This window comes from Streptomyces sp. NPDC096176 (assembly GCF_044763255.1).
In the GTDB taxonomy this organism is placed as follows: Bacteria; Actinomycetota; Actinomycetes; order Streptomycetales; family Streptomycetaceae; genus Streptomyces.
The window spans coordinates 4,728-62,084 of record NZ_JBIWFV010000011.1 but is presented as its reverse complement, the minus strand read 5'-3'; the positions used below and the strand labels follow the sequence as shown (position 1 = coordinate 62,084).

Annotated in this window: 48 protein-coding genes and 1 pseudogene (1 of these 49 cut by a window edge); 17 read left to right on the top strand and 32 right to left on the bottom strand. The window is 70.1% G+C overall.

Annotation, left to right across the window (positions count from 1 at the left end):
• From ACIQ7Q_RS26985 to ACIQ7Q_RS26965, 5 genes are all read right to left on the bottom strand, one after another.
• Window positions 1-285: the beginning of an ATP-dependent DNA helicase gene (locus ACIQ7Q_RS26985; protein WP_403867302.1), read on the bottom strand. The gene continues 1,686 nt to the left of window position 1, outside the view; 285 of the gene's 1,971 nt are visible here — the first part of the coding sequence; the start codon lies at window positions 283-285; the stop codon falls past the left edge of the window.
• Between the two features lie 37 nt (window positions 286-322).
• Window positions 323-2,092 carry an IucA/IucC family protein gene (locus tag ACIQ7Q_RS26980; protein WP_403867733.1) on the bottom strand — a complete coding sequence of 590 codons (1,770 nt, stop codon included), beginning with the start codon at window positions 2,090-2,092 and terminating at the stop codon, window positions 323-325.
• Between the two features lie 299 nt (window positions 2,093-2,391).
• Window positions 2,392-3,132 (bottom strand): GNAT family N-acetyltransferase, encoded by a 741-nt coding sequence (locus ACIQ7Q_RS26975; protein WP_403867299.1) that lies wholly within the window; start codon window positions 3,130-3,132, stop codon window positions 2,392-2,394.
• Between the two features lie 40 nt (window positions 3,133-3,172).
• On the bottom strand, window positions 3,173-4,918 hold the full coding sequence (locus ACIQ7Q_RS26970) for an IucA/IucC family protein (protein ID WP_403867296.1): 1,746 nt from the start codon (window positions 4,916-4,918) through the stop codon (window positions 3,173-3,175).
• A 138-nt stretch (window positions 4,919-5,056) separates the two neighbouring features.
• On the bottom strand, window positions 5,057-6,463 hold the full coding sequence (locus tag ACIQ7Q_RS26965; RefSeq protein WP_403867293.1) for a diaminobutyrate--2-oxoglutarate transaminase family protein: 1,407 nt from the start codon (window positions 6,461-6,463) through the stop codon (window positions 5,057-5,059).
• Window positions 6,464-6,789: 326 nt separating this feature from the next.
• Between ACIQ7Q_RS26965 and ACIQ7Q_RS26960 the strand changes: the two genes are divergently transcribed.
• Window positions 6,790-7,965, top strand: a complete 1,176-nt coding sequence (locus ACIQ7Q_RS26960; protein WP_403867289.1) for a trypsin-like serine peptidase — start codon at window positions 6,790-6,792, stop codon at window positions 7,963-7,965.
• Window positions 7,966-8,268: 303 nt separating this feature from the next.
• Window positions 8,269-9,438 carry a trypsin-like serine peptidase gene (locus ACIQ7Q_RS26955; protein WP_403867286.1) on the top strand — a complete coding sequence of 390 codons (1,170 nt, stop codon included), beginning with the start codon at window positions 8,269-8,271 and terminating at the stop codon, window positions 9,436-9,438.
• 87 nt (window positions 9,439-9,525) lie between these two features.
• Here ACIQ7Q_RS26955 and hflX read toward each other — a convergent pair whose 3' ends face one another.
• From hflX to miaA, 6 genes are all read right to left on the bottom strand, one after another.
• Window positions 9,526-11,016 (bottom strand): GTPase HflX, encoded by a 1,491-nt coding sequence (hflX, locus tag ACIQ7Q_RS26950; RefSeq protein WP_403867283.1) that lies wholly within the window; start codon window positions 11,014-11,016, stop codon window positions 9,526-9,528.
• Window positions 11,017-11,186: 170 nt separating this feature from the next.
• Window positions 11,187-12,671 (bottom strand): M1 family metallopeptidase, encoded by a 1,485-nt coding sequence (locus ACIQ7Q_RS26945; RefSeq protein WP_403867280.1) that lies wholly within the window; start codon window positions 12,669-12,671, stop codon window positions 11,187-11,189.
• Between the two features lie 76 nt (window positions 12,672-12,747).
• Complete coding sequence (locus ACIQ7Q_RS26940; RefSeq protein WP_403867277.1) at window positions 12,748-14,826, bottom strand: RelA/SpoT family protein; 2,079 nt, start codon at window positions 14,824-14,826, stop codon at window positions 12,748-12,750.
• A 137-nt stretch (window positions 14,827-14,963) separates the two neighbouring features.
• Entirely contained in the window at window positions 14,964-15,878 is a 915-nt protein-coding gene (dapF, locus tag ACIQ7Q_RS26935; protein ID WP_403867274.1) for a diaminopimelate epimerase, read from the bottom strand.
• 68 nt (window positions 15,879-15,946) lie between these two features.
• Window positions 15,947-16,387, bottom strand: coding sequence for a hypothetical protein (locus ACIQ7Q_RS26930; protein WP_403867730.1), 441 nt, complete (start codon window positions 16,385-16,387; stop codon window positions 15,947-15,949).
• Between the two features lie 106 nt (window positions 16,388-16,493).
• The gene (gene miaA / locus ACIQ7Q_RS26925; RefSeq protein WP_403867270.1) at window positions 16,494-17,432 is read right to left on the bottom strand and encodes a tRNA (adenosine(37)-N6)-dimethylallyltransferase MiaA; all 939 of its coding nucleotides are present in this window, start codon (window positions 17,430-17,432) and stop codon (window positions 16,494-16,496) included.
• Between the two features lie 298 nt (window positions 17,433-17,730).
• Here miaA and ACIQ7Q_RS26920 point away from each other — a divergent pair, with 298 nt between their 5' ends.
• Window positions 17,731-17,916: a gliding motility protein gene (locus tag ACIQ7Q_RS26920; protein WP_403867267.1), complete on the top strand. Its 186-nt coding sequence runs from the start codon at window positions 17,731-17,733 to the stop codon at window positions 17,914-17,916.
• A 24-nt stretch (window positions 17,917-17,940) separates the two neighbouring features.
• Window positions 17,941-18,186, top strand: coding sequence for an antitoxin (locus ACIQ7Q_RS26915; protein WP_403867264.1), 246 nt, complete (start codon window positions 17,941-17,943; stop codon window positions 18,184-18,186).
• A 170-nt stretch (window positions 18,187-18,356) separates the two neighbouring features.
• On the opposite strand, the gene ACIQ7Q_RS26910 is transcribed toward ACIQ7Q_RS26915, so the two are convergent.
• Window positions 18,357-19,064, bottom strand: coding sequence for a class III extradiol dioxygenase subunit B-like domain-containing protein (locus ACIQ7Q_RS26910; RefSeq protein WP_403867261.1), 708 nt, complete (start codon window positions 19,062-19,064; stop codon window positions 18,357-18,359).
• Between the two features lie 127 nt (window positions 19,065-19,191).
• Entirely contained in the window at window positions 19,192-20,679 is a 1,488-nt protein-coding gene (miaB, locus tag ACIQ7Q_RS26905) for a tRNA (N6-isopentenyl adenosine(37)-C2)-methylthiotransferase MiaB (protein ID WP_403867258.1), read from the bottom strand.
• Window positions 20,680-20,777: 98 nt separating this feature from the next.
• Here miaB and ACIQ7Q_RS26900 point away from each other — a divergent pair, with 98 nt between their 5' ends.
• The gene (locus tag ACIQ7Q_RS26900) at window positions 20,778-21,785 is read left to right on the top strand and encodes a TAXI family TRAP transporter solute-binding subunit (protein WP_403867255.1); all 1,008 of its coding nucleotides are present in this window, start codon (window positions 20,778-20,780) and stop codon (window positions 21,783-21,785) included.
• A gap of 141 nt (window positions 21,786-21,926) precedes the next feature.
• Here the strand turns inward: ACIQ7Q_RS26900 and ACIQ7Q_RS26895 are convergent, their stop codons facing one another.
• Window positions 21,927-23,321, bottom strand: coding sequence for a sensor histidine kinase (locus tag ACIQ7Q_RS26895; RefSeq protein WP_403867252.1), 1,395 nt, complete (start codon window positions 23,319-23,321; stop codon window positions 21,927-21,929).
• A gap of 15 nt (window positions 23,322-23,336) precedes the next feature.
• Window positions 23,337-24,044: a response regulator transcription factor gene (locus ACIQ7Q_RS26890; RefSeq protein ID WP_403867249.1), complete on the bottom strand. Its 708-nt coding sequence runs from the start codon at window positions 24,042-24,044 to the stop codon at window positions 23,337-23,339.
• A gap of 297 nt (window positions 24,045-24,341) precedes the next feature.
• On the opposite strand from ACIQ7Q_RS26890, the gene ACIQ7Q_RS26885 reads away from it, so the two are divergent.
• The 8 genes from ACIQ7Q_RS26885 (at window position 24,342) to ACIQ7Q_RS26850 (ending at window position 30,603) form a co-directional block, all read left to right on the top strand.
• The gene (locus ACIQ7Q_RS26885) at window positions 24,342-25,127 is read left to right on the top strand and encodes an amino acid ABC transporter ATP-binding protein (protein WP_403867246.1); all 786 of its coding nucleotides are present in this window, start codon (window positions 24,342-24,344) and stop codon (window positions 25,125-25,127) included.
• Window positions 25,128-25,198: 71 nt separating this feature from the next.
• Window positions 25,199-26,038, top strand: a complete 840-nt coding sequence (locus ACIQ7Q_RS26880; RefSeq protein ID WP_403867243.1) for a glutamate ABC transporter substrate-binding protein — start codon at window positions 25,199-25,201, stop codon at window positions 26,036-26,038.
• A gap of 74 nt (window positions 26,039-26,112) precedes the next feature.
• The gene (locus ACIQ7Q_RS26875) at window positions 26,113-26,781 is read left to right on the top strand and encodes an amino acid ABC transporter permease (RefSeq protein ID WP_403867240.1); all 669 of its coding nucleotides are present in this window, start codon (window positions 26,113-26,115) and stop codon (window positions 26,779-26,781) included.
• On the top strand, window positions 26,778-27,683 hold the full coding sequence (locus ACIQ7Q_RS26870; RefSeq protein ID WP_403867237.1) for an amino acid ABC transporter permease: 906 nt from the start codon (window positions 26,778-26,780) through the stop codon (window positions 27,681-27,683). Before ACIQ7Q_RS26875 ends, ACIQ7Q_RS26870 begins: the two co-directional genes overlap by 4 nt.
• Before the next feature lie 176 nt (window positions 27,684-27,859).
• Window positions 27,860-29,455, top strand: a complete 1,596-nt coding sequence (locus ACIQ7Q_RS26865; RefSeq protein ID WP_403867235.1) for an FAD-dependent monooxygenase — start codon at window positions 27,860-27,862, stop codon at window positions 29,453-29,455.
• Between the two features lie 71 nt (window positions 29,456-29,526).
• Window positions 29,527-29,574: a hypothetical protein gene (locus ACIQ7Q_RS26860; protein WP_309506048.1), complete on the top strand. Its 48-nt coding sequence runs from the start codon at window positions 29,527-29,529 to the stop codon at window positions 29,572-29,574.
• Window positions 29,575-29,641: 67 nt separating this feature from the next.
• Window positions 29,642-30,220 (top strand): cysteine dioxygenase, encoded by a 579-nt coding sequence (locus tag ACIQ7Q_RS26855; protein ID WP_403867233.1) that lies wholly within the window; start codon window positions 29,642-29,644, stop codon window positions 30,218-30,220.
• Window positions 30,217-30,603, top strand: a complete 387-nt coding sequence (locus ACIQ7Q_RS26850; RefSeq protein ID WP_403867231.1) for a rhodanese-like domain-containing protein — start codon at window positions 30,217-30,219, stop codon at window positions 30,601-30,603. Before ACIQ7Q_RS26855 ends, ACIQ7Q_RS26850 begins: the two co-directional genes overlap by 4 nt.
• Window positions 30,604-30,781: 178 nt before the next feature.
• On the opposite strand, the pseudogene recX reads toward ACIQ7Q_RS26850, so the two are convergent.
• The 4 genes and pseudogenes from recX to ACIQ7Q_RS26830 all read right to left on the bottom strand — a co-directional run.
• Window positions 30,782-31,426: pseudogene (gene recX, locus ACIQ7Q_RS26845) on the bottom strand (recombination regulator RecX); the annotation flags it as partial.
• Entirely contained in the window at window positions 31,357-32,481 is a 1,125-nt protein-coding gene (recA, locus tag ACIQ7Q_RS26840; protein ID WP_403867228.1) for a recombinase RecA, read from the bottom strand. The pseudogene recX and the gene recA, both read right to left, overlap by 70 nt.
• Window positions 32,482-32,721: 240 nt before the next feature.
• A complete protein-coding gene (locus tag ACIQ7Q_RS26835; protein ID WP_403867225.1) occupies window positions 32,722-34,086 on the bottom strand; it encodes an AI-2E family transporter in 1,365 nt (454 codons plus the stop codon).
• A 175-nt stretch (window positions 34,087-34,261) separates the two neighbouring features.
• Complete coding sequence (locus ACIQ7Q_RS26830) at window positions 34,262-34,456, bottom strand: DUF3046 domain-containing protein (RefSeq protein ID WP_356636558.1); 195 nt, start codon at window positions 34,454-34,456, stop codon at window positions 34,262-34,264.
• A gap of 79 nt (window positions 34,457-34,535) precedes the next feature.
• Between ACIQ7Q_RS26830 and ACIQ7Q_RS26825 the strand changes: the two genes are divergently transcribed.
• Window positions 34,536-35,477, top strand: a complete 942-nt coding sequence (locus ACIQ7Q_RS26825; RefSeq protein ID WP_403867221.1) for a hypothetical protein — start codon at window positions 34,536-34,538, stop codon at window positions 35,475-35,477.
• 79 nt (window positions 35,478-35,556) lie between these two features.
• On the opposite strand, the gene ACIQ7Q_RS26820 is transcribed toward ACIQ7Q_RS26825, so the two are convergent.
• From ACIQ7Q_RS26820 to ACIQ7Q_RS26810, 3 genes are all read right to left on the bottom strand, one after another.
• Window positions 35,557-35,865 carry an AzlD domain-containing protein gene (locus tag ACIQ7Q_RS26820; protein WP_356636562.1) on the bottom strand — a complete coding sequence of 103 codons (309 nt, stop codon included), beginning with the start codon at window positions 35,863-35,865 and terminating at the stop codon, window positions 35,557-35,559.
• Window positions 35,862-36,599 (bottom strand): AzlC family ABC transporter permease, encoded by a 738-nt coding sequence (locus tag ACIQ7Q_RS26815; RefSeq protein WP_403867217.1) that lies wholly within the window; start codon window positions 36,597-36,599, stop codon window positions 35,862-35,864. Before ACIQ7Q_RS26815 ends, ACIQ7Q_RS26820 begins: the two co-directional genes overlap by 4 nt.
• 193 nt (window positions 36,600-36,792) lie before the next feature.
• The gene (locus ACIQ7Q_RS26810; RefSeq protein WP_403867215.1) at window positions 36,793-37,671 is read right to left on the bottom strand and encodes an AraC family ligand binding domain-containing protein; all 879 of its coding nucleotides are present in this window, start codon (window positions 37,669-37,671) and stop codon (window positions 36,793-36,795) included.
• Between the two features lie 90 nt (window positions 37,672-37,761).
• Here ACIQ7Q_RS26810 and ACIQ7Q_RS26805 point away from each other — a divergent pair, with 90 nt between their 5' ends.
• The 3 genes from ACIQ7Q_RS26805 (at window position 37,762) to ACIQ7Q_RS26795 (ending at window position 44,104) form a co-directional block, all read left to right on the top strand.
• Window positions 37,762-42,387 carry an ATP-dependent helicase gene (locus ACIQ7Q_RS26805; protein WP_403867212.1) on the top strand — a complete coding sequence of 1,542 codons (4,626 nt, stop codon included), beginning with the start codon at window positions 37,762-37,764 and terminating at the stop codon, window positions 42,385-42,387.
• A 52-nt stretch (window positions 42,388-42,439) separates the two neighbouring features.
• Window positions 42,440-43,243 carry an Fpg/Nei family DNA glycosylase gene (locus ACIQ7Q_RS26800; protein WP_403867209.1) on the top strand — a complete coding sequence of 268 codons (804 nt, stop codon included), beginning with the start codon at window positions 42,440-42,442 and terminating at the stop codon, window positions 43,241-43,243.
• A gap of 99 nt (window positions 43,244-43,342) precedes the next feature.
• On the top strand, window positions 43,343-44,104 hold the full coding sequence (locus ACIQ7Q_RS26795; RefSeq protein ID WP_403867206.1) for an SDR family NAD(P)-dependent oxidoreductase: 762 nt from the start codon (window positions 43,343-43,345) through the stop codon (window positions 44,102-44,104).
• On the opposite strand, the gene ACIQ7Q_RS26790 is transcribed toward ACIQ7Q_RS26795, so the two are convergent.
• From ACIQ7Q_RS26790 to ACIQ7Q_RS26745, 10 genes are all read right to left on the bottom strand, one after another.
• Entirely contained in the window at window positions 44,052-44,294 is a 243-nt protein-coding gene (locus ACIQ7Q_RS26790) for a hypothetical protein (RefSeq protein WP_403867203.1), read from the bottom strand. The two genes, ACIQ7Q_RS26795 and ACIQ7Q_RS26790, sit on opposite strands and share 53 nt — an antisense overlap.
• 101 nt (window positions 44,295-44,395) lie before the next feature.
• The gene (locus ACIQ7Q_RS26785) at window positions 44,396-44,866 is read right to left on the bottom strand and encodes a Dps family protein (RefSeq protein ID WP_403867201.1); all 471 of its coding nucleotides are present in this window, start codon (window positions 44,864-44,866) and stop codon (window positions 44,396-44,398) included.
• A gap of 168 nt (window positions 44,867-45,034) precedes the next feature.
• Window positions 45,035-45,418, bottom strand: coding sequence for a helix-turn-helix domain-containing protein (locus ACIQ7Q_RS26780; protein ID WP_403867199.1), 384 nt, complete (start codon window positions 45,416-45,418; stop codon window positions 45,035-45,037).
• A gap of 109 nt (window positions 45,419-45,527) precedes the next feature.
• Window positions 45,528-46,037, bottom strand: a complete 510-nt coding sequence (locus ACIQ7Q_RS26775) for a CinA family protein (RefSeq protein WP_403867197.1) — start codon at window positions 46,035-46,037, stop codon at window positions 45,528-45,530.
• On the bottom strand, window positions 46,034-46,699 hold the full coding sequence (gene pgsA / locus ACIQ7Q_RS26770) for a CDP-diacylglycerol--glycerol-3-phosphate 3-phosphatidyltransferase (protein WP_403867194.1): 666 nt from the start codon (window positions 46,697-46,699) through the stop codon (window positions 46,034-46,036). The genes ACIQ7Q_RS26775 and pgsA overlap by 4 nt, the downstream gene beginning before the upstream one ends.
• Window positions 46,696-48,192, bottom strand: coding sequence for a 30S ribosomal protein S12 methylthiotransferase RimO (gene rimO, locus ACIQ7Q_RS26765; protein WP_403867191.1), 1,497 nt, complete (start codon window positions 48,190-48,192; stop codon window positions 46,696-46,698). The genes pgsA and rimO overlap by 4 nt, the downstream gene beginning before the upstream one ends.
• Before the next feature lie 81 nt (window positions 48,193-48,273).
• Complete coding sequence (locus ACIQ7Q_RS26760; RefSeq protein ID WP_403867188.1) at window positions 48,274-49,095, bottom strand: helix-turn-helix domain-containing protein; 822 nt, start codon at window positions 49,093-49,095, stop codon at window positions 48,274-48,276.
• A gap of 191 nt (window positions 49,096-49,286) precedes the next feature.
• Complete coding sequence (locus tag ACIQ7Q_RS26755) at window positions 49,287-52,067, bottom strand: DNA translocase FtsK (protein WP_403867185.1); 2,781 nt, start codon at window positions 52,065-52,067, stop codon at window positions 49,287-49,289.
• Window positions 52,068-52,183: 116 nt separating this feature from the next.
• A complete protein-coding gene (locus ACIQ7Q_RS26750) occupies window positions 52,184-52,867 on the bottom strand; it encodes a two-component system response regulator (protein ID WP_403867182.1) in 684 nt (227 codons plus the stop codon).
• A gap of 275 nt (window positions 52,868-53,142) precedes the next feature.
• The coding region (locus ACIQ7Q_RS26745; RefSeq protein WP_403867179.1) for a HAMP domain-containing protein at window positions 53,143-57,357 on the bottom strand (4,215 nt) is incomplete at its 5' end.

Sequence of the window (57,357 nt, the reverse complement as noted above, 5' to 3'; positions counted from 1 at the left end):
CAGCGGATGCAGGGCCTCCACCGTCCGGGGAAGATCACGCTCCACGAGCTGACGCTGCAGCGCGAGGGTGGCTGTCGCCACGACGACCCTCTCGCCGTGGGCCAGAGCCGGGACGAGATACCCGAGGGACTTGCCGGTGCCGGTCCCGGCCTGCACCAGCAGATGGGAGTTGTCGTCGATGGCCTCGGCCACAGCCTCGGCCATGGAGACCTGGCCTGGTCGCTCCACTCCGCCGACGGCGGTCACGGCGGAGTGGAGGAGCTCGGGGAGGGATGGCTTCGTCATAGCGCGACCAGCCTACGGGTCGCCACCGACATCGGGATCACGCGTCGCGGCACGGGGCCGGTGCCAAGGGGTTGGGGACCGTCCCGTGGACGGCCGCGTGAGGGCGCTCGGGGCGGTCCCGGTATCCGTCGAGATGAAGCCTGTTGCGGTTGAGGCACAGCCGCTCGATACGCGGAGTGAGGAGGTCGAACGTTTCGTAGCGTTCCTTGAGCTCGGGGAAGCGGGCCTGGTGCCGGAGGATCTCCGCCCGTACGAGCGAGAAGAACTGCTCCTCGGGCACGTCGAGTTGCTCGTCGCACAGCGGCGCCAGATAGCGGAACACGCCCACGAAGAGCCCCGAGTGGATGAACTGGGTGAGAAAGTCCGGCTCCTCGGTGAGGAGGACGCGTCGCACGTCGTCGGGCATCGAGGCGTGCTCGGGCAGCGACTGGGCGCTCACATTCACATCGTCGACGAAGTCCTTGATCGCGAGGCGGACGGGGACGTCGTGGTCGTCGAACACCACGATGGCGTTCTCGCCGTGGGGCGAGAAGACCGTGCCGTAGCGGTAGAGGAAGTGGAGCAGCGGCGGAAGCAGTGCCGCGAAGAGCCTCTGAAGCCAGACGGTGGGACTCAGGCCGGACCGGCTGACCAGTTCGGCGGTGAAGGCGCGCCCCTGCGGGTCGGTGTGGAGAAGGGAGGCAAGGGTGCGAGCCCGCTCACCGGCGTCGAGGCGGGGCTGGAGCGGTTCGCGCCAGATGGCGCCCAGCAGTTCCCTGTACTGGTACGGCACCTCGGGGAGGCGGTCGTACAGCGGATGCTCGACGGTCACGGAGGCGACCTCGCCGAGCAGGATCACCCGGCACTGGTCGCGCAGGAAGGGATCCGCGTCCCGCAGGGAATGCACCCAGGAGGTGACGGCGGGGGCCGCGAGCGTGCGTTCGGTGGGCAGACCCCGCCAGACCAGTGTGTTCAGGATGGACAGCGGCAGTTTCACCGTGTGGCGCTCGGGCCGGTCGACGTTCACGAAGGTCCGGATGGACTGCTGGGGCAGCCGCAGATCACCGTCGGTGGGGAGCGGAACGATCTCGCCACGGGCCACAGCGGGCGCGTACAGGGGAAGCAGCACCTCGTCCCACTGCCACGGATGGACCGGAAGGTACAGGTACGCGGCGGGGTCCAGGCCGCTGTCGCGCAGCACGGCGTCGAAGGCCTCTCGGGTCGGCGCGTCGAGCTCGCGGCCGTAGAGGTCCTCGGCATCGGCGAGTCCGGGGACGCCTCGGTAGGCCGCGAGGCCGGCGGAGACCGCTATCCAGGGGAGGCGTGCGGGACGGCGGGCTTCAGGAGCCCACTGAGCCGTGTCGGTCGCGGAGAAACCGATGCGTCCCTTGTTCAGGACCAGCCACGGGTGGCCCGTTTGGTGGCCTTCGATGTCGGCGTAGCCGAGATCGGCGAGCTGCGGGGTGGTCAGTGCGGTGTCCGCGAGCCGGGTGTCGGCGGTGAGGGTGAGGGACATTTCGCGCAGCAGATGACCGAGGGTCGCCCCGTCGAGGCCGAGCAGTTCCCTCGCGCGGGCGAGGAAAGCGAGCGGGTCGGTGAAGCGGTGGCCTTCGCACTCGACGGAGTCGGGGGCGATGCGCCAGCTTCCGTAGGCGCCCCGGCGAGCTCGGAAGGTGAGGACGCCTGTGTCGTCGATCCGGAGGGTGTAGAGGTCGCCCTGCGCCGCCGCTCCGGCGTGCACTGTGTTCGGCTCCGAGGCGGAGGAATCCGTCGGAGCCGGGACCCGGACCGGCTCGATGATCTCCTCGTAGGCGAATTCGCCGAGCATCTTGGCCAGAAGGCGGGCAGCCGCCCGGTCCCAGTTCCGGTGGTTGAGACCGGGCGGGGTGAAGGGCACGGCGGCCGGCCGGCCAAGGGCGTCGGGGCTGTGGTCGGAGGCGTCGTGGGACGCGTCGGCCGGGCCGGGTCGGCGGTCGGTCCGGTCGGTCTGGTCGGTCTGGTCGGTCTGGTCGGTCTGGTCGGTCGGAGTGGAGCCGGTGGAGCCGTGGCTGGCGGGAGATTTCGGCACGATGACTCCTCGCAGGGAACCGATACGGATCGAGCGGTGTATGGATGACAGCGGGTGGTTCACAGCAGGTTCCGCAGGGCGCGATCGCGGACCATGAGGGCGGCCCGTTTGTCGGGCAGGTCGAGCTCGGCCGAGTAGCGGAAGCCGGCGCGGAGGAACGCGGAAACGGAGGGGGTGTTGCGTAGGTCGGGCTCTGCGATGACGCGCGTGCACCGGGGCCGATTGTCGAGAATGAGATCGGAGACAGCTCGAAGAAGAGCGGAGCCGACGCCGCGGCCGCGGTCTGCGACGCCGCCCACGAGCAGATGGATGCCGATGTCCTGGGGGCGCGCGGGATAGTGGCGGGCCAGCGGGTCGAGATCGGCCCGGTAGAGCTCGAAGTAGCTCATGGGGACGTCGTCCAGGACGCCGAGGCAGGGGATACTGCGGCCGTCGCCGTCGTGCTGGGCGCACAGGTGGGCGGCGGTGACGGAGTCTGGTCCCGACAGGTCCCAGAAGGCGGCCACCGCTGGATCGTTCATCCAGCGCGTGATCACGGCGAGATCACGCTCGAGGGCCACGGGGACGAGTTGGAAGGCTCCGACGGGCGTAACCGCCTGCCCCCAATCGCCGACATTGCCCAGCAGGTCGCCCGTGGTGGCCTCGCCTGTGGGGCGCTGCCCGGAGGGTGCGAGTTCCCCGTCGCGGATCAGCGCCAGGAAACCCCCGGGGAGCCGTAGGTCGAGGGTGTCCTCCGCGCCTCCTCCCGGCCGGGGCGCGGGACCGTGTCCGCTCTCGGTGTACGCATCGGTGGGCGGCACAGCGGCGCTCTCCTCTCGCAGTCGGTCAGATCCTGGTGCCTCAGGAACGAAGGGGGTTGGCGATGGTGACGTAGACGGACTGGGTGTCGACGGGGCCGACGAGTTCGTCGAGACCGTGGAGTCGGGTGAGCAGATTGGCCTTGCAGCGCAGCGTGGGCGTCTCCAGCAACTGGCGGGGCAGCGGGGACCCCATGCCCGCCGCCGATGCCAGGAACTGCCGGAACGCCGCGAGGAGGACGCGCTCGTCGGCGAGCCGCTGCGCCCCGAAGGCGCCGATCAGGCCGAGCACGTTGTTGATTCCGAGGTAGTAGGCGAACCGTTCGTCGGTGACGGCGTCGGGTACGAACGTGTCGCTGTGGGTGCCGATGCCAGGAAGGCGGTCGTCGAGTCGCCCGCGGTGTGACTCGCGGAAGTAGTAGCCCTGGTTGTCCCGGTAGCGGCCACCCGTGGGCCAGCCTTCGGGGTCGAGCAGCACAAGCGTGTTCTGTTGGTGGGCCTCGAGGGCGACACCGGCTGTGGCATCCAGCCAGAGCACGGGGCGCACGACGTGGTCGAGGTAGCGCAGGAACCACTCCGTGGCCACGGCTGGGGCGGGCCTGCCGGTGCGGGCGGCGAGCCGCTCGACCGTTGCCGCGAGGCGCGAGTGCATCCCCACCCGCCTGGGCCATGGCCGCGGTGCCGTCAGCGCCGCAACGCAGACGGCATCGTCCCCCGGGCCGAACGGGTTGTGGCGGAGCATGACGTCGAGGCCGGGCAGCGGTTCCCCGTCGGGGGCGTCGACGGCGAGCCATGCCGGGTCGCGCACGATGTCGAATCCGGGGTGGGCCGCCCTCCACTGCTCGGCGAGGCCGGCGCGGAGCAGCCGGTGGACCTCGACGCCTCGGCGGAGTTCCTTGCGAAGGTTCTCGCGCCGGGAGTTGGTGATGCGCAGCCCGAGGGAGAGTTTGAGCATGGCCGGGGCGCCGGGCCGGTGCACCGTACGGACGGAGGATGTGGGGTACCAGCGATCGCCATGCGGGCCGAGGTCGTGCAACAGGCCGGCGCTCAGGAGAGCGGAGACAGCGGGTCGGTGCCTGATGTCCTGGGCCTGCCAGGGATGCAGGGGCAGGGCAACGGCGTTGCCGGGGACCGGAAGGTGTCCCGCCAGTCGTGAGGTGAGCTGTTCCGCGGGGACGACGCGGCCCTGTTCGGTCCATGCCGATTCAGCGGCCAGGACGGACCTGTCGACAGCCATCCAGTGCAGCGGAAAGGAGCCGTACAACTCGGGTGAATAGTTGCGGGTTTCGGCCTCGGTGAGTCCTTCACGGCTCTTGGGCGTCGGGTGCAGCGGGTGGCCGAGCAGCAGCGACTGTTCTGCGGTGAGGAAGAGGTCGGCCTCGGTCGGGGCCGTGGGGCGGTCACGCCGGTCGGCGACGAACTGGGCCGTACGGCGCACGGAGTCGGCGACCCTCGCGACGAGATCCACTCCGTCGCCGTGGCCGGCTTCGCGACCGAGGAGCGCGGCGACGGTCACGGCGTCTGCGCGGGTGGCCCCGTGCGGGCTGCCGTGCAGGGCGGGCGGCCCGAAGCGGTGCCATCCGGCGGCCGACCAGTAGTGGACGGGGACGAGTAGCGCGGTGCCGCTGGCCTCGAGGGGGATGCGCAGGACTCCCCCCTCCGGCCGGGGCATGTCGTTCTCCCGCACCCAGCAGCGGAGCAGGTTCTCCACGGTTGCCAGGTCCGCGGCGCGGTGTGGGTCCGGATCGTCGAGGTGATCGAGGCGACCGGACTGACGGGGGACCGTCATCGACTCCATCGTGAGAGGGCCGCTCGCTCCACCCTGTCTGCGGTGGTGGCCGTTGGTGCCGCCTGAGGACTCAGGCGCGTCGGGTGCGGGAGTGGGGTTCACGGGAGGCTTCCTTGAGACGTTGTCCGGGGTCAGTGGTCAGTGCGACTGCCGAGTGCCGCTGCGGCGGTCTGCGGAGTTGTGGGATGCCGAGCCGCTGGGGGCGCAGCGCTCTGCGGCGGCCAGCGCGTCGGCGAAGCGGTCGAGGACGGCCACGGCTTGTTCATCGGTGATCGTGAGGGGAGGGAGCAGGCGCACGACACCGGCCTGCCGCCCGCCGAGTTCGACGATCAGGCCCCGGGTCAGGCACTCCTGCTGCACGGCTGCCGCGAGTTCGGGTGCCGGAGGAGGGACCAGCGCATCCGGGTCCGCGCGGTCCGGATCGACGAGCTCCACGCCGATCATGAGGCCCCGGCCGCGGACGTCCCCGATGCACGGGTGCGTCGCGGAGAGGCCCTGAAGACCGGCGAGCATGCGCGAGCCGAGAGTCGCGGCCCGCTCGGCCAGTCGGTTCTCGCGCACGTAGGCAAGGGTGGCCGCACCGGCGGCCATGGCGAGTTGGTTGCCGCGGAAGGTGCCGGCGTGGGCACCGGGCTGCCACGCGTCCAGTTCCGAGCGGTACACGATGACGGCAAGCGGAAGGGAGCCGCCGATGGCCTTGGACAGCACCATGACGTCCGGCACCACGCCGCTGTGCTCGACTCCCCAGAAGGTTCCGGTGCGTCCCACTCCGGTCTGCACCTCGTCGGCGATCAGCGGGACGGATCGGGAAGCGGTGAGGGCGCGCATCCTGCGCATCCACGCGTCGGGCGCCGGAATCACGCCGCCCTCGCCCTGTACGGGTTCGAGGATCATCCCGGCCGGCCGGGGGACGCCGCTCTTGGGATCGTCGAGCAGGCTTTCCGTCCAGCGGGCGGCGAGTTCCGCACCGCGCTCGCCGCCGATCCCGAACGGGCAGCGGTAGTCGTACGGGAAAGGCAGGCGGGTTACCCGGACGTCGGTGGCGCCGCCCGAAGCTTCAAGTGCCCCGGCCGTCATCCCGTGATACGCGCCGGTGAAGGCCAGCAGGCCGCTGCGGCCGGTCGCCGCCCTGACGAGTTTGAGGGCCGCCTCGACGGCATCGGTGCCCGCGGGGCCGCAGAACTGGATCCGCGCATCCTCGGCCAGCGGTCCCGGAAGGGTGGCGAACAGCTCGGTGGTGAAGGCGTCCTTGACAGGGGTGGCCAGGTCGAGGATGTGCAGGGGCGCACCCGAGTCGAGGACTTTCCTGATCGCCTCGAGGACGACGGGGTGGTTGTGTCCGAGCGCCAGAGTGCCCGCGCCCGAGAGACAGTCGAGATAACGCCGGCCGTCGGCACCCTCGATCGTCAGCCCTCTGGCCCGTACGGGAACGATGGGCAGGGAGCGCGCATAGGTGCGGGCCGCCGATTCGCGGAGCGACTGCCTGCGCAGAATCCCCTCGTGAGCTGCGGTGGGCGCCCCCGGAGCAGGTTCCGTCACGGCCACGGCTGTTGGTCCTCCCGCTGTCACAGTTGCGTTGCACATCGGGAGGGCACTTCCGTGCCGCGCACCGGCGTTGAACGCTGTCCTTGTGTTTCCCGCACGTACCAACGACGCGGGGAGCCGGGGATCACGGGCAAACGGAAGATCCTTGCGGCCGGGGAACCGCCGACCTGCTGCATGCCGTCCCCATCGGCACCGGCATAGTGGGGGCCCGCACCCGGCTCCGAGCTCCAGCGGTGCGGGCAGGGACCTTGCTCGTTCCAGAAGTTCCTGCACCATTCCGACAGTTCATCAGTTCAGCAGCACCGAAGTCCCAGGGGGATCAAGAGATGCGACCCATTCGCCCGACGCTGGCAGCGGCCTCGATGGCCGCTGTGCTCGCGCTGGCTGCCACCGCCTGCGGCCCGAGCGAGGACAACGCAGGCGACAAGCCGAGTGCTCCAGCGAGCCAGTCCGCCAACGACAAGATCACCATCCCGGACGATCTCAAGGACCGGCTCAAGGAGCGCGGGATCGACCTGGACAAGTGGAAGAACGGCGAGTGGAAGAACTGGGACAAGGACAAGTGGCTGCGTGAGGCCCAGGACTTCGTCAATCCCATCATCGAAGACCTGTGGGACCCGGACCGGATGCGGGACGCCGAGAAGCCGCCGGAGAAGCCCGTCGACAACGACATCTCGGGGGACGACGGAGTCACCGACCCCACGCCGGCCCCGGTCGACGCGCAGGCCGTGAAGGCCCCGTACCACGCGAACGCCGCCGAGGCCGGCAAGGTCTTCTTCGACGGTCCGCAGGGTTCGATGGTCTGCTCGGCGACCGTGGTGAAGGACCCCGCCAACCCCGGCAAGTCCAACATGGTGTGGACCGCCGGGCACTGCGTGCACGCCGGTAAGAGCGGCGGCTGGTACCGCAACATCGCCTTCGTCCCCTCGTACAACAACGGCGCCAAGGAGACCTCCGAGCTGGAGAAGGCTCCCAAGGAGGAGATCGCTCCGTACGGTGTCTGGTGGGGCGACTGGGCCCAGACCTCCGACCAGTGGATCTCCCAGGGCGCCGCGACCGGCGGTCAGGGCGCGGCGTACGACTTCGCCGTCATCCATGTGACGCCGGAGAAGGGCAGCACGGGTAAATCGCTGGAGGAGACGGTTGGTACGGCCCTGCCGGTCGACTTCGACGCCCCGGCCGTGCCGAAGATTCAGAACATGACGGCCACCGGCTACCCCGCCGCTCCGCCGTACGACGGCCAGAAGCTCTTCCAGTGCGCCGACAAGCCGGGCCGCCTCTCCCTCAAGGCCGAGGAGCCGACCATGTACCGCATCGGCTGCACCATGACCGGCGGTTCGTCCGGCGGCGGTTGGGTCGCCCAGGGTCAGGACGGCAAGCCCGCCCTGGTGTCCAACACGTCCATCGGCCCGGTGACGGCCGGCTGGCTGGCCGGTCCGCGACTCGGCAAGGAAGCCGAGGGGGTCTACACCGCGGTGAGCAAGAAGTTCTCGGGTCAGTAGGACTCGGGCGCCCGGGGTCCGCAGCGAGTGACCGTGCAAGGGGCCTTCGGCGGATCCGTCGAGGGCCCCTGTTCTTCATCCTCGTGGAGACTCCGTGCAGTTGAGGCCCCGAGTCGGCCGATCGTCCGCGCATCGGCCTAGAGTGGTGCCGCACGCGAGGGCGGCCCGGGAGGCCGCCTTTGTCATGACACGTTCATGGCAAATCGCCGGGCCGCGTATCGACGTGCGCACAGCGCGCACGGACAGAGCACGCTCCTGGCACGTTTCGAAAGTACGTGAAGCACTTCAGGGGGAATCGTTTTCATGCGATCCATACGTCCGTTGCTGGCCGCCGCCGGCCTTGTCTCGGCTCTCGCCCTCACGGCGACAGCCTGCGGCCCGAGCGAGAACAGCGCGACCGACAAGCCGGCCGCGTCCAGCCCCGGCACGGGCAACGGTGACTCCGCCCTTCCTGCGGACCTGGCCGACAAGCTCAAGGAGCACGGTGTCGACCCGGAGAAGTGGAAGAACGGCGAGTGGAAGAACTGGGACAAGGACAAGTGGCTGCGTGAGGCGCAGGACTTCGTCAATCCGGTGATCGAGGGGCTGTGGAAGCCCGAGCGGATGACCACGGCCAAGGCCCCGGCGAAGACGATGACGGCGGGCGACATCTCGGGCGACCAGGACGTCACCGACCCGGAGCCGCGCCCGGTCCGGGCGGAGCCGGAGAAGAAGCCGTACCACAAGAACGCGGCCCCGGTCGGCAAGGTCTTCTTCGACGCCCCCGAGGGCTCGATGGTCTGCTCCGCCACCGTCGTCAAGGACCCGAAGAACCCGGGCAAGTCCAACATGGTGTGGACTGCGGGCCACTGTGTGCACGCGGGCAAGGCGGGCGGCTGGTACCGCAACATCGCCTTCGTCCCCGCCTACAACGACCAGGGCAAGTCCCCGGCCGCGCTGGAGAACGCGCAGCCGCACGAGATCGCCCCGTACGGCGTCTACTGGGCCGACTGGGTCGCGACGTCGGGTGAGTGGATCGACGAGGGCGGCCCCACGGGTGGCACCGGGGCACCGTACGACTACGCCGTGATGCACGTGAAGCCGGAGAAGGGCACCAAGTCCCTCGAGGAGACCGTGGGTGTCGCCCTCGACATCGACTTCGACGCTCCCGAGGCGAAGGACATCAGCGCCATGGGCGCCTGGGGCTACCCGGCCGCGCCGCCGTACGACGGAGCGCTCATGCACAAGTGCGTGGACCGTCCCGGATGGCTCTCCATCGCTCCCGGCACGCCGACGATGTGGCGCATCGGCTGCACCATGACCGGCGGTTCCTCCGGCGGCGGCTGGTTCGCGGAGCAGCCCGACGGAAAGCTGGCGCTCGTGTCCAACACCTCGATCGGCCCGGTCACTTCGGGCTGGCTGGCAGGGCCGCGGCTGGACGAGGGCGCCCAGCAGATCTACACCATGATGAGCGACAAGTTCGCCGGGCGGTAAGCACACGCCTTCGCACGAGCACACGGCGAAAGGCCCGCCCCTGGAAGGGGACGGGCCTTTCGCCGTGCGGTGTCGGGGACGTCCGCGTCAGTGCGCCGCGGGCACGTACGGAGACAGGGCCGCGGCCAGCTCCTCGTGGACCCGTGCCTTGATCAGCGTGCCCTCCGTGGTGTGCTCCTCGGAGATCACCTCGCCGTCGGCGTGCACCCTCGAGACCAGTCCGCCCTCGGTGTAGGGCAGGAGCGCCTCGACCTCGATCTGCGGCCTCGGCAGCTCGGTGTCGATCAGCTGCAGGAGCTCGTCGAGGCCCGCGCCGGTCCGTGCGGACACCGCGATCGCATGCCGCTCAATGCGCAGCAGCCGCTGCAGCACGAGCGGATCGGCCGCGTCCGCCTTGTTGATCACCACGATCTCGGGCACGTCGAGGGCGCCCACGTCGCGAATCACCTCGCGCACGGCGGTCAGCTGCTCCTCCGGGGCGGGATGCGATCCGTCGACCACGTGCAGGATCAAGTCGGAGTCCCCGACCTCCTCCATCGTGGAACGGAAGGCCTCGACGAGGTGGTGCGGCAGGTGCCGTACGAAGCCGACGGTGTCGGCCAGGGTGTAGAGCCGACCGCTCGGCGTCTCCGCCCGCCGGACGGTCGGGTCCAAAGTGGCGAACAGCGCGTTCTCCACCAGGACACCGGCGCCGGTGAGACGGTTGAGCAGGGACGACTTGCCGGCGTTGGTGTAACCGGCGATGGCGACCGAAGGCACCTTGTTGCGGCGGCGCTCCTGACGCTTGATGTCACGGCCGGTCTTCATCTCCGCGATCTCACGGCGCATCTTCGCCATCTTCTCGCGGATCCGCCGCCGGTCCGTCTCGATCTTGGTCTCACCGGGACCACGCGTGGCCATGCCGCCACCGCCGCCGCCGCCCATCTGCCGGGACAGCGACTGACCCCAGCCGCGGAGCCTGGGCAGCATGTACTGCATCTGCGCCAGCGCGACCTGTGCCTTGCCCTCTCGGGACTTGGCGTGCTGGGCGAAGATGTCGAGGATCAGGGCGGTCCGGTCGACCACCTTGACCTTGACGACGTCCTCGAGGTGGATCAGCTGACCGGGGCTGAGCTCACCGTCGCAGACGACGGTGTCGGCCCCGGACTCGAGCACGATGTCACGCAGCTCCTGCGCCTTGCCCGAGCCGATGTAGGTGGCCGGGTCCGGCTTGTCGCGGCGCTGGATGACGCCGTCGAGCACCAGGGCGCCCGCTGTCTCCGCGAGGGCCGCCAGCTCCGCGAGGGAGTTCTCTGCGTCCTGCACCGTCCCCGTGGTCCAGACACCGACCAGCACGACGCGCTCCAGGCGCAGCTGCCGGTACTCGACCTCGGTGACGTCTTCGAGCTCGGTGGAAAGGCCCGCCACGCGCCGCAGCGCGGCACGCTCGGAGCGGTCGAACTGCTCGCCGTCCCGCTCGGTGTCGATCTCGTAGCTCCAGGCGACGTCCTCTTCCATCAGGGCATCGGCCCGAAGGCTCTCTGTGCGCGTGTCCGCGAAGCTCTGCTGTTCCTGGGAAGGGGATGAAGAGGAGGTCATTGGATCCCTACGTAGAGATGAAGAGCGGCACGACGGGATGCGCGTGCGAGTGCTCTGGTATGTGGGTCAACGCGTGACGGTCCCGGATGATTCCCGCGAGGGCCCGGTCCCGGCAGTGGCGCCGACCCGCTGATGGTCGCACGTGGGCGCCGGGACCATCACCACGATTTTCAGCGGTTCGAGGTCTTCCCGGCCTTTTCCTTCCGGTCCTCGACGGGCTTGCTGCGCCAGTCGGTGTGGCCGGGCATCGGCGGTGTCTTCTTGCCGTACAGCCACGCCTTGAAGAACGCCGAGAGGTCACGCCCCGCGACGCTCGATGCCAGTCGCGTGAAGTCCTCGGTACTCGCCGTCGCGTCCCGGTACTCCTGCACCCATGCGCGCTCCAGGCTCTCGAAGGCGGCCTTCCCGATCTCCTGGCGCAGGGCGTAGAGGACCAGTGCGCTGCCGTCGTAGACCACCGGCCGGAAGATGCTGAGCTTCTGTCCGGGGACGGGCGCCTTGGGGGCCGCCGGCGGTCCGCCCGCCGCCCGCCAGCCGTCGGAGAGCCCGTAGGCCTCGCGCATATGCGTCTCCAGCGGCTGCTTGCCCTTCTCGTGGGCGTACAGCCCCTGGTACCAGCTGGCGTGGCCCTCGTTCAGCCACAGGTCGGACCAGCTGCGGGGGGTGACGCTGTCGCCGAACCACTGGTGGGCCAGTTCGTGAACCATGATCGAGTCCACGTACCACTCGGGGTAGGCGCCCGTGGTGAACAGGGAGCGCTCGAACAGCGACAGGGTCTGCGTCTCCAGCTGGAATCCGGTGTCGGCGTCGGCGATCAGCGCGCCGTACGTCTCGAACGGGTAGCGGCCGACCTTCTCCTCCATCCATGTGATGTGGTCGGGTGTCTTCTTCAGCCAGCGCTCCAGCTCACCGCGTTCCGCGGTGGGCACGACGTCGCGCAGGGCCAGTCCGTGCGGGCCCTGGCGCTCCACGACGGTCGAGCGGCCCATGGAGACCTGTGCCAGTTCAGTGGCCATGGGGTGACCGGTGCGGTACACCCATGAGGCCTTGTCGCCGGCCTCTGCCTTGGCCAGCCTGCGGCCGTTGGCCACCACGGTGATGCTCTTCGGCGCGGTGACGCGGAAGGTGAAGTACGCCTTGTCGGAGGGGTGGTCGTTGGACGGGAAGACACGGTGGGCGGCGTCCGCCTGATTGGCCATCACCAGACCGTCGCCGGTCCGTACCCAGCCGCCGGCGTCCTTCGGGCCGCGCGGGTCGCTGGTGTGGGTGACGGCGATCTCCATCCGGGAGTTCGCGGGGATGTTCGCCGGCGGATCGATGACGAGGTCCTCGCCGGCTGTGGTGAAGTCGGCGGGGGTGTGGTTCACCATGACCGAGCGGACGGTGCCATGGGTGAAGTCGAGGTTCACCCGGTCGAGGCCACGCGTCGCATAGGCATCGATCTTCGTGACGGCTTCCAGAGGCTTGTCATTGCGCCCTTCATAGGTGAGCGCGATGTCGTATTCGAGAACGTCGTAACCGGGATTGCCCAGCTCGGGGAAGAGCCTGTCGCCGATGCCGAGCGGTTCCGGCGAGGGAAGGGCAGCGGCGACGAGGGTGGCCGACGCAGCGGCCAGCAGGATGGCACGCAGTCGGCGCCTGGAGGTGTGCAGCATGCCCCACGGCTACCAGCGCCCTCCGCGATGATCATGGCGGCACGCGCCGCCGGGCGACTGGCCCACCCGAACGAGGTCAGGCGGTGGCCGCCGGATGCTGGGCGCGGCTCACGTCGTACACCCCGGGGACGTCGCGCATGGCGCGCATCAGGGCGGGAAGACCGGCCGCGTCGGGCAATTGCAGCGTGTACGTGTGACGGACCCGCTGCTGGGTCGGCGGCTCCACGGTTGCCGAGACGATCGCGGCGCCCTCGCCGGCGATGACTTCGGTGAGATCGGCGAGGAGGCGGGGGCGGCCGAACGACTCGGCGATCAGTGTGACCCGGCACCCGGGGGCGTCGCCCCAGCGCACCGGGACCGGTTCGCGCCCCACGCTCGTCATACGCGCCACGGCCGGACAGGTCTCCCGGTGGACGGTCACGGAGCCCCCGCGCACCGCGAAGCCGGTGACCGCATCCGGCGGTACGGGCGTGCAGCAGCCCGCGAGCCGTACCGCCGCCTCCGGCAGATCCACCACGGCGTTCGCCGACACGGGCCGGCCCCCGGTGAGCGGCGCCGGGCGGCGAGGCGCGGTGGAGGGGGCCGCGACGCCCTCCGGATGGGTGTCGAGCCAGCTGGTGATGGCGATGCGTGCGGCAGGGGTACGGGCGTGGTCCAGCCACTCCGGGGACGGCCCGGAGGAGCTGTCCTGGGCGAGCAGCAGATGCACGGTGTCACCGTCGCCGAGAACCGTGCTCATGGTCGCGAGACGGCCGTTGACGCGCGCGCCGATGCAGGAGTGGGCCTCCTCGCCGTACTGGGCATAGGCGGCGTCGACGCAGCTCGCTCCGGCGGGCAGCCCGAGTGCGCGGCCGTCCGCGCGGAAGACGGTGATCTCCTTGTCCTGCGCCAGGTCGGCGCGCAGGGAGGTCCAGAAGGTGTCGGGGTCGGGGGTGGACTGCTGCCAGTCCAGCAACCGGGACAGCCAGCCGGGTCTGGTCGGGTCGGCGCGCTCGCCGTCTGCGGGCTCCGCGCCCTCGACGGGGAGATACGGGTTCCCCAGCGCGACGACCCCGGCCTCGGCGACCTTGTGCATCTGGTGCGTGCGGATGAGGACTTCGGCGACGGCACCGTCCGGGCCGGCGACGGCTGTGTGCAGGGACTGGTACAGGTTGAACTTGGGGGCTGCGATGAAGTCCTTGAACTCGGAGATCACCGGGGTGAAGCACGTATGCAGTTCACCGAGTACGGCGTAGCAGTCGGCGTCCTCTGCGACGAGGATCAGCAGCCGGCCGAAGTCGGTGCTGCGCAGCTCCGACCTCTTGAGGCGGACCCGGTGCACGGAGACGAAGTGCCGCGGTCTGATGAGTACTTCTGCGTTGATGTCCGCCTCGCGCAGCGCGGCACGAAAGTCGTCCGCGATGGCGGCGAGGGCGTTGCAGGCGTCCGAGTTCTCGGCGATGAGCACGCGGGTGCGTTCGTACTCCTCGGGATGGAGGATGGCGAAGACGAGGTCCTCGAGCTCGGTCTTGAGCGCCTGGACGCCGAGCCGTTCCGCGAGCGGGATGAGGACGTCGCGGGTGACCTTGGCGATGCGGGCCTGTTTCTCGGGCCGCATCACGCCGAGGGTGCGCATGTTGTGCAGCCGGTCGGCGAGTTTGATCGACATCACGCGGACGTCGTTGCCGGTGGCCACGAGCATCTTGCGGAAGGTCTCCGGTTCGGCGGCCGCCCCGTAGTCGACCTTCTCCAGTTTGGTGACGCCGTCCACGAGATAGCTGACCTCGGCGCCGAACTCCGCCCTCACCTGCTCGAGCGTCACATCGGTGTCCTCCACGGTGTCGTGGAGCAGCGACGCGGTCAAGGTGGTGGTTTCCGCGCCCAGTTCGGCCAGGATCAGGGTCACCGCGAGCGGATGCGTGATGTAGGGCTCGCCGCTCTTGCGGAACTGCCCGCGATGGGAGGACTCCGCCAGCACATATGCCTTGTGCAGCGTGGCGAGATCGGCGTCGGGGTAATGCGCCCGATGCGCCTCCGCGACATGGCCGATCGCGTCCGGCAGGCGGTCGCGGGCCGCCGGGCCCAGCAGTGCGGCGCGGCCCAGCCGGCGGAGGTCGATCCTGGCTCGGCCGCGCCTGCGGCTCTGGGCACCTGGGTTGGTGGCCTCTGCGCTCATGGGGCACCTCCGGCAGCTTCGACCGGCGGTGGAAGACTGGTGTGCCTCCCGGCCGGTGCTTGATGCTACCGAGCCCACCACGTGGCGCAGTCCGCCTCTCGCTCAGCGTGAAACGGATCACCCATTCGAGGGAAGCGCTATGCGGTCACGGTTTCGAGGAGAGCGGGCTCGATGTACCCCTCGGCGACGATCACAGCGGCTCCGGTCATCTCGATCTCGCCGTCGGGCCGCTCCGTGACGAGAAGACGGCCGCCGGGCAGATCGACCGTGTACGTGACAGGAGTTCCGGTGGCCGCCGGATCCACACCGTCACGCCGCGCGGCAGCCACGGCCACGGCGCAGGCGCCCGTACCGCAGGAGCGGGTCTCGCCGGAGCCGCGCTCGTGCACCCGCATGGCGACGTGGCGCTCGCCGCGGTCGACGACGAACTCCACGTTCACCCCGTGCGGGTAGACAGATGACGGGGCGAACGGCGGCGTGGTCAGCAGATCCCCGGCGTGGTCCAGTTCATCGACGAAGGCGACCGCGTGGGGGTTGCCCATGTTGACGTTCCTGGCGGGCCAGCTGCGCTCGCCGATGGACACGGTGACGCCGTCGGCGGGGAGCACCGCGCGCCCCATGGAGACGGTGATGTCGGCCGCGTCGGAGCCGCTGCCGGAAACGGCCTTGGCGATGTGGGCCCGCTTGACCCCGCCCCGGGTGGCGATGGCCAGGTCACCGGCCTCGGCGAAGCCCGCGCGCTGGAGATAGCGGGCGAACACACGGACGCCGTTGCCGCACATCTCGACGATCGAACCGTCCGCGTTGCGGTAGTCCATGAACCACTCGGCCTCTGCGGCCATGTGGCGGGCGTCCGGGTGCGCCGCGGATCGCACCACGTGCAGCAGACCGTCACCGCCGATACCGGCCCTGCGGTCGCACAGCCGGGCGACGGCCGACGCGGACAGGTCGATGGCGTTGTCCGGGTCGGGGACGATCACGAAGTCGTTCTCGGTCCCGTGGCCCTTGAGGAAGGGGATCGGCGAGGTCTGCGAGGTGCTCACGTCCCCCATCGTACGAGGAGCGTCGGACAGCGCCCGGAACGGGTGCCCGGGCCGGAGCTCCCCATGACCGGCCGTCTTCACCTCAGCCGCGCGACCCGCCATACGGCGAGTGCGACGAGGACCGCGGCAACACCCACGTAGAGCGCGAGCACACGCCAGTCAGGACGCACGCCGGAGCCGCGCGACGGGAGGCCGGGCCAGGTGTGCCCGACGCGACGGGCGGCCATGACACCCCAGCCCGCGGCGCAGCAGCTGATCAGGAGCCCGAGCATGGCGACGACCGCTCCGCCGTCGCCGGTTCCGAAGGCCAGCGGGAAGGCGAACATGAGCGAGCCGATGGCGGCGAGGACGACGATCGGTGCGAGCTGCCAGATCCGGAGCCGCCGCGGCGGACGCAGTTCGACCTCGACTTCGTCCGCGAGCACTTCCTGCTCGTCGGGCCCGTCCGGGCTGAGGCCGGACGTACCGTCCGCCGCATCCCGCCGTTGCTGTTCCGTGTCGCGAGGGCCGGCCTCCATCGCCACGCGCCCTCCCAACTCGGACTCAACTGTCGATCGATGCTCGATGATGGCACGCCCCCGGGGGCGGGAATGACGGGCGGAGCGTCCCGATGCCATCACGTGATCAGGCTGTGACCGCTCGTTCGATCAACGCCAGCGCCCGATGCGGAAGTTCCGCTCTGTCGTCGACAGCGCCGCTCAGCCAGTGAACCCTCGGGTCACGCCGGAACCACGAATCCTGACGGCGCGCGAAGCGCTTGGTGGCGCGTACGGTCTCGTCGCGCGCCTCCTGTTCCGTGCACTCCCCCGCGAGCGCCGTGAGCACCTGCTGGTAGCCAAGGGCACGGGAGGCCGTGCGCCCTTCGCGGAGCCCCTGGGCTTCGAGCGCGCGCACCTCGTCGACGAGGCCGGCCTCCCACATACGGTCGACCCGTACCGCGATGCGTTCGTCGAGTTCGGGCCGGGCGACATCGACGCCGATCTGGACGGTGTCGTAGACGGCGTCGTGGCCGGGCAGATTGGCGGTGAAGGGTTTGCCGGTGATCTCGATGACCTCGAGGGCCCGGACGATCCGGCGGCCGTTACTCGGCAGGATCGCCCTGCCCGCCTCTGGATCGGCCGCGGCCAGTCGGGCGTGCAGGGCCCCGGGGCCACGCAGGGTCAGCTCCTCCTCCAGCCGCGCACGCACCTCGGGGTCGGTCCCGGGGAACTCGAGCGCGTCGATCGCGCCGCGCACATAGAGCCCGGAGCCTCCGACGAGGACGGGCGTGCGGCCCTGCGCGAGCAGCCGGTCGATCTCCGCCCGCGCCAGCTTCTGGTACTCGGCGACACTCGCGGTCTGGGTGACGTCCCAGATGTCGAGGAGCCGGTGCGGCACTCCGCCGCGCTCCTGCGTCGTCAGCTTGGCGGTGCCGATGTCCATCCCCCGGTAGAGCTGCATGGAGTCGGCGTTGACGACTTCGCCGTCGAGTTGGCGGGCGAGGAATACTCCCAGATCGGACTTTCCGGCTGCGGTGGGACCGACGACGGCGATGACCCGCGGTGCGGGAGCTGCACTTCTCACCGCCCCAGTCTCGCAAACACGTCGACATGTCCCCGAACGAGCTAGGTGACGAGAGTGGATCCGGTTCGTTGCCTGTTGCGAGGTTCCGAGCGCCGGTTTCGAGCCGGTGCCCGCGTGCGACGCAAGAGGACGCTCCGGGCGGCGCGGAACTTCGACCACACGAGTAGGCTATGGAGTAAATATGGGTGTTTTCTCATGGTTTCGCAGTAAGTCCGCAGCGGCCGAGGAGGCTCCCGCAGCAGGCGAAGCAGCCACGGCGCCGGCGGCCGAGGCCGAAACTTCGCCGCAGGAGTCCGAGGTGAGTGACGGCAGGGCGGAAACCGCGGTGACGGTGGAGCCCGCGGCGCCTACGGCCGAAGACACCGCTGAGGCTGCCGGGGAGCCCGTCGAGGACGGGGCTGCCGTTGAGGGAGTGGAGATTCCCAAGCAGCAGTCGGCCGAGGACGCGGCGGACAGCGAGGCCGGTGAAGGCGCCCGTCAGTAGGTCCCGCGACAAGGAAGGTGTCCCATGGGCTTCAAGGACAACCTGAAGGCCAAACTCGCCCCGGCCAAGGACAAGGTCGCCCACCTCGCCCAGCAGCACGAGGGCAAGATCGGGCACGGCCTGGAACGAGCTGCCAGGACGGTCGATCACAAGACCAAGGGCAAGTACAGCGACAAGATCGAGACGGGCACCGGAAAGGCCAAGCAGGCCTTGGGCCGTATCGCGCACAAGGACGACACCGGCGGGACGACGCCGCCGCCGGCCGGCTGAGAGCAATCGAACCGGTTCCGGCGGACGGCCGTGGAGTGCACAGCCCCGCGGCCGTCCGCCGCTGTCCGGAGCCGGCCGTGACCGGGCCGAGGCCGCAGGCCTCACCCGGCCCGCGACGCCCTCCGGGCGGAGGGCGGGGCTTCGCGCACCCCCATTACCGCGCCGCGGCGCTACGACCAGGCTGCGACGAAGTAGCCGACACCGTACGGAGCGGCCTCATGGAGGAGCCGGCCCGCGAGGCCCGCGCCCTCGGCCGCGCCGGCGAGGACCTGCCACGAGGCGCGGCCCGACACCTTGAGCTCGTGGGCGTACGACTCGTCCAGGCCCTTGAGAGTCTCGATGTCGGCCGCGCCGAGCGCATCGGCTGCCTGCCGGTCGAAGGCCGGCGCACGCTCGTCCAGGTAGCCGGGAGCCTTGAGCGTGCGGCAGGCGCTGCCGTCCCCCATCACCAGCAGCGCGACCCGTCCTGCCCGGGCCGCGAGTTCGCGTCCGGCGGCGGCACAGCGGTCCCGGCCGAGCAGGTCTCCCACACCGAGCGCCCCGACGGGTGCTGCCGCCCAGCGGGTGCGGTCCAGCAGCCAGGCTCCGACGGCCAGTGAGGGCGGCAGCGTCCGCTCCTGCGCCTGCCCCTGACCGAGCCGTACGTCGAGGTCCACGCCGAAACCTCGGAAGGAGCCGGCGGCACCCGCGGCATGCGGGACAAGGTCTTCGTGCCCCTCCGGCCCGATCACGACCAGCAGATCGGGCCGGGCGGCTGCGAGAACGGCCACCGCGTCGGCGCACGCGGCCCGGACCCCGTCGAGTTCGGATGCCGCTCCCGAGGCGACCTCGGGCACGAGGAGCGGCGGGCAGGGACAGACGGCGGCGGCTACGAGCATGATCCGCAGCGTAGCCCGCGCCCATTTCCCACGGGACGGTCACCGGGCGGGCACACGCCGGCTCCCGTCGCGCGGTGCACACCCGGGCGGCGTTCGGGCCGCCGCCCGATACGCCCTTGCGCGGCGTTCAGCCCGCCGCGCAGCCGCCCGTCGCCGGAGGCAGCGGGGCGGGTACCCCCACGGAGGGGAGCCCGAGCATCACGCCGGCCGGCTGCGGTGCCTCTGCGGCGTTGCGCTTCTCCCACGCGTCACCGGCACGGGTGCGCCGCACGGACTTCGTGGCGCCTTCCGCCAGGAGGTGGTGCGGGGCGGCGTAGGTGACCTCGACGGTGACGACGTCGCCGGGGCGCACATCGGTGTCCGGCTTCGTGAAGTGGACGAGACGGTTGTCGGGAGCGCGGCCGGAGAGCCGGTGCGTCGCTCCGTCCTTGCGTCCCTCTCCCTCGGCGACCATGACGTCGAGGGTGCGCCCGACCTGCTTCTTGTTCTCCTCCCAGGAGATCTCCTCCTGCAGGGCGACCAGGCGCATGTAGCGCTCCTGGACGACCTCCTTGGGGATCTGGCCGTCCATGGTCGCCGCCGGGGTACCGGGGCGCTTGGAGTACTGGAAGGTGAACGCGTTCGCGAAGCGCGCCTCACGCACCGTGTGCATGGTCTGCTCGAAGTCCTCCTCGGTCTCGCCCGGGAAGCCGACGATGATGTCCGTGGAGATGGCGGCATGCGGAATGGCCGCACGCACCTTCTCGATGATCCCGAGGAAGCGTTCCTGCCGGTACGAGCGCCGCATCGCCTTCAGGATCGTGTCGGAGCCGGACTGCAGCGGCATGTGGAGCTGCGGCATGACGTTCGGCGTCTCGGCCATGGCCGAGATGACGTCGTCCGTGAAGTCGCGCGGGTGCGGCGAGGTGAAGCGGACCCGCTCCAGGCCCTCGACGTTCCCGCAGGCGCGCAGCAGCTTGCTGAAGGCCTCTCGGTCGCCGATGTCGGAGCCGTACGCGTTGACGTTCTGCCCGAGCAGGGTGATCTCGCTGACGCCCTCGGCGACGAGCGCCTCGATCTCGGCGAGGATGTCCCCCGGCCTGCGGTCCTTCTCCTTGCCGCGCAGCGCGGGCACGATGCAGAAGGTGCAGGTGTTGTTGCACCCCACGGAGATGGAGACCCACGCCGCGTACGCCGACTCGCGCCGGGTCGGAAGCGTGGAGGGAAAGGCCTCGAGCGACTCCGCGATCTCGACCTGCGCCTCCTCCTGGACTCGGGCGCGCTCCAGCAGCACCGGGAGCTTGCCGATGTTGTGCGTACCGAAGACGACGTCGACCCACGGCGCCTTGGTGACGATGGTGTCGCGGTCCTTCTGCGCCAGGCAGCCGCCGACGGCGATCTGCATACCCGGGCGCTTGGACTTCATCGGCGCGAGCCGGCCGAGATTGCCGTACAGCTTGTTGTCGGCGTTCTCCCGCACCGCGCAGGTATTGAAGACGACGACATCGGCGTCTCCGTCGGCGCCCTCGGGCGCGCGGACGTATCCGGCACCCTCCAGCAGGCCCGACAGCCGCTCGGAGTCGTGGACGTTCATCTGGCACCCGTAGGTGCGCACCTCGTAAGTTTTCGCACTCATCGCGCCCACCAGGGTACGGGGTCGCCCCGGCCCCGCGCCCCTGCCTTCCGAGAGGCCGGGCCTGGCCATCACGGGGAGTGAGCTGGCAGGATCACGGCATGCTTTCCGCACTTCCGGTCCTTTCCCCCCTCGGCCGCCGCCGCGCCCTCCAGGGTGCGGCGGCGGCCCTGGTGGTCTTCGGGCTGCTGCTGTGGTGGCTCGTGCCGTTCGGGCAGTCGTCGCCCAGCGGGAAGCTGACGCTGAGCACGGGATCGCACAGCGGCGTCTATCAGCGCTACGGAGTCCTGCTGAAGGACGCCCTGGCGCGGGACATGCCGGACGTGGCTGTCGGCCTGCGCACCAGCGAGGGATCCCAGGAGAATCTGGCGCGCGTGGCTTCGGGAGAGGCCGACTTCACCATCGCCACCGCCGACGCCGTCGCGAAGTACAAGCGTGACGGGCTGGCGGGAGCAGACCGGCTGCGCGGCTGCGCGCGGCTGTACGACGACTACGTCCAGCTGGTCGTCCCCAAGGATTCGCCGATCGAGTCGGTGCACGACCTGCGGGGCCGGTCGGTGGGTGTGGGCCAGGACGGCTCCGGCATACGGCTGGTCGCCGACCGGCTGATGAAGGCCGCCGGGATCGACCCCGCCGAGGACATCTCAGCGCTTCCCTCCGGCATCAACGTGGCACCGGGGCAGCTGGAGAGAGGCACGATCGACGCGTTCTTCTGGTCGGGCGGCCTGCCCACCAACACGGTGCAGGACCTGTCCGAGCGGTTCCGCGTCCGCCTGGTCCCGCTGGAAGCGGCTCTCGTTGCGAAACTGCACGCGGCGGGCGACCCGACCAGCTACTACCGCTCCGCCGTGATGCCTGCGGACGCCTACCCGCAGGCGCAGGGCGGCCTGCCCGTCAAAACGGTCGCCGTGGCGAACCTGCTGGTCACCACGGACCGAATGAGCACCGCACAGACCGAGGGTTTCACCCGCACGGTGATCAACAGCCGGGACCGCATCGGAAACTCGGTGCACCCGGCCCAGCTCGTGGACCTCCGCACGGCGGTGTACACGGACCCCCTGCCGCTGCACGAGGGCGCCCGGCGCTACTACCGCTCGGTCAAACCGTAGGGCCCTTCCGCCACACCCGGTCACACCTCCGGAGGCGTGCGCGACGCCTCAGGCCTCGATGGACGTGCGCGACGCCTCAGGCATCCTGCCCCGTCTGGGACGCCTCACGCCCCGACCGCGCGACGCCTCACGCCTCACGCCTCACGCCTCCGGAGACGTGCGCGGCACGGTGACGGTCACCTTCAGACCGTGCGGCTCGTTGTGCGCGTACGCGATGGAGCCCCCGCCCGCCATGAGCAGCGCCCTCGAGATGGACAGACCGAGCCCCGAACCCTTCACGTTCTGGTGGCGGCCGCTGCGCCAGAACCGGTCGCCGATACGGGTCAGCTCCTCGTCGGTCAGCCCGGGCCCGCGGTCGGTGATCACCACCGTCGACGTATTGCCCTGCGACACGACCTCTACGGTGACCTCTTCACCCTGTGGGGTGAACTTGAGCGCATTGTCGATCACGGCGTCCAGCGCGCTGGAGAGCGCTACGGGGTCCACCCAGGCGGTGACCGCAGCGGCTCGGGAGGACAGCACGACACCTCTCTCGTCGGCGAGCGGTCGCCAGGCGGCGACCCGCTCCGCGGCGAGCTCCCCGATGTCGGTGAGCCGGAGCTCCGCGGAGGCGTGCTCGGCGAGCGCCAGGTCGAGCAGGTCGTCCAGCACCTGGGCCAGACGCTTGCCCTCGGTACGGACGGAGGCGATCTCCGCATTGCCCTCGGGGAGTTCGAGGGCGAGGAGCTCGATGCGCAGGAGCAGTGCGGCGAGCGGGTTGCGCAGTTGGTGGGAGGCGTCGGCGACGAACGCCCGCTGCTGTTCCAGTACTTCTTCGACGTTGTCCGCCATCTCGTTGAACGAGCGAGCCAGCCGTCTCAGTTCCGGCGGTCCGCTCGACGCCGCGACACGGGAGTTCATCCGGCCGGTGGCGATGCCGTGGGTGGCGGCGTCCAGGATGCGCACCGGCCGTAGCACCCAACCGGTGAGGCGGAAGGCCGCGCCGACGGCGACGAGCATCGCGGCGCTTTCACCGGCCGCGATCAGCAGCCAGCCCCGCAGGACCCGCGAGCGCAGCTGGTCGGTGGGCGAGTCGGTGAACACGACGGCGACGACGTCCCCGTCCCGTACGACCGGCGATGCGACGACGAGGCGCTCACCCCGCTGCCACGGCCACACCTGCGGCGGGTCGTCGCTGCGCCGGCCGGTGAGTGCCTCCTGGAACGCCTCGCGCCCCACGCCGTCCGCCGGCACGTACCAGTCGCGCGGGGCGCGCGCCATGGAACCGCCGTTGCGGTGGAAGACGCCGGCCCGGATCCCGTACGTGTCCTGGTAGCGGTCGAGCTGCTCCTGCAGCGTGGAGCGCCGCTCGTCGGGAGTCGCCCCCTGGTCGGTGACGAACTGGGCGAGCGCCGCGAACCGCACGGTGTCGTCGATCCTGTCGACGACGACCCGCTGCTGCTGTGCGGCGGCGACGCTCACGGCCAGCGGAAAACCGAGGGCCAGCAACACACCGGCCATGAGCACGATGAGCAGCGGAAGAAGTCGGGTACGCACCGGAGTCGAGTGACCTTACGCCCCGGCGGGTGCGACGAGCCGGTAGCCGACGCCGCGCACGGTCTCGATCAGGGCTGGCATACGGAGCTTGGAGCGCAGGGACGCCACATGCACCTCGAGGGTGCGGCCGGTGCCTTCCCAGCTGGTCCGCCACACCTCGCTGATGATCTGCTCGCGACGGAAGACGACTCCGGGACGCTGGGCCAGCAGCGCCAGCAGGTCGAACTCCTTGCGGGTGAGCTGTACCTCCGTGCCGTCCACGCTGACCCTGCGGGTGGGCAGCTCGATAGTCACCGGCCCGAGCCGCAGGGCGTCGTCGGCGGCGGGCGCGGCGGCCTCCTCACCGGTCGCCGTGCGCCGGCTGACGGCATGGATCCGGGCGAGCAGCTCGCCGGTGTCGTACGGCTTGACCACGTAGTCGTCGGCACCGAGATTCAGCCCGTGGATCCGGGAACGGATATCGGAGCGCGCGGTCACCATGATCACAGGCGTGGACGTGAGCTTCCTGATCTTCCCGCAGACCTGGTAGCCGTCCTGGTCGGGCAGGCCGAGGTCCAGGAGCACGACGCCGAAGGGCGGCTTCGCGGGGGCGGTCGCTGGGAGCACCGCCCGCAGCGCCTCCTCGCCGTTACGGGCGTGCACCACCTCGAAACCGTGCCTGGCCAGCACCGCGGACAGGGCGGCGGCGACATGGTCGTCGTCCTCGACGAGCAGCAGTCTCATGGCCCCCCTTCGGTGGTGCGGTCGTGCGGATTTCACCGTGCGGTCGCGTGGTGTTCCAGGGCAGTCCGGTCAAAGCTACCCAGGGCATCAAGGCTGATGGCCACCCGTGCAGTCAAGAGCGAAGCGGCCGCCACATGGTTCCGTTACCCACCCGGTATCGCCGATCACTGCCCTCTTCACGCATAGTGTCCGGTTGCAGCCGGATCGTTATGCTCAATTTCCCCTCAGATGTGATGACGCTGGTCGCACGGGGTGATTAGGGTCCTCCCAACCGAGGAGGATGGAGCTAAGAGGCCGATGAGCGAAGTGTCAGTGACCAAGAACCCCGAGGGCGAGCAGCCCCCGGCGGGCGACCTGGTCGTTCTGAACAACGTGAACAAGCACTTCGGCGCACTGCACGTGCTCCAGGACATCGACCTGACCATCGCCCGTGGCGAGGTCGTGGTTGTCATCGGGCCGTCGGGTTCCGGTAAGTCCACGCTGTGCCGCACCATCAACCGCTTGGAGACGACCGACTCCGGCACGATCACGATCGACGGCAAGCCGCTGCCCCAGGAGGGCAAGGAGCTCGCCAGGCTGCGCGCCGACGTCGGCATGGTCTTCCAGTCGTTCAATCTCTTCGCGCACAAGACCGTCCTGGAGAATGTGACGCTCGGCCAGGTCAAGGTACGCAAGGCTGACAAGAAGGCCGCGGAGACCAAGGCGCGCGCGCTGCTCGACCGGGTGGGTGTCGGCGCCCAGGCGGACAAGTACCCTGCCCAGCTCTCCGGCGGTCAGCAGCAGCGCGTGGCGATCGCGCGGGCGCTGGCGATGGACCCCAAGGTCATGCTCTTCGACGAGCCGACGTCGGCCCTCGACCCCGAGATGATCAACGAGGTCCTCGAGGTCATGCAGCAGCTGGCTCGGGACGGGATGACAATGGTCGTCGTCACCCACGAGATGGGCTTCGCCCGTTCGGCCGCGAACCGGGTCGTGTTCATGGCCGACGGCCGAATCGTCGAAGAGGCCACACCCGAGGAGTTCTTCAGCAACCCGCGCAGCGACCGGGCCAAGGACTTCCTGTCGAAGATCCTTCACCACTGAGTTCTGGATCAGCAGATCCCGGCACTTCGCGTCTGATCCACCACTTCGCCTCAACTTCTAGGGAAGTCATCATGAAGCTTCGCAAGGTCACCGCCGCTTCGGCCACCGTGCTCGCGCTCGCCCTGTCGGCCACTGCCTGTGGCTCCGGCGAGAAGGAGGGCGGCTCCGGCGGCTCGGGCGACAAGAAGATCACGGTCGGCATCAAGTACGACCAGCCCGGTCTCGGTCTGAAGACCCCCGACGGCAAGTTCACCGGCTTCGACGTCGACGTCGCCAAGTATGTCGCCAAGGAACTCGGTTACCCCGAGGGCGACATCGAGTTCAAGGAGACGAAGAGCGCCGACCGCGAGACCGCGCTGGCCCGCGGCGACGTGGACTTCATCGCCGCCACGTACTCGATCACCGACGAGCGCAAGCAGAAGGTCGACTTCGCCGGCCCCTACCTCCTCGCGCACCAGGACCTGCTGATCCGCGCCGACGACAACGTCACCAAGGGCGACGACCTCAACGGCAAGAAGCTCTGCTCGGTCACCGGCTCCACGTCCGCGCAGAACGTGAAGAAGGACTTCGCACCCAAGGCCCAGCTGAAGCAGTACCCCACGTACTCCCAGTGCCTGAGCGCCCTCCAGAGCGGCCGGGTCGACGCGCTGACCACGGACGACTCGATCCTGGCCGGATACGCCTCGCAGCCGCAGTACAAGGGCAAGTTCAAGCTCGCCGGCCTCAAGCTGAGCAACGAGAACTACGGCATCGGCGTCAAGAAGGGCGACAAGGAGATGGTCGACAAGATCAACGCCGCCCTCGAGAAGATGGTCCAGGACAAGTCCTGGGACAAGGCCGTGGCGGACAACTTCGGCCCGGCCAACTACAAGAACGAGCCCGCCCCGAAGATCGGCAACATCGTCAAGTGAAGCAGGGCTGACGTGGCGCGCCGCCGCTGACGGCGGCGCGCCGGGCCCTCCCACACGCGGAAGCGCGGGAGATCGTGTTCGACTTTCTTGAAGGTTACGACTTGCTCGGGGCGTTCTGGATGACGGTGAAGCTCACCGTCCTCTCCGGAATCGGCTCCCTGGTGCTCGGCACCGTCCTCGCCGCGATGCGGGTGAGCCCGGTGCCCCTGATGCGCGCGTTCGGCACGTTCTACGTGAACGTAGTCCGGAACATCCCGCTGACCGTGATCATCGTCTTCTCCTCGATCGGTCTCGCCGATGTCTTCGGCATGACACTGGGGGTGGCCGACGACTTCGACGCGCTGTCGTTCCGGCTGGCGGTCCTCGGGCTCTCGACCTACACCGCTGCCTTCGTCTGCGAAGCCGTGCGGTCCGGCATCAACACCGTGCCGGTCGGCCAGGCGGAGGCCGCACGCGCCCTCGGTCTCAGCTTCACGCAGGTCCTGACGACCATCGTGCTTCCGCAGGCGTTCCGCTCGGTCATCGCCCCGTTGACCAATGTGCTGATCGCCCTCACCAAGAACACCACGGTCGCGGCGGCCATCGGCGTCGCGGAGGCGGCTCTGCTGATGAAGGAAATGATCGAGAACGAGGCACAGTTGGTGCTCATTTCGGCGATCTTCGCCTTCGGCTTCGTGGTCCTCACCCTCCCCACCGGCCTCATCCTCGGCTGGGTCGGCAAGCGCATGGCGGTGAAGCGATGACATCGGTCCTCTACGACGCTCCCGGCCCCCGCGCCAAGCGTCGCAACATCGTCTACACGGCCGTCTTCCTCGCCGCGCTGGCACTGGGCATCTGGTGGGTCCTGCGCACCATGGCCGACCACGGACAGCTCGAGTGGTCCCTGTGGAAGCCGTTCACCGAGGCTCCGGCCTGGACGACCTACCTGCTGCCCGGCCTCGGCAACACGCTGAAGGCAGCGGCCCTCGCCATGGTCATCGCGCTCCCGCTGGGTGCGGTCTTCGGCATCGCCCGGCTGTCCGACCACCGCTGGGTCCGCATCCCGTCCGGGGCCGTGGTGGAGTTCTTCCGCGCGATCCCGGTCCTGATCCTGATGCTGTTCGCGAACGAGTTCTACGCGAGCTACACCGACATCAGCAGCGATGTACGCCCGCTGTACGCCGTGGTCACCGGCCTCGTGCTCTACAACGCCTCGGTCCTCGCCGAGGTCGTACGGGCCGGCATCCTGTCGCTGCCCAAGGGCCAGTCGGAGGCGGCCAAGGCGATCGGCCTGCGCAAGGGCCAGACCATGAGGAGCATCCTGCTCCCGCAGTCGGTCACCGCGATGCTGCCGGCCCTGGTCAGCCAACTTGTGGTCATCGTCAAGGACACTGCCCTCGGCGGAGCCCTGCTGTCCTTCGCCGAATTGCTCAGCACCCAGGGAACGCTGGCCGCGAACTACGCGAACACCATCCCCAGCTTCATCGTCGTCGCCTTGATCTTCATCGTCCTCAACCTGGTCCTCACCACCTTCGCTTCGTGGCTGGAAAAGAGGCTGCGGCGGGCCAAGAAGAGCACCGGCGCGGTCCTGACCGCACCCGGCGGCGCGGAGGAGCCCGTCGGGGAGCCCGGAGTCGCCAAGGCCGATGACAGGCCCCACACCTGACGGTTCATCGGATGTTCGACCGCTGAGGGGCGGTGGCCTGTGGGCCACCGCCCCTCGCCGCGCTCCCGTGGTCGCTTGACGCAGGCACCGGCAGTGGGTTGCATACGTTCTGTGATCGCGCACCGGGCTCCAACGGCACTTTTCCGCATGACCCTCCGAGCCCGAGGAGTCACGCCGTGGACCCGGTGATCGTGGTCGGCGCGGGCCCGGTGGGACTCGCGCTCTCCCTCGCCCTCGCAGCACAGGACATCCCCACCGTCGTGCTCGACGAGACCAACGGAAAGGACGAGCCGCGCCCCGCGCGTACGGTCGTGCTCCGCCCGGACACCGCGGCCCTGATGGAACGGCTCGGCTGCGGAACCGTCCGTGACGAAGGCTCCGTCTGGACCGGCTGGCGCTCCATGCGGCGCAAGCAGGAACTGCGGCAGCTGCCGCTCGGCGCCGGTGGCCCCGCCGCCCCCCTGCACATCCCGCAGCACGCCCTCGCACGCGGACTGCGCGACGCCGTCACCGGGCACCGGCTCGTGCGGCTGATCACCGACAGCCGTCTCGACTCCCTCGAGCAGGACTCCGGCGGTGTCGTCGTCCACACGCGTGGGCCCTCCGCGACCTGGTGGCGGGGAAGTTACCTCGTCGGCTGCGACGGCGCCCGGTCGACCGTCCGCAAGCTCCTCGGCATCCGTTTCCCCGGCCGTACGGCGGTGGAACGTCACGCCGTGGCCGCCCTGCGCACCGAACTGCCCTGGCCTGGCGAAGCGTTGCTGCACCGCCAGCCGTCCTGGGCGTCGGGCGGTGACGAGATCACCGCACGCCCGCTGCCGGACGGTGTGTGGCGGCTGGACTGGCTGCTTCCCGCCCGCGGCGAACTGGTCACACCGGAGTCCCTGGTGGCGCGGGTCCGCGACACCCTGGCCGGGTGGTGCGGCGGGACACCCGCGTACGAGCTGCTCGACACCGGCGTCCACACCCTGCACCACCGGCTCGCCCGCCGCTGGCGCGTGGACCGCGCCTTCCTCGCCGGTGACGCCGCCCATCTGTTGGGAGCGCTCGGCGCGCAAGGGCTGGAGGAAGGGCTGCGGGACGTCGACAACCTGGCCTGGAAGCTGGCGCAGGCCTGGCACCACGGCGCGTCGCAGACCCTGCTGGACAGCTACCAGGCCGAGCGACGCATCGCCGTCGCCGCGCGACTGCGCGCCGCCGACCAGTCACTGCCGATACTGCGCAGCGGCAGCGGGCTGCGCACCTACCTTCCGGGTGCGGCTCGCGGGCACGACTCGATGCTCACCGACGCCCATCTGGGACTGGGCGTACTCGGCGCCCCTCCCGTGTACGCGCACTCCCCCCTCACGCCTGAGCCCACCGGCCCCCGGACACCGGTCGGCACGGAGGTGGGCGCACCGGTCGCCGATGTGCACGTGACGGCTCCCGACGGCACGTCCACGCGCCTGCGGGACCGGTTGGGGCGGGGGCAACTGCTCGTCGTTCTGGTCGCACCCGGCACCGGGGTCTGGGACCGGCGGCACTGGGTGGGTGCCGGTGTCATGCCTCGGCTGGCGACGGCCGTGAGCGCCCTGCCGGCGCGGGCCGAACTGCTGGTGACGGAGAGCTACCCGGGCGCCTCGGCGCACACCGTGCTGCTGGTGCGGCCCGACGGGCATCTGGTCGCCGCGTTCGCGGGAGTGCAGCCCGCCGAACTGCACTCCGCCGCAGACCTGGTGCGCGGAGGCGCGCCGTCCGCGGCGACCACCGACCGCATTGCGGACACCGATTGATTCTTCCGACCCCCCGTGGTCTACTCCGGAGCGTGACCGACACCGATGTGCGCCTGTGGCGGAGGGTCCATATGGACCTCGTCCGCTATGCGGGCTGCGTGTGTCGCCCCTCCTGCTGATTCGCCTTCCTTCCGCGCTGCGGCCTGCTGTGCCCGCGCGTGCTCCAGCGACTCCAGGACGGTCAACGTGTCCCACCCTGCTGCACCTCTTTCCGCCCCGCCTGCTGCGGCCCCGCCCGGCGCGGTTTCTCGGCCCACTTCGAACGACCCCGGTGCGCCGACCTCCGCCGAGCTTCTCGACTTCGTGCGGCACGCCGCCACCGACAAGGAACTGATCGCTTCGCTGCCCCTCGACCCCGACGGCCGCACCTGGCTGCGGCTGGAAGGGCCGCGCGGCAGTGAGGCCTGGCTCATCGGCTGGCCGCCGGGCACGGGCACCGGCTGGCACGACCACGCCGAATCACTCGGCGCGTTCGCCACGGCGGAGGGCAAGCTGACGGAGAACTCCCTCGCCGTCAGGCTGCCCGCGAGCGGCTGGAAAACCGTTGAGCTGATCGAAGGCGTGGACCGGGAACGGCATCTGAGCGCCGGCCAGTCCCGCGCCTTCGGCACGCACCATGTGCACGAGGTGCTCAACGAGTCACCCGCGGAACACGCTGTCTCCGTCCACGCCTACTATCCGCCGTTGCCGCTGATGAGGCGTTTCAGCAGGTCCGGAGCAGTGCTCCGGCTCGAGCAGGTCGAGCGTCCGGAGGACTGGCAGTGAGTGCAACGCTGGGGATCGACGAGCACGTGGAGCGGGTGCGACAGGGCTTCGAACGCGTCGGACCGCAGGAGGCGTTCGCCGCGGCGGCCGAAGGGGCGCTGTTGGTGGACATCCGCTACCAGGCGCTGCGGGAACACGACGGGCTGATCCCCGGCGCCGTGGTGGTGGAGCGCAACGAGCTGGAGTGGCGCCTGGACCCTCAAGGCGGCCACCGCATCCCGCAGGCCGTCGGCCACGACCTGCGCATCGTCGTGATCTGCAACGAGGGATACGCGTCCACCCTGGCGGTCGCGTCGCTGCACCAGTTGGGGCTGCGCGGCGCGACGGACCTGGTCGGCGGCTTCCAGGCCTGGAAGGCGGCGGGGCTCCCGGTCACGCTGTAGAGGCCGGCCGCTCCACAGGCTGAACGGGTCCCGCACAACGGGTCTCACAAGCTGAACGGGCGGCGAGGGGCAGGCCGTACGAGGTGGGCCGGAAGCCAGCGAGCCGGGAACAGATGGGCCGGGCAGGCATGCGCTGCCGCCCGCCGGTCGCGCATCCCCCGTGCGGCCGGTCCCACCCCTAGTAGTCCGTCTCGTCCAAGTCCGCCGTGTCTTCGCCCTCTTCCTCGAGGGCGCGCCTGACCACCCGCAGCGCCATGCCCTCGGGGTAGCCCTTGCGGGCCAGCATCCCGGCCAGGCGGCGCAGGCGGCGGTCCCGGTCGAGGCCCCGAGTGGAGCGCAGCTTGCGCGCCACAAGTTCGCGGGCGGTCGCCTCCTCCTGGTCCGAGTCGAGCTGTCCCACGGCCTCGTCGATAAGAGCGGAGTCCACTCCCTTGGTGCGCAGCTCCCGCACCAAAGCGCGCCGGGCGAGGCCCCGGCCGTGATGCCGGGACTCCACCCACGCGTCGGCGAAGGCGGCGTCGTTGATCAGGCCCACGTCCTCGAAACGAGAGAGGACCTCCTCGGCAACCTCCGAGGGGATCTCCCGCTTGTGCAGCGCGTCCGCCAGCTGCTTGCGGGTGCGCGGGGTCCCGGTGAGCAGGCGCAAGCAGATCGCCCGCGCCCGCTCAGCCGGATCCCGGGGAGACAGCTCCTTCTCGGCCCTCGACGAGTCGGGGCTGTCACCCGGCCATTCGGTTCGCCGGGCCATTCCCGCTAACCCTTGGCCGCCGCCGCCTTGGCCGTCTTGGCCTTGGAGGCGGGCGCGGGCACCGACTTCGCCACGTCCTCTGCCGGCTCTGCTGCGGCCGCGTCCGCACCGGGCTCCGCCGCCGAGGCCTCCGGCCTGACGCCGACGCCGAGCTTCTCCTTGATCTTCTTCTCGATCTCGTTGGCGAGGTCGGGGTTGTCCTTCAGGAAGTTGCGGGCGTTCTCCTTGCCCTGGCCGAGCTGGTCGCCCTCGTACGTGTACCAGGCGCCGGCCTTGCGGACGAAGCCGTGCTCCACGCCCATGTCGATCAGGCCGCCCTCGCGGCTGATGCCCTGGCCGTAGAGGATGTCGAACTCGGCCTGCTTGAAGGGCGGGGCGACCTTGTTCTTGACGACCTTGACGCGGGTGCGGTTGCCGACCGCGTCCGTGCCGTCCTTGAGGGTCTCGATACGGCGGATGTCGAGACGCACGGAGGCGTAGAACTTGAGCGCCCGGCCACCGGTCGTGGTCTCCGGGGAGCCGAACATCACACCGATCTTCTCGCGGAGCTGGTTGATGAAGATCGCGGTGGTCTTGGACTGATTGAGCGCGCTGGTGATCTTCCGGAGCGCCTGGCTCATCAGCCGCGCCTGAAGACCCACGTGCGAGTCGCCCATCTCGCCCTCGATCTCCGCCTTGGGCACGAGGGCCGCGACGGAGTCGATGACGATCAGGTCGAGCGCGCCCGAGCGGACGAGCATGTCGACGATCTCGAGGGCCTGCTCGCCGTTGTCCGGCTGGGAAAGGATGAGGTTGTCGATGTCGACGCCGAGCTTCTTGGCGTACTCGGGGTCAAGGGCGTGCTCCGCGTCCACGAAGGCCACGGCGCCGCCCGCCTTCTGGGCGTTGGCCACGGCGTGCAGCGTGAGGGTGGTCTTACCGGAGGACTCCGGTCCGTACACCTCCACCACGCGGCCGCGCGGCAGGCCGCCGACTCCGAGCGCGACGTCGAGCGCGGTCGACCCGGTGGGGATGACCTCGATGGGCTCGTTCGGCCGCTCGCCCAGCCGCATCACGGCACCCTTGCCGAATTGCCGTTCAATCTGTGCGAGCGCGGCGTCGAGCGCCTTCTCGCGGTCGGTACCTGCCATGGGTTCCACCCGATTTGCTTGTGTCGATCGCTTCACGTCAAAGACGCTAACCCCTGCCACTGACAATGGGCCCCGCCGTCCGCCCAGCCTGTGGATAACTCACCGGAATCAGGGCCGGAACCCCATAAGAATGGATGTTCGATTTTACTGTCAAGCGCACCACGCGCGCACCACGCCGACCCGTGGAACCCCCGTGATCCCGCCTCGGCGCGCGGTCTGGTGACTGGGCGCCTGCCCGTCTCAGCCTTCGCCGTGGGCCTGCGGAGGCGCCGCACCCCGCGGGGGTACGGGCGCCTGCGGAGGCACCGCACCCTGCGCGTCCTGCCCTGCCGAGGGGCCTCGACGGCCGCTTCCCAGTGCGCTGCGCACCCGCGCAAGCGCCCGGCCGCCGCCGTGCCTGCTGTGGCTGTGGACCCGCGGGTCGTCGGTCACCGCGTAGCGCTTCACGTACGCGCCGAGGAACGCCTGGAGCGTCGCGACCGCCGGGATCGCGATCAGGGCACCGACCGCTCCCAGCAGCGCCGTGCCGGCGACGACAGAACCGAAGGCCACCGCCGGGTGGATGTCGACCGTCCTGGCGGTGAGCTTCGGCTGCAGTACGTAGTTCTCGAACTGCTGGTAGACGACGACGAAGCCGAGCACCCAGAGCGCGTACCAGGGGTCGACGGTGAACGCGATCAGCATCGGCAGGGCACCCGCCAAGTACGTGCCGATGGTCGGGATGAACTGCGACACCAGGCCGACCCAGACCGCCAGGGCCGGGGCGTACGGCACTTCGAGGATCTCCAGCAGGATGTAGTGCGCGATCCCGGAGATCAGCGCCATCAGGCCGCGCGAGTAGAGGTACCCCCCGGTCTTGTCGACCGCGATCTCCCAGGCGCGCAGCACCTCTGTCTGCTTGGCCGGGGGCAGTACGGAGCACAGCGCTCGACGCAGCCGGGGCCCGTCGGCCGCGAAGTAGAAGGAGAACAGGAAGATCGTCAGCAGCTTGAAGAGACCGCCGAGCACGGTGGCGGAGACGTCGAGCACCCCGCTGGCGCTGTTCTGGACATACTTCCGCAGCCAGTCCGAGCGCAGCAGGCTGTCTTGGACCTCCACCCGGGAGAGCTCCGTGTGGAACGTGTCGTTGATCCAGCGGATGACCGAGTCGAGGTACTTGGGGAAGTCCTCGACCATCTCGATGATCTGGCCGGCCAGCATCGAACCGAGCAGGACGACGAAGCCCGCACCCGCGACCAGCACCGCGAAGAAGACCAGGAAGGTGGCGAGGCCGCGGCGCATGCCGCGTGCCGCCATCCGTCCGACCGCGGGTTCGATCGCAAGCGCCAGGAAGAAGGCGATCAGGATGTTGATCAGGAGACCGATCAACTGGTGGAAGGCCCAGCTGCCGAGCTGGAAACAGGCGTAGAGCGCCAGGGCGAGGATCATCGCTCGCGGCAGCCAGCGCGGCATGCCGCCGGGCGCGCCGGCCGCGGTGGCGGCGTCCGCTCCCGGGGGCGGGGAGGACGGCGGAGTGGCGGGCGCCGCGGCGCTCTGCGCGGGAATGCCCACGGCGGCCTCGTCCGACGCGACCGCGTCCTGCGCGGTCCTCTCGTCAGCGGTCATGTCGTCAGCGGTCCCGTCCTGCGGTAGTGCCCTGCGCGGCGTCGGGTGCGACGTCCTGCACAGAGGATGTGCGGCGCGTTCGTGTCCCGGTCGATCTCGTCCGGGCGGTCCTGTCGGTCTGGGCCACCGGGCCAGTGTGACCCACCGCGGTGACCGCGGTGGGCCGTCCGGCGTCTCAGCGCTTGTCCGCAGGGATGTCCACGGCGGCGCACACGGCGCGCCACACGTCCTTCGCCTCCCAGCCCTCGGCCAGTGCCTCGTGGATCGTTCGGCCGCCCAATTCGGCCATCACATGGTCCCGCGCGAAGGAGTCCGCGTACACCGCACCGAAGTGGTCGGCCATCCGCTCCCAGAAAATCGTCAACCGCATGACGCCAGTATCCCGCCCCCAAGAGTGCAGCCTTGTCCGTCCTGCTTGCCGAAAGCCCTATTCGCTCTACCGTCGGAACATGGCTGGAACCGGAGCAACCACCGATCCCTCACCCGCGTCCGCGTCGGCACTCGCGCGCGCGGAGCGCTTCATCTGGCTGACCGCCCGGGTGCTCGAGCAGCGACGGTTCGCCTACCACTTCCTGGGCGGCAGCTCCGACGCCGTCGAAACGGCCCTCGCCGCCTACCTCAACGAGGACGGCGGCTACGGCCATGCCCTCGAACCCGATCTGCGCGGCCCGGTCAGCCAGCCGCTGCACACCGCACATGCCCTGCGCGTGCTCGACTCCATCGGCCGCTGCGGCGGTCTGCGGGTGGAGCGGATGTGCCGCTACCTCACGGAGGTGTCCACCCCGGACGGTGCCCTGCCGGTCGTCCACCCCTCCCAGCGCGCCTACCCCGCGGCTCCGTTCCTCCCGATCGTCGACAACCCGCCGAGCGAGCTGCTCGCCACGGGGCCGGTGGTCGGTCTGCTGCACCGCAATCAGGTGTGGCACGCATGGCTGTTCCGGGCCACCGACTACTGCTGGGCGGCGGTCGACGCGATCGAGAAGTCCCACCCGTACGAGGTCGAGGCAGCAATCGCGTTCCTGGACGGCGCACCGGACCGCTCGCGCGCGCAGGCGGCGGCCGCCAGGCTCGGCCGGATCGTGCGCGAGCAGCAGCTGGTCGCGCTGGACCCGGGACGCCTCGACGACCAGCCCGTCGCCCCCGGATACGCCCCCGGGGAGCACCACTTCGCGTACGACTACGCCCGCACACCCGATTCGCTCGCCCGCCGCTGGTTCACGGACCGGGAGATGGACCGATCCCTGGAGCACCTGGCGGGTGAGCAGAGGGACGACGGAGGGTGGCCCCTCACATGGCGCGAATGGGCCCCCGGCACCGCCCTGGAGGCACGGCCGATCGTGACGATCGAGGCGCTGCTGACCCTGCGGGCCTACGGCCACGGCATCGCATGAACGCCCTTGGCGGCGACCCGCACCCGCCACAGGGGGCGGTCACGGGGCGGTGGTGGCACCACCGTGGGCCGCCGGCCGGTCAGCCTCCCAGCGCCCGCACCCCCGCCGTCACGGCCACCGCGGCCCCGACCACCACCAGGAAGGGCGCGCGCAGCAGCAGAGCGAGCGCCGCGGCCCCGACCCCCGCGACCCTCGCGTCGAGCACCAGCGATTGGCCTGTACTGAAGGTCTGCTGCGCAGTCAGCGCGGCCAGCAGGGCGACGGGAAGCAGTGCAGCCAGTCGTTGCACGAGAGGCCGCTCGAGCGTGTCGGCCGGCACCAGCAGGCCGACGAGCTTCACGAGGTAGCAGCCGACAGCCGTCAGCGCGATCGCGATCCAGATGCTCATCGCTCCTCACCCTTCCCCTGCACGCGCGTCTTCTCCGGCGCAGACTTCGTCCTCTCCGTCCCTCCACCGATCGCTCGCCCCTTGAGCCACAGCACTGCGGGAGCGGCCAGCGCCGCGACGAGCACCGGCACTCCGGCGGGCAGCACCGGCAGGAACCCGAGCCCGAGCACCACCGCGAGCCCGGCCACGGCACGTTCGGTGGCCGTGCGCAGCATCGGCGCGAGCAGAGCGAGGAAGACCGCCGGACCCGCCGCGTCCATCCCCCAGGCGTCGGTGTCGCCGAGGGCCTCGGCTCCGAGGGCCCCGAGGAGCGTGGTCACGTTCCACAGCACGTACAGGGTGAGGCCGGTGACGGTGAAGCCGAGCCGTACGCTGCGCCGTGTGGGCTGGGCGAGGGCGACGGCCGTGGTCTCGTCGATGACCCAGTGCGCGGCGAGCGGCCGTACGAAGCGGGGCAGTGCGAGCAGCTGTGACAACCGCAGCCCGTAGAAGGCGTTGCGTACGCCCAGGAAGAAGGCACCTGCCGCCGCCGCCAGCGGGTTTCCCCCGGCCGCGATCGCGCCCACGAGCGCGAATTGCGACGCTCCGGTGAACACGAGCAGGCTGAGCGCGCAGGTCTGCAGAAGGGTCAGGCCTGATCCCGCCGAGGTCACGCCGAAGGCGAAGCCGGAGAGGCCGACGGCGAAGCCCACGCCGAGTGCGTCCCGGACGACGGCCGAGTCCGGCTTCGGCACCGAGGGCGGACCTGCGGTCCCTGCCTTGGAGGAGGCCGGCCCGCTGACGGTCCCGGCCCCGGACGAGGCCGCCCCGCCGACGGGCACGGGCCCGCGCGCGGACGCCTGGAGGGCCGCGGACGGCCCTCGGGCCGGAGAGGCCGCCCTGGTGGATATGTCTGGTCGAGCTGTCTGTTCTGGCACGTCCCGGAGGTTACGCAAGCCCGCTCCCCGCGGTCTTGTACGTTCTTGCGCGCTCCCGCTCCTTGCGGTAGGCCCCCGGCGTGACACCGACGATCCGCGTGAAGTGGCGGTTCAGATGGGGCTGGTCGGTGAACCCGACGGCGACGGCTGCCTCGGCCGGTGACGTACCTGCGTCCAGGAGGTGCCGTGCACGCCGCACGCGCGCGTCGGTGAGCCAGGTGTGCGGCGGCAGCCCGTAGGCGGCCTTGAAGGCGCGGAGCAGCGCGAAGGGGCTGACCCCGACCTCCTGCGCCAGTTCTTCGAGGGACGGCGGCTGCTCCATCCGCTCTTCGAGGAGCTGCTTCGCTGCGGCCGCGGTGCGTGACCCTGCCGCGAGGGGCGTGCGTGCGGGCAGTGAGCGCCCGTGGCGGTGCAGCAGCCTGGCGACGGTCAGACGCAGGACGCTGTCGGCGGCGAGCGCGTTGCCCTCCTCCGCGGCTCGGTGCACCTCGTGCACCAGGCGGGCGGTGTCGGGGTCCTCGACGATCGTCTCGGCGAAACCGGCCGTCCCGCGCAGGGTCGTCGTCTCCTCGGCGATACCGGCGACCAGCTGCGAGGACGGGTAGAGGGTGGAGTACACCCAGCCCTCCGGCACGCCGGCCCTGGCGGAGTGCGGCACCTCGGGATTGATCATGACTACGGTTCCGGGTCTCGCCCGCACCGTCCCCTCCGGCAGGAGGACGTCCTCGATGCCGCGGCGCACCGCACCGAAGACGAACCCCTCGTGGCTGTGGCGGGGGAAGGAGTGGCGCACGTAGCGGGCCCGCAGCAGGTCGAGGCCGGGTACCCCCGGGTACTGCCAGTGCCGTGCCCACTCGCCCTTCTTCTCCACCGCCGTGTCCCTCGCCATGCAGCCATTCTGCGCCCGGCTCCATGCGGCGGACCTGCCCGTCCATGTCCTGGACAGGCGTTGTCAGTGGTCGGGTGCACGATGGTGGACATGGCCAGGACTGCGCTCGACTCCTTCTCCCCCGCGACCCGAGGCTGGTTCACGGGGGCGTTCAGCGCGCCCACCGCCGCGCAGGAGGGGGCATGGCAGGCGATCGGCGAGGGCTCGGACGTGCTGGTGGTGGCGCCGACGGGCTCCGGCAAGACGCTGGCCGCCTTCCTGGCCGCCCTGGACCGGTTGACGTCCACACCGCCGCCCGCGGAGCCGAAGAAGCGCTGTCGCGTGCTGTACGTGTCGCCGCTGAAGGCCCTCGCGGTCGATGTGGAACGCAACCTCCGCAGCCCGCTCACCGGTATCCGTCAGGAGTCGGTCCGGCTCGGGCTTCCCGAGCCGGAGGTGCGTGTCGGTATCCGCTCGGGCGACACCCCTCCCGCGGAGCGCCGGACGTTGGTCACCAGGCCGCCGGACATTCTGATCACCACGCCCGAGTCGCTGTTCCTGATGCTCACCTCTGCCGCCCGGGACGCACTGGCGGGTGTCGAGACCGTGATCCTGGACGAGGTGCACGCCGTCGCGGGGACGAAGCGTGGTGCCCACCTCGCACTGTCCCTGGAGCGCCTCGACGAGCTGCTGCCCCGTCCCGCCCGCAGAATCGGCCTGTCGGCGACGGTGCGGCCGGTGGACGAGGTGGCCCGCTATCTGTCTCCACAGCGGCGGGTGGAGATCGTCCAGCCGCCCTCCGGCAAGGAGTTCGACCTCTCGGTGGTCGTTCCGGTCGAGGATCTCGGTGAGCTCGGTGGCTCCCCGGCATCCGACGCCTCCGACGGCGTCGCGGAGAAGCCCTCGATCTGGCCTCATGTCGAGGAGCGCATCACCGATCTCGTCCAGGCGCACCGCTCCACGATTGTCTTCGCCAACTCCCGCCGGCTGGCGGAGAGGCTGTGCAACCGCCTCAACGAGATCGCCTACGAGCGGGCCATGGGCGAGCCCATGCCCGACGGCGCGCCGCCGGCCGAGATCATGGCTCAGTCCGGGGCGGCTCAGGGCGCCCCGCCGCTCCTCGCCCGCGCCCACCACGGCTCGGTCTCCAAGGAGCAGCGCGCCCTCGTGGAGGAGGACCTCAAAGCGGGCCGGTTGCCCGCGGTCGTCGCCACCTCCAGTCTCGAGCTGGGCATCGACATGGGAGCCGTGGATCTGGTCGTCCAGGTCGAGTCCCCGCCGTCCGTCGCCTCCGGTCTGCAGCGCGTGGGCCGCGCCGGCCACCAGGTGGGCGCGGTCTCCACGGGCGTGGTCTTCCCCAAGTACCGCGGGGATCTCGTGCAGGCGGCCGTGGTCACGGAGCGGATGCGCACCGGATCCATCGAGTCGCTGCGCATCCCGTCGAACCCACTGGACGTGCTGGCGCAGCAGCTGGTCGCGATGGTCGCCCTGGACACCTGGCAGTTCGACGATCTGCTGGCGCTGGTGCGCCGTGCCGCACCCTTCGCGTCTCTGCCGGAGTCCGCCTTCACGGCCGTCCTGGACATGCTCGCCGGCCGTTATCCCTCGGACGCGTTCGCCGAGCTGCGGCCGCGTGTGGTCTGGGACCGGATCGCCGGCACGGTCACAGGCCGCCCGGGCGCGCAGCGCCTGGCGGTCACGTCCGGCGGCACGATCCCGGACCGCGGTCTCTTCGGGGTCTTCCTCGCGGGGGCCGACCCGAAGAAGGGTGGCGGCCGGGTCGGTGAGCTCGACGAGGAGATGGTCTACGAGTCCCGGGTGGGTGACGTCTTCACCCTGGGCACCACGTCCTGGCGGATCGAGGACATCACGCGGGACCGGGTGCTTGTCTCCCCCGCGCCCGGTGTGCCGGGCCGGCTCCCTTTCTGGAAGGGCGACCAGCTGGGCCGACCCCTTGAGCTGGGGCGCGCCGTGGGCGCCTTCCTGCGCGAGGTCGGCGGGCTCTCCCCCGAGGACGGCCGTCTGCGCCTGGTGGCCGCCGGTCTTGATGCCTGGGCCGCGGACAACGTACTGGCCTATCTCGACGAGCAGCGCCGCGCCTGCGGCCATGTGCCCGACGACCGGACGATCCTGGTGGAGCGGTTCCGTGACGAGCTGGGCGACTGGCGGGTGGTGATCCACTCCCCGTTCGGCGCCCAGGTGCACGCGCCGTGGGCGCTGGCGCTGGGCGCCCGTCTCGCCGAGCGCTACGGCATGGACGCACAGGTCATGCACGCGGACGACGGCATCGTGCTGCGCCTGCCCGACGCGGATCTGATGGGTCTGGATCTGCTGGACCAGGAGCCGGCCCGTACGGACACGACGTTCGACAGCGAGCAGGCTCCCGTCGGCGCGGGGGACGCCGTTTTCGACAAGGGCGAGATCAGTCAGATCGTCACCGACCAGGTGGGCGGCTCGGCCCTGTTCGCCTCCCGGTTCCGCGAATGCGCCGCCCGAGCGCTGCTGTTGCCGCGCCGCTCGCCGGGGAAGCGCACGCCGCTGTGGCAGCAGCGTCAGCGCGCGGCCCAATTGCTGCAGGTGGCGAGTGAGTTCGGCTCCTTCCCGATCGTCCTCGAGGCGGTCCGCGAATGCCTGCAGGACGTCTTCGACGTCCCGGGGCTCACGGAGCTGATGGGCGACATCGAGTCGCGCCGCGTCCGCCTGGTGGAAGTCACCACCCCCGAGCCGTCGCCCTTCGCCCGCTCCCTGCTCTTCGGTTACGTCGCCCAGTTCCTTTACGAGGGGGACTCCCCTCTGGCAGAGCGACGTGCTGCCGCCCTGTCGCTGGACTCACGGCTGCTGTCCGAGCTACTCGGCCAGGCGGAGCTGCGGGAGTTGCTCGACCCGGACGTGCTCACGGAGCTGGAGCGGGAGCTGCAGTGGCTGACGGACGACCGGCGGATCAAGGACCCGGAGGGCGTGGCCGACCTGCTGCGTGTCCTCGGCCCCCTGACGGACGAGGAGCTCGTCGAGCGCGGCGGCGATCCGGCCTGGCCGCAGGAGCTCGCCGCAGCGCGCCGCGCCATCCGGGTCCGCATCGCGGGGGTCGACCACTGGGCTGCGATCGAGGACTCCGGCCGGCTGCGGGACGCCTTGGGCACTGCACTGCCCGTGGGCGTGCCGGAGGCGTTCACCGAGCCGGTGAAGGACCCGTTCGGCGACCTTTTGGCCCGGTTCGCGCGCACGCACGGCCCGTTCACCTCCGCACAGGCCGCCGCTCGCTTCGGGCTCGGCGCGGCGGTCACCGAGGGCGGCCTGCAGCGTCTCGCCGCGAGCGGCCGGGTCGTACAGGGCGAGTTCCACCCCTCGGGCATCGGCCAGGAGTGGTGCGACGCCGGCGTGCTGCGCCGACTGCGCAGGCGTTCGCTCGCAGCCCTGCGCCACGAACTGGAGCCGGTGCCGCCCGCCGCGCTGGCCACCTTCCTTCCCCAGTGGCAGCACCTGGGCAGCAACAGTCTGCGCGGAATCGACGGTCTCGCTCGCGCCGTCGAACAACTGCAGGGCGCCGCGGTGCCCGCCTCCGCCCTCGAGAAGCTGATCCTCCCGTCCCGTGTCGCCCACTACAGCAGCACCCTTCTGGACGAACTGACCACCACCGGCGAAGTCCAGTGGGCCGGTGCCGGCGCCCTGCCCGGCAAGGACGGCTGGGTCTCCCTCTATCTGGCCGACGCCGCGCCGCTGCTCCTGCCCCAGCCCCATCCACTGGAGCTGACAGCGCTGCACGAGTCGATCCTCACCGCCCTCTCCGGCGGATACGGCCTGTTCTTCCGCCAGATCGCCGACCAGGTGCGGGCGACCACGCATCCCGACGCCACCGATCCCGCGCTGGCCGACGCCATCTGGGATCTCGCCTGGTCCGGTCGGCTCACCAACGACACGCTGGCCCCATTGCGTGCCTTCCTCGGCTCCGGCCGTACGACGGGATCCACCGCCCATCGCGCCAAGCGCGCCGTCCCCCGCGGCCGCTACGGCAGCCTCACCGCTGCAGCTCGCACCGCCTCCCGCACGGGCCCTCCGACGGTGAGCGGCCGCTGGTCCCTGCTCCCGCCCGCCGAACCCGAGCCGACCCACCGGGCCCACGCGCTGGCCCGCACCCTGCTGGACCGCCACGGTGTGGTGACGCGAGGCGCGGTGGCGGCCGAGGGGGTCGAGGGCGGCTTCTCCGCCACCTACCGCATTTTGTCCGCCTTCGAGGACACGGGACAGGCTCGCCGCGGCTATGTCGTCGAAGGGCTGGGCGCCGCCCAGTTCGCGATGGACGGCGCGGTCGACCGCCTGCGCGCGGCGTCCACGGCCCGGGACCGGGCAGAAGGGCAGTCGGCACCGCACGCGGTGGTGCTGGCCGCAGCCGACCCGGCCAATGCCTACGGGGCGGCGCTGTCCTGGCCCGAGCCGCCGGACGGCGCCGGTCACAAGCCCGGCCGCAAGGCGGGCTCCCTGGTGGTCCTCGTCGACGGGGAGCTGACCCTTTACATGGAGCGCGGCGGCAAGACGCTGCTGGCGTGGGCCACCGACCCGGAATCGCCCGCTCTGCGCGCGGCGGCCGAAGCGCTGGCCACCGCCGCGCGCGAAGGCGCCCTCGGCACCGTGACCGTCGAGCGGGTCAACGGCGCCCCCGCCCTGACAGCCCCGCCGGCCCGTGCGCTGGAGACCGCCGGGTTCCACGCCACACCGAGGGGGCTGCGTCTGCGTCCTTGACCCGGCCCCAGGGCACCACCACTGGCGCTGCCCGTCACGCATCATGGATGTCATGCCCGAAGGAGACACCGTCTGGCTGACCGCCCACCGCCTGCACGAGGCGCTGGCCGGTCGGGTCCTGACCCGGTCCGATCTCCGCGTGCCGCGCTTCGCCACGGCGGATCTCACCGGCCGGACCGTGCTGGACGTGACGCCGCGCGGCAAGCATCTGCTCACTCGCTTCGAGGGTGGGCTGACCCTGCACTCGCATCTTCGAATGGACGGCTCCTGGCGCGTGTTCGGCACCGGGGAGCGCTGGCGTGGCGGCCCCTCGCACCAGATCCGCGCGATCCTGGGCAACGTCGCCCACACCGCAGTCGGCTATCGCCTCCCCGTAGTCGAGCTGCTCCGTACCGCCGACGAAGAGCAAGCCGTCGGCCACCTCGGCCCCGATCTCCTCGGCCCCGACTGGGACCCCGCCAAAGCGGTCGCGAACCTGCTCGCCGACCCGGCCCGTCCCCTTGGCGATGCCCTCCTCGACCAACGGAATCTTGCCGGAATCGGGAACGTCTACAAGTCGGAGCTGGCCTTCCTGGCCCGTGTCACGCCCTGGCTGCCGGTAGGCGACCTGCCCGACGGCACCCCTGAGCGGCTCGTGGCCACCGCGCAGCGGCTCCTCGAATCGAACAAGCGGCGTTCTGACCGGCGCACCATGACCGGCGGCCTCGATCCGTCGCAGAAGCTGTACGTCTACGGGCGCGAAGGCCGCCCCTGCCCGCGCTGCGGCGCACCCGTCCGAAAGGCCGACCAGGGAGACGGGAGCCGAGAGCGGCCGACCTACTGGTGTCCCCGCTGCCAGAGCGGCCCCGCCGTCTGACCACCGCCACACCTCGGCGGAAAGGCCGTTCTCCACGTCCAAGCAGTTTCGATGAACAGGTAATTGACGCTCCGTCAGATCCGGTCGTACGGTCCCCTCATGGCCCTCACCGCGTACGACCTCACCGGCCGGACCGCGTTCGTCACCGGAGCGGGCAGCGGCATCGGCCGCGCCTCAGCCGTCCTGCTCGCCGAGGCAGGAGCCGTCGTGCACTGCGCCGACCGGGACGAGAAGGGACTTCGGGAGACCGGCGCCCTGATCGACGCCGCCGGAGGAGCAGCGGTCACCCACACCCTCGACGTCACTGACCACCCCGCCCTCGCGGCGGCAGTCGGCCAGGCGGGCCGCCTCGACATCCTGGCCGCCGTCGCAGGCGTCATGCACACGAGCTCGGTCCTCGAGACGAAGCCCGACGACCTGGACCGCGTCCTCGCCGTCAACTTCAAGGGGGTTTTGTTCGCCTGCCGGGCGGCGGCCCCCGCCATGATCACCTCGGGCGGCGGCTCCATCATCACCATGGCTTCCGGCGCCGTCGACGCGGCCACCCCAGGCCTGTTCTGCTACAGCGTGTCGAAGGCCGCGGTGGTCCAGCTGACCAGGACTCTCGCGGCCGAACTGGGGCCGCACGGGGTCCGCGTGAACGCCGTCGCACCCGGCTGGGTCCGCACCCCGATGACGGCCCGTCACGACATGGAACTCCAACACCACGCGGAGAGCACGATGGCACGGATGTCACCGCTGCGCCGCGTCGGCGAGCCCGAGGACATCGCCCACACCGTCCTTCATCTGGCTTCCGACGCTTCGTCCTTCACGACGGGTCAGATATTCCGCCCGAACGGCGGCGTAGCAATGCCCTGGTAGTCGCTCTGCGGGCCGCCGTCACATGCACGGGAAGCAGGCTCAGGCCCCAACCGCCCGCCGCCACCGCCCCTTCGACGACCCCCGCGTGCTCCGGTATCAGAGCCATCCGCAGGACGGCCCACCACCACACTGCGCCCAGAACGAGTCCGAACACGACAACAGGCACGAGGACCGCCCCGCGTACCGCCATGGCTGCCTCCTCCGGCCCACGCTAGTGCGACGCGAGAGGCCGCGGGGAGGGCGCGCGGTTGGCCGACCCGGCGCGTGAAAGCACCAGTTGTGCGCTCGGGGTCATGCGCTCTCGGCCTGGAACATCCAGGCATGCTTCTCAAGGTCCGCCGTCAGCTGGATCAGAATGTCCTGGCTCACCGGGTCGGGTTCGTCAGTGGCCTCGATGCGCTCCCGCATCCTCGCGATGACTGCGCCCAGAGCGTCCACCATCGTCCGCACCACGTCGACGTCCTTTATCCACCCCTCCGACACCGAGCCGATCGCGCTCTGTGCCGCCACCGACGCGGCGCGGCCATCGGGGCTCACGCCGATCGCGGAGCAGCGCTCGGCCACGGTGTCGGAGTGCTGCCGCGCCGTGTCGACGACCTCGTCGAGTTGGAGGTGGACGGACCTGAAGCGAGGGCCGACGACGTTCCAGTGCACCTGCTTGGCCACCAGACCGAGGTCCACCAGGTCGACCAGCGCGCCCTTCAGGGATCCACCGACCGTCTTGAGGTCCGCATCGGACAGAGAGCTCTTCACGACTGACATGCACGTCCTCCACTCGGTTCAGCGACTACCGTCCACCATGGCATAACTACCTAAAAGGGTCATTCGGGGACGGTGGCACCGGGGCAAACAAAAACCCCGACCGGTACTCGAGTACCAGCCGGGGCCCGGTGCAAACCAAGCCGTGCGGGATCGTGCAGGACCTGTGGCTCAGGCGGCGACGACGTCCACCGCTTCCGCAGGCGCCTTGATCGTCACCCGCTCCGTCGGCACACCTGCCACCGACGTCACGGAGACGGAACCCAGCATCGGGCGTACCGGTGCGGGCACCGGCTCGCCGGCGGCCGCCGACTCGGCCAGTTCGGCCAGCGACAGCTCGTCGCTCACTTCACGCATGAGCTCGGACATCCGTACGTCAAGCGCGTCGCAGATCGCGGAGAGCAGCTCGGAGGAGGCCTCCTTCTGCCCCCGCTCCACCTCGGAGAGATAGCCGAGCGAAACTCGGGCGGACGAGGAGACTTCGCGCAGAGTACGGCCCTGGCGCTGGCGCTGCCGACGCAGCACGTCACCAAGCAGGCGACGGAGCAGAATCATCGGTGGCTCCCTCCTCGGACCGCGTAGCCGCATCCTTCACGCCCCACCGTACCGCCTTGCGCCGCGGCCGTGCGGGGAGCGATGTCGTGTTCACTCAGGGCTGCAAACATCAATTCCCCCCGTTCTGTTCCGTATCCTGTGCCCGCGCGTTCTCATACAGTTCCTCACGGAGCAGCTCCAGCACGCTCCGTACACTCTCTCTACGGATTTCCCCGCGGTCGCCGTTCAACCTCAAAGCGGCCACTTTCCCTGTGCCCCCCGGCCCCGCGACCGCCACGAAAACCGTCCCGACGGGCTGTCCGTCCTGCGCCTCCGGCCCTGCGACGCCGGTGGTGGCGACGCCCCAGTCGGCGCCCATCAGTTCTCGCACACCGGCCGCCATCTGGGACGCAACCCGCGGATCCACCGCACCGCACTCCGCCAGAAGGGTCGCGTCCACGCCGAGAACATCCCTCTTCAGGGTGGTTGCGTAGGCCGTCACCGACCCCCGGAAGGAATTTGATGCCCCGGGTACGGCAGTGAGCTCCGCGGCCACCAGACCGCCCGTAAGGGACTCCGCGACGGCCAGCGTCCGACCACGCTCCGCAAGCAGCGCCAGGACCTTCGCCGCGTCGGTCACCTCGACGTGCCCTCCACGGCCCGCTGCGCGGCCAGCCCCTTGCGCCTCAGCACGATCGCCTGCCGTACGTAGTCGAGGCCGGTGACGACCGTCAGGACCACGGCGAGCGCCATCACCCAGAAGCGCAGGGTCGCCAGCGGCCCGGTCAGCACGAGCACGTACATCCCGACGGCGGTGCCCTGCGCGAGCGTCTTCATCTTTCCGCCGCGGCTGGCCGGAATCACAGCGTGCCGGATGACCCAGAACCGCATCAGGGTGATGCCCAGCTCCCGGAAGAGGATCACTCCGGTCACCCACCACGGAAGGTCACCGAGCGCCGAGAGACAGATCAGTCCGGCCGCCATGATCGCCTTGTCGGCGATCGGATCCGCGATCTTCCCGAAGTCGGTGACCAGGTTGTACGTCCGGGCAAGGTGCCCGTCGAAGATGTCGGTGATCATGGCGACGGCGAACGCCGCCCACGCCCATGCCCGCCATGCCGGGTCGTGGCCGCCGTCCTGCAGCAGCAGCAGGACGAACGCCGGCACCAGCACCAGCCGCACCATGGTCAGGATGTTCGCGATGTTCCACAGGCTGGCCTGATTGACGGCCGCAGCGCCCAGCTTGCCGCCGGGCGCCGGCCTTCCGGTGCCGCCCGCCGCGGATGCCGGCACTCCGGTCATCTGCCCGCCTCCTCGTCAAGGATCCGGGAACTGCCCCCCAGAACCTCGCAGAACTCCGCCACCAGGTCGACACCCTCAGTGCCGACAACCTTCGCCACGACCATACGGCCGGGCTCCAGACCCTCGCCGGAGGTGAAGACGACCTGGCCGTCGGTCTCGGGCGCCTGGTGAGCGGCCCGGCCCACTGCGCCGTCCTCGTCGTCGACGGACTCCACCAGCACCTCGAGCGTCTCGCCCAGGCGTTCCTCCGCCCGCTGTGCGGTGAGCTCGTCGGCGATCCGCGACAGGTGCTCGAGCCGCTCCGCGATGACGTCGGCGTCCAGCTTGTCGTCGTAGCCGACGGCCTCCGTGCCCTCCTCGTCGCTGTAGCCGAAGACGCCGATGGCATCGAGGCGCGCCGCCGAGAGGAAGCGTTCCAGCTCGGCGAAGTCCGCCTCGCTCTCGCCGGGGAAACCGACGATGAAGTTGGACCGCACACCGGCCTGGGGGGCCTTGCCGCGGATGGTCTCCAGCAGTTCCAGGAATCGCTCGGTGTCACCGAAGCGCCGCATCGCCCGCAGCACACCGGGCGCGGAGTGTTGGAAGGACAGGTCGAAGTACGGGGCGACCTTCGTTGTCGAGGTGAGGACGTCGATCAGCCCGGGACGCATCTCGGCCGGCTGCAGGTAGCTGACGCGCACCCGCTCGATGCCGTCGACCGCCGCGAGATCGGGCAGCAGGGTTTCCAGCAGGCGGATGTCGCCGAGGTCCTTGCCGTACGAGGTGTTGTTCTCGGAGACCAGCATGATCTCCTTGACGCCCTGCTCGGCCAGCCAGCGCGTCTCGCCGAGCACGTCGCCGGGCCGGCGCGAGATGAAGGAGCCGCGGAACGACGGGATGGCGCAGAAGGTGCAGCGCCGGTCGCAGCCGGAGGCGAGCTTCACCGAGGCCACCGGGCTGGTGCCGAGGCGGCGGCGCAGCGGCGCGCGCGGCCCGGACACCGGGGCGACACCCTCCGGCAGGTCCTCGGGCACCGGAGCGACGTCCCCGTGCCCGGGCAGGGCCACCTCGGTGGCACCCTGCCGCTCGACGGGGCTCAGCGGCAGCAGCTTGCGCCGGTCGCGAGGGGTGTGGGCGGCGTGGACGCCGCCGCTCAGGATGGTCTGCAGACGGTCGGAGATGTCGGCGTAGTCGTCGAATCCGAGCACCCCGTCGGCCTCGGGCAGGGCCTCCGCAAGATCCTTGCCGTAACGCTCGGCCATGCAGCCCACGGCCACGACGGCCTGAGTTCTGCCGTGATCCTTGAGATCGTTGGCTTCCAGCAGGGCGTCGACGGAGTCCTTCTTGGCGGCCTCGACGAATCCGCAAGTGTTGACCACGGCGACGTCGGCGTCGGAGGCGTCCTCGACGAGCTCCCAGCCGTCCGCTGCCAAGCGGCCTGCAAGCTCCTCCGAGTCCACCTCGTTACGGGCGCATCCGAGAGTGACAAGGGCGACGGTACGGCGTTCGGGCATGGGCTCAAGACTACTTTGTCCCGGCCCACACCCCCGCCCCGAGGGTCGAGGCCCTCCGTCACACGTTCCGCACGGGTGCCGTCAGCCGACCTCGGGGTCGCCCTTCGTGTAGGAGAGCCGCTCCACGCCGCCCATCTGGAATTCGTCCTTGACCTTCTTGCCGTTCACGAACAGCTCGATCGCCCCGGCATTCCCGAGGATCAGGTCGACGCGCTCGTCGTCCTGGAAGGTCTTGGTCTCGCCCTTGAGCAGCAGCCCGTCGAAGAGCAGCTTGCCGTTGTGCGACTTGGCGGAGATCCAGCTCTTGTCGCCGGTGGCGGAGAGCTTGACCGTGACCTTGTCCTTCGGCACTGCCGCGATGGCGCTGTCGGACGGATCGGGCTTGGGGTCGGCGGGCTTGCTGGTCGGCGTGGTGGGCTTCTTCGTCTCGGCCGAATCACCCTCCGCGACGGTGGTGCCGCTGCCCTCGCTCTCGCCGTCGCTGAACAGCGTAAAGCCGGCGAAACCGACCACGGCGACGATGGCGGCGACCATGGCCGCGGTCCAGTTGGGGCGGCGCCGCTCGGGACGGATGCGTTCGGCCTCGAACAGCGGCGCGGCACGTGTCGGCGCCGGGCGGCCGCCGTGCTCGGAGTCGTACTGCGCGATCAGCGGGTCGGGGTCGAGTCCGACGGCGCGGGCGATCATGCGGATGTGTCCGCGGGCGTACACATCACCGCCGGAGGGGGAGAAGTCGTCCTCCTCGATCGCGTGCACGATGGGGATGCGCACCCGTGTGGAGGTACTGACCTCGTCAACGGTGAGGCCTGCGCCGACACGCGCCTGCTGGAGCACGTGGCCGATCGAAGGCCGGTCGTCTTCGACTGAAGGCCGGTCGTCTTCGGGGGAGTTGCCGATGGACACGGGGGCGCCTTTCGAGCGTGTAACCACCTGCTGGAGGTTCAGTCTATGGGTGGTACGAAAGGGTGGGGCAAGCGGGCGGTGGAGGTTTGTACGCCATCGGAATGGACGGCCGATCCCGGGGTCGGGGACATCTGTACGTCCCTTCCTCCAACTTGACGTATAACCAAGGAAAACGGTTGCTCACCGAACCCTTACGAGTGAGTCTCTCCCCGGATCACGGCGAGCACTCCATCCAGTTCGTCGGGTTTCACAAGAACGTCACGTGCCTTCGATCCTTCGCTGGGGCCGACGATGTTCCGCGACTCCATGAGGTCCATCAGCCGGCCTGCCTTCGCGAAGCCGACCCGCAGCTTGCGCTGCAGCATCGACGTCGAGCCGAACTGCGTGGAAACGACCAGTTCGGCGGCCTGGCAGAGCAGATCGAGGTCGTCGCCGATGTCCTCGTCGATCTCCTTCTTCTGCTTCGTGCCGACGACCACGTCATCCCGGAAGACGGGAGCCATCTGGTCCTTGCAGTGCTGGACGACGACCGCGACCTCGTCCTCCGTCACAAAGGCGCCCTGCATGCGGGTGGGCTTGTTGGCGCCCATCGGGAGGAAGAGCCCGTCGCCCTTGCCGATCAGCTTCTCCGCGCCCGGCTGGTCGAGGATGACCCGGCTGTCGGCGAGCGAAGAGGTGGCGAAGGCGAGCCGTGACGGCACGTTCGCCTTGATCAGGCCGGTGACGACGTCGACGGACGGGCGCTGGGTCGCCAGTACCAGATGGATGCCCGCCGCGCGCGCCAGCTGTGTGATGCGGACGATCGCGTCCTCGACGTCGCGCGGCGCGACCATCATGAGGTCCGCGAGCTCGTCGACGATGACCAGCAGGTACGGATACGGCTGGAGCTCGCGCTCGCTGCCCTCGGGCGACTTGACCTTGCCCTGGCGCACGGCCTGGTTGAAGTCGTCGATGTGCCGGTACCCGTACGCGGCCAGGTCGTCGTACCTCAGGTCCATCTCGCGCACCACCCACTGCAGCGCCTCGGCGGCCCGCTTGGGGTTGGTGATGATGGGCGTGATCAGGTGCGGGATGCCCTCGTAAGCGGTGAGCTCGACCCGCTTGGGGTCGACGAGCACCATCCGCACGTCCTCCGGCGTCGCTCTTATCATCACGGACGTGATCAGGCAGTTGATGCAGGACGACTTGCCGGAACCGGTGGCGCCGGCGACCAGGACGTGCGGCATCTTCGCCAAGTTGGCCATCACGTAGCCGCCCTCGACGTCCTTGCCGAGTGCGACGAGCATGGGGTGATCGTCCTCCGCCGCGTCCGCGAGGCGCAGGACGTCGCCGAGGTTGACCATCTCGCGATCGGTGTTGGGGATCTCGATGCCGACCGCGGACTTCCCGGGGATCGGGGAGATGATCCGCACGTCCGGGCTGGCGACCGCGTACGCGATGTTCTTGGTCAGGGCCGTGATGCGCTCGACCTTCACGGCAGGGCCGAGCTCCACCTCGTAGCGGGTGACCGTCGGTCCGCGGGTGAAGCCGGTGACGGCCGCGTCGACCTTGAACTCCATGAAGACGTTGCTCAGCGAGGCGACGATCGCGTCGTTGGCGGCGCTGCGCGTCTTGCCCGGGCCGCCGCGCTCGAGCAGGTCGAGCGAAGGCAGCGAGTACGTGATGTCGCCGGACAGCTGGAGCTGCTCGGCACGCGGCGGAAGAGGTTCGGACTTCTCGGGCGCCGGCTTGGTCAGGTCGGGTACGGCCCCCTTCGCCGCGGGGGCGTTCGTCGCGGGAGCCTTCGGCTCACCGCGGTCGGCGCCCTCCGGCTCGCGGGCGGTCGGCACGGGCGTGGCGGCACGCTGCCGCTCTGCCGTGACGTCACGAGTGAGGTCCGCGACGAGCGGCGAGGGAGGCATGCCGTTCAGCACGGCTCCGTCGAGGGCGGCGGCAGCGGCCGCCGCGACGTCAACGGCGTCCATCTCGCGGCCGAGGGCCGGCTGCGCCGAGGGCCGGCGCGGGCGGCGGCGCCGGGAGAGCGCCTCTTCCTCCGCGGCGCCCGGGTCGTGGCCGGGCATCTCGCTGCGGCGTGAGGAGCGGCGGGGCCGGCCGGGCAGGGCCTCGCGCCACTGCTCGTCGTACCGCTCGTCGTCCTCGCCGGTCTCGCCCCGCGGCCCGGCCGCAGGTTCGACGATGCCGAGCGTGGAACCGAGCAGCCGCAGACGCTGCGGGATGGCCTTGACGGGCGTGGCGGTCACGACGAGCAGCCCGAAGACGGTGAGCAGCACCAGCAGCGGGACGGCGAGCACCTCGCCCATCATGAAGATCAGCGGCTTGGACGCCCCCCAGCCGATCAGGCCGCCCGCGTCCTGGATCGCCTCCGCGCCCTCGCCGCGGCCGGGCGATCCGCACGCGATGTGGACCTGGCCGAGCACGCCGATGATCAGGGCGGAAAGACCGATCACGATACGACCGTTGGCCTCGGGCCGCTCCGGATAGAGGATCAGCCGCACGCCGATCGCGCCCAGCAGCAGCGGCGCGAGCAGATCGAGCCGGCCGAAGGCGCCGGTGATCAGCATCTCGACCAGACCGCCGACGGGACCCTGCAGATTCGACCAGGTCCCGGCCGCGATGATCAGTGCGAGACCGAGCAGCAGCAGCGCCAGGCCGTCCTTGCGGTGCGCCGGATCGAGCCCCTTGGCGCCACGCCCTATGCCGCGGAACATCGCGCCGACGGTATGGGCGAACCCGAGCCAGAGGGCGCGCACAAGGCGGTACACGCCCCCGGTGGGGGACGGCGCGGGCTTCGGCGCAGCCGCCTTCTTGACCGCCGCCTTCTTCGCGGGCGCCCTTTTTGCGGGCACGGACTTCTTGGGGGCGGTCTTCTTGGCGGGCGCCGCCTTCTTCGCGGCACCGGTCGTACGGCCGGCGCGCGGCTTCGCGGTGCCCGCCGTGCCCTGGGAACCCTTGCCGGACGTACGTGAGGCCATGGTGGTGAGGTTACCGGTGTCGACCCCTGCTCACACGTGTGCCCACTGCTTCACCCGTACGTGTCGCGACGAATGAGGCGCCGAACTGACGACCCCTCAAGCTGCGGCAGCGGCCGTCAACTCTGCGACGGAAGGGTTGCCGAGCCCCCGCCCGTGCCGGGCTCCAGCGCGTCAAGCGCCCTGCGCAATCCGGTGAGTTTGCGCTCGAGGTGGGCGGCGGTGGCCACCGCCGCCGCGTCCGCCGAGTCGTCGTCGAGCTGCTTGGAGAGCGCCTCCGCCTGCTCCTCGACAGCGGCGAGCCGCGCGGACAGTTCCGCGAGGAGCCCCGCGGGCTCCCGGCCGGCACCGGCGTCGGCCTGCGCCCCGCCCTCGAGCTGAAGGCGCAGCAGCGCGGCCTGCTCACGCAGTTGGCAGTTCTTCATGTAGAGCTCGACGAAGACCGAGACCTTCGCGCGGAGCACCCACGGATCGAACGGCTTGGAGATGTAGTCCACGGCACCCGCCGCGTAACCGCGGAAGGTGTGGTGGGGTCCGTGGTTGATCGCGGTGAGGAAGATGATCGGGATGTCCCTGGTCCGCTCCCGCCGCTTGATGTGCGCGGCGGTCTCGAAACCGTCCATTCCCGGCATCTGGACATCCAGCAGAATGACCGCGAAGTCATCCGTCAGCAGCGCCTTGAGCGCTTCCTCCCCTGACGATGCCCGCACCAGTGTCTGATCGAGCGCGGAGAGGATGGCCTCCAGCGCAAGCAGATTCTCCGGCCGGTCATCGACCAGGAGGATCTTGGCCTTCTGCACCATGCCCCGTCCTCCTCGCCCCGGCATGGGGTCTCTCCGGCTCGAAGAGCCGGAGGACGCACCGGGCGCCGCCCCAGGGGACGACTCCGTTGCGCCGCCCGTCCTTGTGCCGGTCATGGTAGCCGCACCCCGCCCGTCGCCACACCCTGTCACCGCGATGTCACTGCGCACGTACCCGCAAACGCGGGGCGAGACCGGATAGTTCCCCGGATCCTCCGGTCTCACACGCGATCATCCACACCCGATCAGCGACCCGCGCAAAATCGCACGCGCAGCAATCACTCCCCGCGCATCCACTGCTCCATCACCGTCAGCAGATGGTCGGGATCGACCGGCTTGGTCACATAGTCGGAAGCGCCCGACTCGAGGGCCTTCTCCCGATCGCCCTTCATGGCCTTCGCGGTGAGCGCGATGATCGGCAGCCCGGCGAACTGCGGCATCCTGCGGATCGCCGTCGTCGTCGCGTATCCGTCCATCTCCGGCATCATGATGTCCATCAGTACGACAGTCACATCGTCATGCTGCTCAAGCACTTCGATGCCTTCCCGGCCGTTCTCCGCGTAGAGCACCGACAGCCCGTGCTGCTCCAGCACGCTGGTGAGCGCGAAGACGTTGCGGATGTCGTCATCGACGATCAGGACCTTCTCGCCGTCGAAGGTGAACACCCGCCGCTGCTCCGGCCCGTCCTGCTCGCCTGCAATCTGTCCCCACGGCTCCTGGCCCGGCGCCTCCGCCGGCTGCCCGGCAGTCCGCTTGGGCTCCGCGGCCGCCTGTGCCTTGCGCCGCCGCCGCAGCAGGGCCGCGGGGCCCGCGGTCGCGCGGGGAGCCGGGGCGGACCGGACGGGCGTCTGCTCGCCGCTGCCCTCCGCGGCGCCCTCCGCGCCCCGGCTGTCCGTGATACCCGGGCTCAGCTGCGGATACCCCTGCGGCGGAAGCTCGGCGGGGTGGAGCGGCAGATACAGCGTGAAGGTCGAGCCACGGCCGGGCTCACTCGCCGCATGGATCTCGCCGCCCAGCAGCCGCGCGATCTCCCGGCTGATCGACAGGCCGAGACCCGTACCGCCGTACTTCCGGCTGGTCGTACCGTCCGCCTGCTTGAACGCTTCGAAGATGACCCGCATCTTCCCGGCCGCGATCCCGATGCCCGTGTCCGTCACCGAGAAAGCGATCAGGTCCCCGTCCGCGTCCCTCAGCGACCCGGCCTCCAGCAGCTGCTCCCGGATCGACTGCGGCACGTCCGCGCCCGCCGGCCTGATGACCAGCTCGACCGCCCCGCTGTCGGTGAACTTCACTGCGTTCGACAGGAGGTTGCGCAGCACCTGGAGCAGCCGCTGCTCGTCGGTGTGCAGGGTCGCGGGCAGCTCTGGCGAGACGCGGACCGAGAAGTCGAGGCCCTTCTCCGCCGTGAGCGGCCGGAAGGTCGCCTCGACGTAGTCCACCAGCTGCACCAGCGCGATACGGGTCGGACTGACGTCCATCTTGCCCGCCTCGACCTTCGACAGGTCGAGGATGTCGTTGATCAGCTGCAGCAGGTCGGACCCGGCGCCGTGGATGGTCTCGGCGAACTCCACCTGCTTCGGCGAGAGATTGGCGTCCGCGTTGTCCGCGAGCAACTTCGCGAGAATCAGCAACGAGTTGAGCGGCGTGCGCAGTTCGTGCGACATGTTCGCCAGGAACTCCGACTTGTAACGCATCGAGACCGCGAGCTGTTCGGCCCGCTCCTCCAGCACCTGCCGGGCCTCCTCGATCTCGGTGTTCTTCACCTCGATGTCCCGGTTCTGCTGCGCCAGCAGCTCGGCCTTCTCCTCCAGCTCGGCGTTGGACTCCTGCAGCGCCTTCTGCCGGTTCTCGAGCTCGGCGGAACGCTCCCGCAGCTGTTCGGTCAGCTCCTGCGACTGCTTGAGCAGCACCTCGGTCTTCGTGTTGACGCTGATCGTGTTGACGCTCGTCGCGATCATCTCGGCGATCTGGTTGAGGAAGTCCCGCTGAATCTGGGTGAACGGCTGGAACGACGCCAGCTCGATCACTCCGAGGACCTTCCCTTCGAACAGCACCGGCAGCACGATCACATACGCCGGGGAGGCCTCCCCCAGACCGGAGGAGATCCGCAGATAGCCCGGCGGCACATTGACCTGGATGGTCCGCTTCTCCTCCGCCGCCGTCCCGATCAGGGTCTCCCCCGGCCGGAACGACGTCGGCATCAGCCCGGCCGAGTAGCCGTAACTGCCGCGCATCACCAGCTCGTACGACTCCCCGCCCGCCGACGCGTCCGAACCGGTACTCGTCGGCATCGCGAGGAAGAAGGCGCCGTGCTGCGCGGACACCACTGGCGTCAGCTCGCTCATGATCAGCGACGCGACGTCCTCGAGGTCGCGACGGCCCTGCATCAGACCGGAGATACGGGCCAGGTTGCCCTTGAGCCAGTCCTGTTCCTCGTTGGCGAGAGTGGTGTCGCGGAGGTTCGCGATCATTGTGTTGATGTTGTCCTGGAGGACCTGGATCTCGCCGGCCGCGTCCACGTCGATCTTGAGGTTCAGATCGCCGCGGGTCACCGCCGTCGCGACGGCCGCGATGGCGCGCACCTGACGGGTCAGGTTCCCGGCCATCTCGTTCACCGACTCGGTCAGGTCGCGCCAGGTGCCGTCGACGTCCCGCACCCGCGCCTGACCGCCCAACTGTCCGTCGGTGCCCACCTCGCGGGCGACCCTGGTGACCTCCTCCGCGAACGAGGAGAGCTGGTCGACCATGGTGTTGATGGTGGTCTTCAGCTCGAGGATCTCGCCCCGCGCGTCGATGTCGATCTTCCGGGTGAGATCACCCTTGGCGATCGCGGTCGTTACCGTGGCGATCTGACGCACCTGCCCCGTCAGGTTGGACGCCATCGAGTTCACGGACTCCGTAAGGTCCTTCCACGTGCCGGAGACCCCGGGCACCCGCGCCTGGCCGCCGAGGCGGCCGTCCGTGCCCACCTCTCGGGCCACACGGGTCACCTCGTCGGCGAATGACGACAGCGTCCTCACCATCGTGTTGACGGTGTCGGCGAGCTCGGCGACCTCGCCGCGCGCCTCCACCGTCACCTTCTTCGTCAGGTCGCCGTTGGCGACCGCCGCGGAGACCCGGGAGATGTTGCGCACCTGACTGGTCAGGTTGTTGGCCATCAGGTTGACGTTGTCGCTGAGGTCCTTCCAGATGCCTGTCACGCCGCGCACCCGCGCCTGGCCGCCCAGCACGCCTTCCGTACCCACCTCGCGGGCGACCCTGGTCACCTCGTCCGCGAAGTCCGAGAGCTGGTCGACCATCGTGTTGACGGTCGTCACCAGCTCGAGGATCTCGCCCTTGGCGTCGACGGTGATCTTCTTCGACAGGTCGCCCTTGGCAACCGCCGTCGTCACCTCGGCGATGTTGCGCACCTGGCTGGTGAGGTTGTTGGCCATGAAGTTGACGGACTGAGTGAGGTCCTTCCAGGTGCCGGAGACGCCCTGCACCTCGGCCTGGCCACCGAGGATGCCCTCCGTGCCCACCTCTCGGGCCACCCTGGTGACCTGCTCCGCGAAGTTCGACAGCTGGTCGACCATCGTGTTCAGCGTGTTCTTCAGCTCGAGGATCTCGCCCCGCGCGTCCACGTCGATCTTCTGCGACAGGTCACCACGGGCCACCGCCGTGGCCACCTGCGCGATGTTGCGGACCTGCGCCGTGAGGTTCCCTGCCATGCCGTTCACGGAGTCCGTCAGATCACGCCACACACCCGCCACACCGGGTACCTGGGCCTGGCCGCCGAGGCGGCCGTCCGTACCCACCTCGCGGGCCACCCTGGTGACCTGTTCGGCGAAGGCGGACAGCTGGTCGACCATGGTGTTGATGGTGTTCTTCAGCTCGAGGATCTCGCCCCGCGCGTCCACGTCGATCTTCTGCGACAGGTCACCACGGGCGACCGCCGTCGTCACCTGCGCGATCTGACGCACCTGCGACGTCAGGTTGCCGGCCATGAAGTTGACGGAGTCCGTCAGTTCCTTCCACGTACCGCTGACGCCGTCGACCCGCGCCTGGCCGCCGAGGCGGCCCTCGGTGCCCACGTCCCGTGCCATGCGCGTGACCTGGTCGGCGAAGGAGGACAGCTGCGCCACCATCGTGTTGACGGTGTTCTTCAGCTCCAGCATCTCGCCGGCCACATCGACGGTGACCTTCTGCGACAGATCACCGTTGGCGACCGCCGTCGTCACCTGCGCGATGTCACGCACCTGGCCGGTGAGGTTCCGGAACGCGGTGTTCACCGAATCGGTGAGGTCCTTCCACGTACCCGCCGCGCCCGGCACCTCGGCCTGACCGCCGAGGCGGCCCTCGACGCCGACCTCGCGAGCCACACGCGTCACTTCGGAACCGAACGACTGAAGTTGGTCCACCATCGTGTTGACGGTGTTCTTCAGCTCCAGCATCTCGCCGGCCACATCGACGGTGACCTTCTGCGACAGATCACCGTTGGCGACCGCCGTCGT

Excerpts from the sequence above, each read along its gene's own strand:
- ACIQ7Q_RS26930 (WP_403867730.1), bottom strand. The coding sequence starts at position 16,387 with ATGGAGGCCGGCCCTCGCGACACGGAACAGCAACGGCGGGATGCGGCG.
- ACIQ7Q_RS26870 (WP_403867237.1), top strand. The coding sequence starts at position 26,778 with ATGACATCGGTCCTCTACGACGCTCCCGGCCCCCGCGCCAAGCGTCGC.
- ACIQ7Q_RS26790 (WP_403867203.1), bottom strand. The coding sequence starts at position 44,294 with ATGGCGGTACGCGGGGCGGTCCTCGTGCCTGTTGTCGTGTTCGGACTC.
- ACIQ7Q_RS26970 (WP_403867296.1), bottom strand. The coding sequence starts at position 4,918 with ATGACGGTCCCCCGTCAGTCCGGTCGCCTCGATCACCTCGACGATCCG.
- ACIQ7Q_RS26915 (WP_403867264.1), top strand. The coding sequence starts at position 17,941 with ATGGGCTTCAAGGACAACCTGAAGGCCAAACTCGCCCCGGCCAAGGAC.
- hflX (WP_403867283.1), bottom strand. The coding sequence starts at position 11,016 with ATGACCTCCTCTTCATCCCCTTCCCAGGAACAGCAGAGCTTCGCGGAC.
- ACIQ7Q_RS26780 (WP_403867199.1), bottom strand. The coding sequence starts at position 45,418 with ATGATTCTGCTCCGTCGCCTGCTTGGTGACGTGCTGCGTCGGCAGCGC.
- ACIQ7Q_RS26830 (WP_356636558.1), bottom strand. The coding sequence starts at position 34,456 with ATGCGGTTGACGATTTTCTGGGAGCGGATGGCCGACCACTTCGGTGCG.
- ACIQ7Q_RS26880 (WP_403867243.1), top strand. The coding sequence starts at position 25,199 with ATGAAGCTTCGCAAGGTCACCGCCGCTTCGGCCACCGTGCTCGCGCTC.
- ACIQ7Q_RS26910 (WP_403867261.1), bottom strand. The coding sequence starts at position 19,064 with ATGCTCGTAGCCGCCGCCGTCTGTCCCTGCCCGCCGCTCCTCGTGCCC.
- ACIQ7Q_RS26960 (WP_403867289.1), top strand. The coding sequence starts at position 6,790 with ATGCGACCCATTCGCCCGACGCTGGCAGCGGCCTCGATGGCCGCTGTG.
- ACIQ7Q_RS26890 (WP_403867249.1), bottom strand. The coding sequence starts at position 24,044 with ATGAGACTGCTGCTCGTCGAGGACGACGACCATGTCGCCGCCGCCCTG.
- ACIQ7Q_RS26805 (WP_403867212.1), top strand. The coding sequence starts at position 37,762 with ATGGCCAGGACTGCGCTCGACTCCTTCTCCCCCGCGACCCGAGGCTGG.
- ACIQ7Q_RS26940 (WP_403867277.1), bottom strand. The coding sequence starts at position 14,826 with ATGAGCGCAGAGGCCACCAACCCAGGTGCCCAGAGCCGCAGGCGCGGC.
- dapF (WP_403867274.1), bottom strand. The coding sequence starts at position 15,878 with ATGGGGGACGTGAGCACCTCGCAGACCTCGCCGATCCCCTTCCTCAAG.
- ACIQ7Q_RS26885 (WP_403867246.1), top strand. The coding sequence starts at position 24,342 with ATGAGCGAAGTGTCAGTGACCAAGAACCCCGAGGGCGAGCAGCCCCCG.
- ACIQ7Q_RS26810 (WP_403867215.1), bottom strand. The coding sequence starts at position 37,671 with ATGGCGAGGGACACGGCGGTGGAGAAGAAGGGCGAGTGGGCACGGCAC.
- pgsA (WP_403867194.1), bottom strand. The coding sequence starts at position 46,699 with ATGACCGGAGTGCCGGCATCCGCGGCGGGCGGCACCGGAAGGCCGGCG.
- ACIQ7Q_RS26980 (WP_403867733.1), bottom strand. The coding sequence starts at position 2,092 with ATGCTCGGCGAATTCGCCTACGAGGAGATCATCGAGCCGGTCCGGGTC.
- ACIQ7Q_RS26750 (WP_403867182.1), bottom strand. The coding sequence starts at position 52,867 with ATGGTGCAGAAGGCCAAGATCCTCCTGGTCGATGACCGGCCGGAGAAT.
- ACIQ7Q_RS26795 (WP_403867206.1), top strand. The coding sequence starts at position 43,343 with ATGGCCCTCACCGCGTACGACCTCACCGGCCGGACCGCGTTCGTCACC.
- ACIQ7Q_RS26825 (WP_403867221.1), top strand. The coding sequence starts at position 34,536 with ATGGCTGGAACCGGAGCAACCACCGATCCCTCACCCGCGTCCGCGTCG.
- recA (WP_403867228.1), bottom strand. The coding sequence starts at position 32,481 with ATGGCAGGTACCGACCGCGAGAAGGCGCTCGACGCCGCGCTCGCACAG.
- ACIQ7Q_RS26945 (WP_403867280.1), bottom strand. The coding sequence starts at position 12,671 with ATGCTGCACACCTCCAGGCGCCGACTGCGTGCCATCCTGCTGGCCGCT.
- ACIQ7Q_RS26820 (WP_356636562.1), bottom strand. The coding sequence starts at position 35,865 with ATGAGCATCTGGATCGCGATCGCGCTGACGGCTGTCGGCTGCTACCTC.
- ACIQ7Q_RS26900 (WP_403867255.1), top strand. The coding sequence starts at position 20,778 with ATGCTTTCCGCACTTCCGGTCCTTTCCCCCCTCGGCCGCCGCCGCGCC.
- ACIQ7Q_RS26835 (WP_403867225.1), bottom strand. The coding sequence starts at position 34,086 with ATGACCGCTGACGAGAGGACCGCGCAGGACGCGGTCGCGTCGGACGAG.
- ACIQ7Q_RS26955 (WP_403867286.1), top strand. The coding sequence starts at position 8,269 with ATGCGATCCATACGTCCGTTGCTGGCCGCCGCCGGCCTTGTCTCGGCT.
- rimO (WP_403867191.1), bottom strand. The coding sequence starts at position 48,192 with ATGCCCGAACGCCGTACCGTCGCCCTTGTCACTCTCGGATGCGCCCGT.
- ACIQ7Q_RS26755 (WP_403867185.1), bottom strand. The coding sequence starts at position 52,067 with ATGGCCTCACGTACGTCCGGCAAGGGTTCCCAGGGCACGGCGGGCACC.
- ACIQ7Q_RS26785 (WP_403867201.1), bottom strand. The coding sequence starts at position 44,866 with ATGTCAGTCGTGAAGAGCTCTCTGTCCGATGCGGACCTCAAGACGGTC.
- ACIQ7Q_RS26800 (WP_403867209.1), top strand. The coding sequence starts at position 42,440 with ATGCCCGAAGGAGACACCGTCTGGCTGACCGCCCACCGCCTGCACGAG.
- miaB (WP_403867258.1), bottom strand. The coding sequence starts at position 20,679 with ATGAGTGCGAAAACTTACGAGGTGCGCACCTACGGGTGCCAGATGAAC.